Source organism: Ruegeria sp. N7 (genome assembly GCF_056531345.1).
In genome coordinates this window covers 1-57,671 of record NZ_JBQFLR010000009.1, presented here as the reverse complement: position 1 = coordinate 57,671, position 57,671 = coordinate 1, and the positions used below count along the sequence as shown (strand labels likewise).

Annotated in this window: 52 protein-coding genes (1 of these 52 running past the window's edge); 39 read left to right on the top strand and 13 right to left on the bottom strand. The window is 58.9% G+C overall.

The genetic code is table 11. The features are described from left to right. The 6 genes from ychF to ACR0ES_RS11845 form a co-directional block, all read left to right on the top strand. Positions 1 to 202: the 3' portion of a redox-regulated ATPase YchF gene (ychF, locus tag ACR0ES_RS11870; protein ID WP_480494836.1), read on the top strand. It extends 896 nt beyond the left edge of the window; the window shows 202 of its 1,098 coding nt (coding positions 897–1,098); the start codon falls outside the window, past its left edge; it ends in the stop codon at positions 200 to 202. A 65-nt stretch (positions 203 to 267) separates the two neighbouring features. Then, positions 268 to 1,149: a LysR family transcriptional regulator gene (locus ACR0ES_RS11865; protein WP_267365476.1), complete on the top strand. Its 882-nt coding sequence runs from the start codon at positions 268 to 270 to the stop codon at positions 1,147 to 1,149. An 85-nt stretch (positions 1,150 to 1,234) separates the two neighbouring features. Then, positions 1,235 to 2,938: an NAD(P)H-dependent oxidoreductase subunit E gene (locus ACR0ES_RS11860; protein WP_480774049.1), complete on the top strand. Its 1,704-nt coding sequence runs from the start codon at positions 1,235 to 1,237 to the stop codon at positions 2,936 to 2,938. A 14-nt stretch (positions 2,939 to 2,952) separates the two neighbouring features. After that, positions 2,953 to 5,736 carry a formate dehydrogenase subunit alpha gene (gene fdhF, locus ACR0ES_RS11855; protein WP_480870787.1) on the top strand — a complete coding sequence of 928 codons (2,784 nt, stop codon included), beginning with the start codon at positions 2,953 to 2,955 and terminating at the stop codon, positions 5,734 to 5,736. A 111-nt stretch (positions 5,737 to 5,847) separates the two neighbouring features. Further along, on the top strand, positions 5,848 to 6,636 hold the full coding sequence (locus ACR0ES_RS11850) for a cyclase family protein (protein ID WP_480484001.1): 789 nt from the start codon (positions 5,848 to 5,850) through the stop codon (positions 6,634 to 6,636). Positions 6,637 to 6,646: 10 nt separating this feature from the next. Next, entirely contained in the window at positions 6,647 to 7,168 is a 522-nt protein-coding gene (locus ACR0ES_RS11845) for a thioesterase family protein (RefSeq protein ID WP_480774051.1), read from the top strand. A 22-nt stretch (positions 7,169 to 7,190) separates the two neighbouring features. On the opposite strand, the gene ACR0ES_RS11840 is transcribed toward ACR0ES_RS11845, so the two are convergent. Next, positions 7,191 to 11,237, bottom strand: coding sequence for a translocation/assembly module TamB domain-containing protein (locus ACR0ES_RS11840; protein ID WP_480870785.1), 4,047 nt, complete (start codon positions 11,235 to 11,237; stop codon positions 7,191 to 7,193). A 38-nt stretch (positions 11,238 to 11,275) separates the two neighbouring features. Continuing rightward, on the bottom strand, positions 11,276 to 13,081 hold the full coding sequence (locus tag ACR0ES_RS11835) for an autotransporter assembly complex protein TamA (RefSeq protein ID WP_480870784.1): 1,806 nt from the start codon (positions 13,079 to 13,081) through the stop codon (positions 11,276 to 11,278). 330 nt (positions 13,082 to 13,411) lie between these two features. Here ACR0ES_RS11835 and ACR0ES_RS11830 point away from each other — a divergent pair, with 330 nt between their 5' ends. Continuing rightward, positions 13,412 to 14,347 (top strand): LysR family transcriptional regulator, encoded by a 936-nt coding sequence (locus tag ACR0ES_RS11830; RefSeq protein ID WP_480870783.1) that lies wholly within the window; start codon positions 13,412 to 13,414, stop codon positions 14,345 to 14,347. Positions 14,348 to 14,383: 36 nt separating this feature from the next. Here the strand turns inward: ACR0ES_RS11830 and ACR0ES_RS11825 are convergent, their stop codons facing one another. The 3 genes from ACR0ES_RS11825 to ACR0ES_RS11815 form a co-directional block, all read right to left on the bottom strand. Beyond that, positions 14,384 to 15,370: a type I glyceraldehyde-3-phosphate dehydrogenase gene (locus tag ACR0ES_RS11825; RefSeq protein WP_480870782.1), complete on the bottom strand. Its 987-nt coding sequence runs from the start codon at positions 15,368 to 15,370 to the stop codon at positions 14,384 to 14,386. Between the two features lie 53 nt (positions 15,371 to 15,423). Continuing rightward, the gene (locus ACR0ES_RS11820; protein WP_267366558.1) at positions 15,424 to 15,747 is read right to left on the bottom strand and encodes a hypothetical protein; all 324 of its coding nucleotides are present in this window, start codon (positions 15,745 to 15,747) and stop codon (positions 15,424 to 15,426) included. 111 nt (positions 15,748 to 15,858) lie between these two features. Then, entirely contained in the window at positions 15,859 to 16,692 is an 834-nt protein-coding gene (locus ACR0ES_RS11815) for a bifunctional allantoicase/(S)-ureidoglycine aminohydrolase (RefSeq protein WP_267366556.1), read from the bottom strand. Between the two features lie 176 nt (positions 16,693 to 16,868). Between ACR0ES_RS11815 and ACR0ES_RS11810 the strand changes: the two genes are divergently transcribed. Continuing rightward, positions 16,869 to 17,225, top strand: a complete 357-nt coding sequence (locus ACR0ES_RS11810) for a hypothetical protein (protein ID WP_480483995.1) — start codon at positions 16,869 to 16,871, stop codon at positions 17,223 to 17,225. Between the two features lie 15 nt (positions 17,226 to 17,240). Here ACR0ES_RS11810 and ACR0ES_RS11805 read toward each other — a convergent pair whose 3' ends face one another. Beyond that, a complete protein-coding gene (locus ACR0ES_RS11805; protein ID WP_480488223.1) occupies positions 17,241 to 18,176 on the bottom strand; it encodes a 2-hydroxyacid dehydrogenase in 936 nt (311 codons plus the stop codon). 231 nt (positions 18,177 to 18,407) lie between these two features. On the opposite strand from ACR0ES_RS11805, the gene ACR0ES_RS11800 reads away from it, so the two are divergent. The 3 genes from ACR0ES_RS11800 to ACR0ES_RS11790 are packed head-to-tail and all read left to right on the top strand — an operon-like array spanning position 18,408 to position 20,829. Next, complete coding sequence (locus tag ACR0ES_RS11800; RefSeq protein WP_480870780.1) at positions 18,408 to 19,211, top strand: thioesterase family protein; 804 nt, start codon at positions 18,408 to 18,410, stop codon at positions 19,209 to 19,211. A 44-nt stretch (positions 19,212 to 19,255) separates the two neighbouring features. Next, positions 19,256 to 19,930 (top strand): DUF1007 family protein, encoded by a 675-nt coding sequence (locus ACR0ES_RS11795; protein WP_480870779.1) that lies wholly within the window; start codon positions 19,256 to 19,258, stop codon positions 19,928 to 19,930. Further along, positions 19,915 to 20,829, top strand: coding sequence for a nickel/cobalt transporter (locus tag ACR0ES_RS11790; protein ID WP_480870777.1), 915 nt, complete (start codon positions 19,915 to 19,917; stop codon positions 20,827 to 20,829). Before ACR0ES_RS11795 ends, ACR0ES_RS11790 begins: the two co-directional genes overlap by 16 nt. Position 20,830: 1 nt before the next feature. Here ACR0ES_RS11790 and truA read toward each other — a convergent pair whose 3' ends face one another. Beyond that, the gene (gene truA, locus ACR0ES_RS11785; RefSeq protein ID WP_480870775.1) at positions 20,831 to 21,598 is read right to left on the bottom strand and encodes a tRNA pseudouridine(38-40) synthase TruA; all 768 of its coding nucleotides are present in this window, start codon (positions 21,596 to 21,598) and stop codon (positions 20,831 to 20,833) included. A gap of 107 nt (positions 21,599 to 21,705) precedes the next feature. On the opposite strand from truA, the gene ACR0ES_RS11780 reads away from it, so the two are divergent. The 8 genes from ACR0ES_RS11780 to ileS all read left to right on the top strand — a co-directional run bounded on the left by ACR0ES_RS11780 (position 21,706) and on the right by ileS (position 33,066). Beyond that, entirely contained in the window at positions 21,706 to 23,121 is a 1,416-nt protein-coding gene (locus ACR0ES_RS11780; RefSeq protein ID WP_480870844.1) for a YcjX family GTP-binding protein, read from the top strand. Continuing rightward, positions 23,118 to 23,573 (top strand): N-acetyltransferase family protein, encoded by a 456-nt coding sequence (locus ACR0ES_RS11775; protein ID WP_480832751.1) that lies wholly within the window; start codon positions 23,118 to 23,120, stop codon positions 23,571 to 23,573. The genes ACR0ES_RS11780 and ACR0ES_RS11775 overlap by 4 nt, the downstream gene beginning before the upstream one ends. Continuing rightward, complete coding sequence (locus ACR0ES_RS11770) at positions 23,566 to 24,555, top strand: YcjF family protein (protein ID WP_480832752.1); 990 nt, start codon at positions 23,566 to 23,568, stop codon at positions 24,553 to 24,555. The genes ACR0ES_RS11775 and ACR0ES_RS11770 overlap by 8 nt, the downstream gene beginning before the upstream one ends. A gap of 62 nt (positions 24,556 to 24,617) precedes the next feature. Then, the gene (locus tag ACR0ES_RS11765) at positions 24,618 to 25,328 is read left to right on the top strand and encodes a VIT1/CCC1 transporter family protein (protein WP_267367744.1); all 711 of its coding nucleotides are present in this window, start codon (positions 24,618 to 24,620) and stop codon (positions 25,326 to 25,328) included. 76 nt (positions 25,329 to 25,404) lie between these two features. Beyond that, positions 25,405 to 26,721 carry an SDR family oxidoreductase gene (locus ACR0ES_RS11760; protein WP_480538590.1) on the top strand — a complete coding sequence of 439 codons (1,317 nt, stop codon included), beginning with the start codon at positions 25,405 to 25,407 and terminating at the stop codon, positions 26,719 to 26,721. Beyond that, positions 26,721 to 27,200, top strand: a complete 480-nt coding sequence (locus tag ACR0ES_RS11755) for a DUF2269 family protein (RefSeq protein ID WP_480546341.1) — start codon at positions 26,721 to 26,723, stop codon at positions 27,198 to 27,200. Before ACR0ES_RS11760 ends, ACR0ES_RS11755 begins: the two co-directional genes overlap by 1 nt. Before the next feature lie 80 nt (positions 27,201 to 27,280). After that, a complete protein-coding gene (locus tag ACR0ES_RS11750; RefSeq protein WP_480870774.1) occupies positions 27,281 to 29,989 on the top strand; it encodes a DUF2339 domain-containing protein in 2,709 nt (902 codons plus the stop codon). A gap of 164 nt (positions 29,990 to 30,153) precedes the next feature. Continuing rightward, positions 30,154 to 33,066 (top strand): isoleucine--tRNA ligase, encoded by a 2,913-nt coding sequence (gene ileS / locus ACR0ES_RS11745; RefSeq protein WP_480870772.1) that lies wholly within the window; start codon positions 30,154 to 30,156, stop codon positions 33,064 to 33,066. Positions 33,067 to 33,108: 42 nt separating this feature from the next. Here ileS and ACR0ES_RS11740 read toward each other — a convergent pair whose 3' ends face one another. Further along, positions 33,109 to 35,079, bottom strand: a complete 1,971-nt coding sequence (locus ACR0ES_RS11740) for a hypothetical protein (RefSeq protein ID WP_480870770.1) — start codon at positions 35,077 to 35,079, stop codon at positions 33,109 to 33,111. 132 nt (positions 35,080 to 35,211) lie between these two features. On the opposite strand from ACR0ES_RS11740, the gene ACR0ES_RS11735 reads away from it, so the two are divergent. Next, the gene (locus ACR0ES_RS11735; protein WP_480870768.1) at positions 35,212 to 35,667 is read left to right on the top strand and encodes a methylated-DNA--[protein]-cysteine S-methyltransferase; all 456 of its coding nucleotides are present in this window, start codon (positions 35,212 to 35,214) and stop codon (positions 35,665 to 35,667) included. A gap of 76 nt (positions 35,668 to 35,743) precedes the next feature. Further along, positions 35,744 to 36,211, top strand: coding sequence for a hypothetical protein (locus ACR0ES_RS11730; protein ID WP_480870766.1), 468 nt, complete (start codon positions 35,744 to 35,746; stop codon positions 36,209 to 36,211). Between the two features lie 22 nt (positions 36,212 to 36,233). Here ACR0ES_RS11730 and ACR0ES_RS11725 read toward each other — a convergent pair whose 3' ends face one another. The 4 genes from ACR0ES_RS11725 to fsa form a co-directional block, all read right to left on the bottom strand. Continuing rightward, on the bottom strand, positions 36,234 to 36,929 hold the full coding sequence (locus ACR0ES_RS11725; RefSeq protein ID WP_480483981.1) for a CDP-alcohol phosphatidyltransferase family protein: 696 nt from the start codon (positions 36,927 to 36,929) through the stop codon (positions 36,234 to 36,236). A 69-nt stretch (positions 36,930 to 36,998) separates the two neighbouring features. After that, positions 36,999 to 37,919, bottom strand: coding sequence for a tyrosine recombinase XerC (locus tag ACR0ES_RS11720; protein WP_480507052.1), 921 nt, complete (start codon positions 37,917 to 37,919; stop codon positions 36,999 to 37,001). Further along, positions 37,916 to 38,623 (bottom strand): DUF484 family protein, encoded by a 708-nt coding sequence (locus tag ACR0ES_RS11715; RefSeq protein ID WP_209505485.1) that lies wholly within the window; start codon positions 38,621 to 38,623, stop codon positions 37,916 to 37,918. Before ACR0ES_RS11715 ends, ACR0ES_RS11720 begins: the two co-directional genes overlap by 4 nt. 197 nt (positions 38,624 to 38,820) lie before the next feature. Continuing rightward, positions 38,821 to 39,474: a fructose-6-phosphate aldolase gene (gene fsa, locus ACR0ES_RS11710; protein WP_209505487.1), complete on the bottom strand. Its 654-nt coding sequence runs from the start codon at positions 39,472 to 39,474 to the stop codon at positions 38,821 to 38,823. 88 nt (positions 39,475 to 39,562) lie between these two features. Between fsa and ACR0ES_RS11705 the strand changes: the two genes are divergently transcribed. The 4 genes from ACR0ES_RS11705 to ACR0ES_RS11690 all read left to right on the top strand — a co-directional run bounded on the left by ACR0ES_RS11705 (position 39,563) and on the right by ACR0ES_RS11690 (position 44,461). After that, positions 39,563 to 41,758 (top strand): primosomal protein N', encoded by a 2,196-nt coding sequence (locus ACR0ES_RS11705; RefSeq protein ID WP_480870764.1) that lies wholly within the window; start codon positions 39,563 to 39,565, stop codon positions 41,756 to 41,758. A gap of 79 nt (positions 41,759 to 41,837) precedes the next feature. Further along, positions 41,838 to 43,070, top strand: coding sequence for an MFS transporter (locus tag ACR0ES_RS11700; protein WP_480488206.1), 1,233 nt, complete (start codon positions 41,838 to 41,840; stop codon positions 43,068 to 43,070). Positions 43,071 to 43,136: 66 nt separating this feature from the next. Beyond that, positions 43,137 to 44,015, top strand: a complete 879-nt coding sequence (locus ACR0ES_RS11695) for a 50S ribosomal protein L11 methyltransferase (protein ID WP_480870762.1) — start codon at positions 43,137 to 43,139, stop codon at positions 44,013 to 44,015. An 89-nt stretch (positions 44,016 to 44,104) separates the two neighbouring features. After that, complete coding sequence (locus ACR0ES_RS11690) at positions 44,105 to 44,461, top strand: hypothetical protein (protein WP_267364115.1); 357 nt, start codon at positions 44,105 to 44,107, stop codon at positions 44,459 to 44,461. Between the two features lie 106 nt (positions 44,462 to 44,567). Here ACR0ES_RS11690 and ACR0ES_RS11685 read toward each other — a convergent pair whose 3' ends face one another. Continuing rightward, positions 44,568 to 44,783, bottom strand: coding sequence for a DUF1127 domain-containing protein (locus tag ACR0ES_RS11685; RefSeq protein ID WP_267364114.1), 216 nt, complete (start codon positions 44,781 to 44,783; stop codon positions 44,568 to 44,570). 334 nt (positions 44,784 to 45,117) lie between these two features. On the opposite strand from ACR0ES_RS11685, the gene ruvC reads away from it, so the two are divergent. The 14 genes from ruvC to ACR0ES_RS11615 all read left to right on the top strand — a co-directional run bounded on the left by ruvC (position 45,118) and on the right by ACR0ES_RS11615 (position 57,439). Then, positions 45,118 to 45,615, top strand: a complete 498-nt coding sequence (gene ruvC / locus ACR0ES_RS11680) for a crossover junction endodeoxyribonuclease RuvC (RefSeq protein ID WP_209598197.1) — start codon at positions 45,118 to 45,120, stop codon at positions 45,613 to 45,615. Then, positions 45,612 to 46,289 (top strand): Holliday junction branch migration protein RuvA, encoded by a 678-nt coding sequence (ruvA, locus tag ACR0ES_RS11675; RefSeq protein ID WP_480870760.1) that lies wholly within the window; start codon positions 45,612 to 45,614, stop codon positions 46,287 to 46,289. Before ruvC ends, ruvA begins: the two co-directional genes overlap by 4 nt. A gap of 4 nt (positions 46,290 to 46,293) precedes the next feature. Continuing rightward, a complete protein-coding gene (gene ruvB / locus ACR0ES_RS11670) occupies positions 46,294 to 47,313 on the top strand; it encodes a Holliday junction branch migration DNA helicase RuvB (protein ID WP_480473735.1) in 1,020 nt (339 codons plus the stop codon). A gap of 64 nt (positions 47,314 to 47,377) precedes the next feature. After that, positions 47,378 to 48,001, top strand: coding sequence for a hypothetical protein (locus ACR0ES_RS11665; protein WP_480870758.1), 624 nt, complete (start codon positions 47,378 to 47,380; stop codon positions 47,999 to 48,001). Then, positions 47,998 to 48,381 (top strand): tol-pal system-associated acyl-CoA thioesterase, encoded by a 384-nt coding sequence (gene ybgC, locus ACR0ES_RS11660; protein ID WP_209505516.1) that lies wholly within the window; start codon positions 47,998 to 48,000, stop codon positions 48,379 to 48,381. Before ACR0ES_RS11665 ends, ybgC begins: the two co-directional genes overlap by 4 nt. Before the next feature lie 109 nt (positions 48,382 to 48,490). Beyond that, positions 48,491 to 49,186, top strand: a complete 696-nt coding sequence (gene tolQ / locus ACR0ES_RS11655; protein ID WP_209505518.1) for a protein TolQ — start codon at positions 48,491 to 48,493, stop codon at positions 49,184 to 49,186. A gap of 2 nt (positions 49,187 to 49,188) precedes the next feature. Then, positions 49,189 to 49,665: a protein TolR gene (gene tolR, locus ACR0ES_RS11650; RefSeq protein WP_480483970.1), complete on the top strand. Its 477-nt coding sequence runs from the start codon at positions 49,189 to 49,191 to the stop codon at positions 49,663 to 49,665. A gap of 9 nt (positions 49,666 to 49,674) precedes the next feature. Next, positions 49,675 to 50,778: an energy transducer TonB gene (locus tag ACR0ES_RS11645; RefSeq protein WP_480870756.1), complete on the top strand. Its 1,104-nt coding sequence runs from the start codon at positions 49,675 to 49,677 to the stop codon at positions 50,776 to 50,778. After that, a complete protein-coding gene (gene tolB, locus ACR0ES_RS11640; protein WP_480870754.1) occupies positions 50,775 to 52,094 on the top strand; it encodes a Tol-Pal system beta propeller repeat protein TolB in 1,320 nt (439 codons plus the stop codon). The genes ACR0ES_RS11645 and tolB overlap by 4 nt, the downstream gene beginning before the upstream one ends. Positions 52,095 to 52,166: 72 nt before the next feature. Next, entirely contained in the window at positions 52,167 to 52,673 is a 507-nt protein-coding gene (pal, locus tag ACR0ES_RS11635; protein ID WP_480622769.1) for a peptidoglycan-associated lipoprotein Pal, read from the top strand. Between the two features lie 4 nt (positions 52,674 to 52,677). Further along, positions 52,678 to 53,502 carry a tol-pal system protein YbgF gene (gene ybgF / locus ACR0ES_RS11630; protein WP_480870842.1) on the top strand — a complete coding sequence of 275 codons (825 nt, stop codon included), beginning with the start codon at positions 52,678 to 52,680 and terminating at the stop codon, positions 53,500 to 53,502. Next, entirely contained in the window at positions 53,493 to 54,752 is a 1,260-nt protein-coding gene (gene tilS / locus ACR0ES_RS11625) for a tRNA lysidine(34) synthetase TilS (protein WP_480870752.1), read from the top strand. Before ybgF ends, tilS begins: the two co-directional genes overlap by 10 nt. 75 nt (positions 54,753 to 54,827) lie before the next feature. Beyond that, complete coding sequence (ftsH, locus tag ACR0ES_RS11620; protein ID WP_267367030.1) at positions 54,828 to 56,744, top strand: ATP-dependent zinc metalloprotease FtsH; 1,917 nt, start codon at positions 54,828 to 54,830, stop codon at positions 56,742 to 56,744. A 98-nt stretch (positions 56,745 to 56,842) separates the two neighbouring features. Further along, positions 56,843 to 57,439, top strand: a complete 597-nt coding sequence (locus ACR0ES_RS11615; protein ID WP_480870841.1) for an MOSC domain-containing protein — start codon at positions 56,843 to 56,845, stop codon at positions 57,437 to 57,439. Positions 57,440 to 57,671: the final 232 nt, after the last annotated feature.

Below are 57,671 nucleotides of genomic sequence, written 5' to 3'. Positions count from 1 at the left end.
TGGCACCGCCGCTCCGCAGGCCGCCGGTGTGATCCATGGCGATTTCGAAAAGGGTTTCATTCGCGCCGAGACCATCGCCTATGACGACTATGTCGCCGCCAATGGCGAACAGGGCGCGAAAGAGGCGGGTAAGATGCGGGCAGAGGGTAAGGGCTATATCGTCAAGGACGGCGATGTGATGCACTTTTTGTTTAATACCTGATCAATTGGGCTGTTCCTGTCGGGTGAGCGGGGTATCCTGCCTTATCCGCAGCATTGGAGCTTTCCTTGATCGAAATCCGCGACCTGCAACTGCTCAGCGCTTTGGCGCGGCATCGGCATTTCGCCAAGGCGGCCGAGGAGTGCGGGATTTCACAGCCTGCGTTTTCTATGCGCATCCGCAATCTTGAGGATCGTTTGGGTGTCTCCATCGTCCGCCGCGCCAACCGGTTTCAGGGCCTGACCGAAGAGGGCGAGATGATCGTCCAGCGGGCGCGGCGTATTCTGGACGACACCAAGGCGCTGGAACAGCAGGTGCTCGCTGCCAAGGGCGAAATAACGGGCACACTGATCCTCGGCGTGATACCGACCGCAATCGCTTTCACGGGACGGTTGGTCAAAAGGCTGCGTGACGCGCATCCCCGTATCGTCACACGCATTGAAACCATGTCAGCCACTGCAATTCAGCATCGGCTGGACGAAGGCAGCCTTGATGCCGGGGTGACTTATGGTGACAGTATCGGCACCGATTTCCGGCAGGTTCAGCCCCTTTACGAGGAAACCTATGTGTTGTTGGTGCCCACGCATCTGACGGACCAGAGCGGCCCGATCCCGTGGGCGCAGGTCGCAGAATTTCCGCTCAGCCTTTTAGAGCCGCAGATGCAGAACCGGCGTATTCTGGACCGGGTGTTTGCCGAACAGGGGCTGCACCCTGACATCGTGGCCGAAACCAGCGGTTTCACGGCTTCGATGGTCATGGTGCGTGAGGGGCTGGCGGCGACGGTTGTCCCTCGGGTTCTGGTGCGCGCGCTGGGCGATTTGAAGGGAACGAAAGTGTTGCCGCTGATCGAACCTGTTGTCAGCAAACCGATTTGTCTGGCGACCCTCAGCCGGGACCCCGAGTTGCCGACGGTCAAGGCTTTGCGGGATGTGGTGACCTCTTTGCGGTGATAAGGTGTCGTTATCGTGCGATTGCCAAAAGCGATTTGACGATATGTTTGCCTGATGAGAGACGGAACCTCAATCGGAGGGCATCATGGCACCATTAGATACCAAGCCATCAGGCACACCCAAGGGCGTCTGGAAGTCAGGTAAAGGCAAGGGGCGGCACACACCCAAAGGCCGTCAGTTCACGGATGAGGCGCAGGCTGAAATCACACGCCTGCTGGGCGATCGTCCGCGCCGCCGCGATCTGTTGATCGAATTCCTGCATTTGATTCAGGACGAACACGGTCATATCAGCGCCGACCATATCGCGGCATTGGCTGTCGAGATGCGGATCGGTCAGGCCGAGATCTACGAAACCGCGACTTTCTATGCCCATTTCGATGTGGTGAAAGAAGGTGAGACGCCTCCTCCCGCTTTGACCATACGGGTTTGTGATTCCCTCTCTTGCGAAATGGCTGGTGCCCAGCAGTTACAGAAGGCGTTGGAAGACGGTTTGGACCCCGCCGAAGTTCGCGTCGTTCGCGCGCCCTGCATGGGGCGTTGCGATACCGCTCCGGTATTGGAGATTGGCCACAACCACATTGATCATGCGACCCCCGAAAAGGTGCAGTCGGCGATTGCAGCAGGGGACACCCATGCGCATCTGCCCGACTATGAGACCTTCACGGCCTATGAGGCAAACGGCGGCTACGTCAAGCTGAAAGATCTGCGCGACGGCGGTGATTGGGAACAGGTGCAAGAAGACGTCCTGTCCTCGGGCCTGCGTGGTCTGGGCGGCGCTGGCTTCCCGTCAGGTAAGAAATGGGGCTTTGTTCGTATGAACGAAGGTCCGCGCTATCTGGCGGTAAACGGCGACGAGGGTGAGCCCGGCACATTCAAAGACCGCTATTATCTGGAGCGCACGCCGCATGTCTTCCTCGAAGGTATGCTGATCGCCGCGTGGGCAGTCGAGGCCGAGACCTGCTTCATCTACATGCGCGACGAATACCCGGCAGTGCTGGGTATTCTGCGTCGTGAGATTGCGGCATTGGAAGATGCCGGTATCGTCGCAAAGGGTTACATCGACCTGCGCCGGGGTGCTGGCGCTTATATCTGCGGTGAAGAATCCGCGATGATCGAATCGATCGAGGGCAAGAAGGGCCTGCCACGCCACCGTCCTCCGTTCGTGGCACAGGTTGGGGTCTTTAACCGTCCGACCTTGGTGCACAATGTCGAGACGCTGTATTGGGTCTCAAAAATCTGCCGCGAAGGGCCGCAGATTCTGAACTCTGTTGAAAAGAACGGCCGCAAGGGCCTGCGCAGCTATTCGGTCTCGGGGCGTGTGGCGAAGCCAGGCGTTTACCTGCTGCCCGCAGGTTCGACCATTCTTGATGTGATTGATGCCGCCGGCGGCATGGCTGATGGCCATGTGTTCAAGGCGTATCAACCAGGCGGGCCGTCGTCTGGTCTTCTCCCCTCAAGCATTGACGACGTCCCGCTCGACTTCGACACGCTTCAGCCGCTTGGCACTTTCATCGGGTCGGCCGCCGTTGTGGTTCTGTCCGATCAGGACACCGCCCGCGATGCAGCGATTAACATGCTGCGGTTCTTCGAGGATGAAAGCTGTGGCCAGTGCACACCTTGCCGGGCAGGTTGCGAAAAGGCGGTAAAGCTGATGCAGGCCGACAAGTGGGATACCGATCTGTTGGAAGATCTGTGTCAGGTCATGGGCGATGCCTCGATCTGCGGTCTGGGGCAGGCGGCCCCGAATCCGATCCGCCTGGTCATGAAACATTTCGCTGACGAAATCTGAAGGGAGACAGAGCCATGCTTGACGCAAGCCCAACCAAGACCGTCACCTTCAACCTGAACGGCGATGACGTCACCGTGCCCGCGGGCACCACGATCTGGGAAGCGGCCAATGGCCGGGGCCTGGTGATCCCGCATCTATGCCACAAGCCTGCACCGGGATACCGCCCCGATGGCAACTGTCGCGCCTGCATGGTCGAGGTGGAGGGCGAGCGCACCCTGGTCGCCTCGTGCATCCGCCCGGCGGCCGATGGGATGGTGGTCAAGACCGACACCGACCGCGCCGAAAAATCGCGCGCCATGGTGATGGAACTACTGGTGGCCGATCAGCCCGAGCAGCCGCATGACGTATCCAGCCATTTCTGGGATATGGCCAAGCTGAACGATGTCAGCGACAGCCGTTTTCCTGCGAAAGAGGCCGAGAATATCCCGCTTTTGGATGACAGCCATGTGGCGATGCGTGTCAATCTGGATGCGTGTATCAACTGCAACCTTTGTGTTCGGGCCTGCCGCGAAGTGCAGGTGAATGACGTGATTGGCATGGCTGGTCGCGGTCATACCGCGCAGGTGGTGTTCGACCAGAATGACCCGATGGGTACCTCCTCCTGTGTTGCTTGCGGTGAATGTGTTCAGGCCTGCCCCACCGGTGCGCTGATGCCTGCCACCGTGCTGGACGATCAGCAGCAGGGGGACAGCAAGGATTATGATAGCGAAACCGAAAGCGTCTGCCCGTTCTGCGGTGTGGGCTGCAAAGTGTCGCTGAAGGTCAAGGACGGCAAGGTGAAGTATGTCGAGGGCATCAACGGCCCCGCAAACGAAGGTCGTTTGTGCGTCAAAGGTCGCTTTGGCTTTGACTACATCCACCACCCGCACCGCCTGACCAAACCTTTGATCCGGCGCGAGGATGCGCCCGCCAAGGGGCTGAACGTTGATCCGGGCAACCTGTCGACCCATTTCCGCGAGACGACCTGGGAAGAGGCGATGGATCTGGCCGCGACCAAGCTGATGGCCCTGCGCGCCGAAGACCCACGTTCGGTTGCGGGCTTCGGTTCGGCCAAGTGTACCAACGAAGAGGCGTACCTGTTCCAGAAGTTCATCCGTCAGGGCTTCAAGCACAACAACGTCGATCACTGCACCCGTCTGTGCCACGCTTCATCCGTTGCGGCGCTGATCGAGAATGTGGGTTCGGGCGCGGTGACGGCGACCTTTAACGAGATCGAAAACGCCGATGTGGCGATCATCATCGGTTCGAACCCGATCGAGAACCACCCTGTCGCGGCGACCTATTTCAAGCAGTTCGCCAAGCGTGGCGGCAAACTGATCGTTATGGACCCCCGTGGCGTTGGTATGCGCAAGTTCGCGGATGAAATGCTGCAGTTCCGTCCAGGGGCCGATGTCTCGATGCTCAACGCGATCATGAACGTGATCGTTGAGGAAGAGTTGTATGACAGCCAGTACATCCACCGCTGGACCGAGAACTGGGAGGCCGAGAAAGAACACCTGCGCGCCTTCACGCCCGAAGCGATGGCACCGATCTGTGGTATTGAACCGGATCAGCTGCGCCGGGTCGCCCGCACCTTTGCGCAGGCCAAAGCGGGCCTGATCTTCTGGGGCATGGGCGTCAGCCAACATATTCACGGCACCGACAACTCGCGCTGTCTGATTTCGCTGGCTCTGATGACCGGCAATGTCGGTAAACCCGGCGCAGGCCTGCACCCGTTGCGAGGGCAAAACAACGTGCAGGGCGCATCGGATGCGGGCCTGATCCCGATGTTCCTGCCGGACTATCAGTCGGTGACTGACGACGGTGTTCGCGCCAAGTTCAATGATGTCTGGCATTCGGATGACTTTTCGAACGAGAAGGGCCTGACGGTGACCGAGATCATCGATCAGGCATATGCGGGCAACATCAAGGGCATGTATATTCAGGGTGAAAACCCGGCCATGTCCGATCCGGATGTGAACCACGCCCGCGCGGCACTGGCCAAACTGGATCTGATGATCGTGCAGGACATCTTCCTGACCGAGACGGCGAACTATGCCGATATCATCCTGCCTGCCTCGGCACTCTATGAAAAGAACGGCACGGTGTCGAACACCAACCGTCAGGTACAGCGTGTACGGCCTGCCGTTACCCCTCCGGGTGAGGCGCGCGAAGATTGGAAGATCACGGTTGAGCTGGCACAGCGCATCGGGCTGAATTGGGACTACACCGATGTGTCGCAGGTCTTTGCCGAGATGAAACTGACCATGGCGTCGCTTGACAACATCACGTGGGAGCGTCTGGAGACCGAGACGATTACCTACCCGTCGCTCAGCGAAACCGATCCGGGTCAGGCCATCGTGTTCGGGGATGGTTTCCCCCGTTCGGGCGGCAAGGCGAAGTTCACTCCCGCCAGCGTCATTCCGCCGGATGAGGCCCCGGACGAGGAATACCCGATGATCGCCACCACTGGCCGTCAGCTGGAACATTGGCACACCGGCTCGATGACCCGCCGGTCCAATGTTCTGGACGCGGTGGAGCCGGAGGCGAACTGTTCGATGAATCCACGTACGCTCAAGCTTATGGGAATCGAGCCGGGCGATATGATCCGCCTGACCACACGTCGTGGTTCGATTGAGATCATGGTCCGCGCGGACCGGGCGATTGCCGAGGATATGGTGTTCATCCCGTTTGCCTATGTTGAGGCGGCGGCGAACATCCTGACAAACTCAGCCATCGACCCTTATGGCAAAATCCCCGAGTTCAAATTCTCGGCCATTCGCGTCGAGAAGATCGAAGGCGCAGTTGCGGCTGAGTAAACCCAATACATATCAAGCAAAGAAGGCGGCCAGACGGGTCGCCTTTTTCTTTTCTTGACAGGCGCTTGCGCTCAACCAACCCTGTCCGGGAATATGGTGGAGGAGTTGCTAATGGCCCGTCGTTTCGTCGATCTGTCCGTTCCGTTGGAAACCGGGATCGTGTCTGACCCGCCAATCATGTTGCCGCAAATCGAATATCTGACCCATGATCAGACGGCAGAACAGGTCATATCTTTCTTTCCGGGTCTGGAACGGCAAGACCTGCCGAACGGTGAAGGGTGGGCCATCGAACGGTTGCAGATCGCGACCCACAACGGCACGCATCTGGATGCGCCGTATCACCATCATTCCACGATGAACAAAGGTGAACGGGCGATAACCATCGACGAAGTGCCGTTGGAATGGTGCATGAACCCTGGCGTCAAGCTGGACTTTCGACACTTCGAGGACGGGTATGTCGTTACCGCGGCAGATGTCGAAGCCGAATTGAAGCGCATCGGCCACGAGCTTTGCCCGCTGGATATCGTCGTGGTCAACACTGCGGCAGGGACACGTTATGGCGCGCCGGACTATCTGGTCAAAGGATGTGGAATGGGGCGCGAGGCGACGCTTTATCTGACGGAACGTGGCGTGCGTGTCACCGGCACCGACGCCTGGAGCTGGGATGCACCGTTTCCGCTCACCGCTCAGGAATACGCAGAGACCCGAGATCCATCTATTATCTGGGAAGGACACCGCGCGTCGATGGATATCGGGTATTGCCACTTGGAAAAGCTGACCAATCTGGAAGACCTGCCGCCCACCGGGTTCGAGATTTCCTGTTTCCCCTTCAAGATAAAAGGGGCCTCTGCGGGATTTGTCCGGGCCGTGGCTATATTTGACGATGAAGGCGCACAGTAAAGGGGGCCAAATGCAGCTGACTTCGACACCTCCTGGCGGGCATGATGGCCCGTATGCCGCGCCTGTGGAAATTCGCGGCTTTGAAGTACGGCCCGAATGGATCGACTATAACGGCCATGTGAATGTCGGGTTTTACGGTGTCGCCTTTGACATGGCGTTGGAAAAGCTGATGGTTGACCATCTCGGGTTGGGCGAGGTGCAGGTCAAGGCGTTGGGGCAGGGGCCTTACATCCTGCAGTCTCATCTGCATTTCGTGCAAGAGGTCAAAGATGGTTCGTCATTTTATTTCAGGTTCCGTATGCTGGATGCTGACAGCAAGAGAGGACATTACTTCGCCCAGATGCTTTTGGCAGAAACTGACGAGATTTGTGCGACGCAAGAGGCGCTTTTCATGAATGTCAGCCATAGTACCGGGCGATCCGCGCCCTATCCGGATTGGGCAGCGGCGCGTCTTGCGCAAATGGTGGAGGATCACAAGTCTCTGGAACCGGCTTCGCAGATCGGCCAACCGATAGGAATTCGCCGGAAATAGTTTGCTGGGGTCGGACGCGATCCTAATAGTCCTTTGAAAAGAACACTCCGATGCCCGTTTCGCCACGACCGTCAACCGTGCCCTTGACCGAGAAATTGTCGGTTACATCAAGGTTCAGGTTCACCTCGGTATTGCCTTCGGTATTGACGGTAAAGTCGGTGTAGAGGTTTTCACCCAGATAGGCCCCGGCACCCAGTCGGCCCGCGCCACCCTCTGACGCACCAACATCAATCGTATCAACACCGGTAGAGTCGCGTAATCCCTTGGTCGCATCCCCGCCAGCACCGCTGAGCTGCGCCAGCGATGCGGCCATCTGCGCAATCAGGAACGGTGAGATTTCCGAGAACCTGTTCCCAAAGAGCAGCATCGCCAGCGCCTCTTCAGCCGGACGCTCGGGATCGGAAAACACGTTAACCTCGGGTGAATCCAGTGGCCCTGCGATTTCGATGGTCGCGGTGCCGTCCGAGGTGCTGGCAGAGGATTCAAACTCGATATAAGGCGTCAAGTCACCTTGTAGGGTCACGATGCCTTTGGTCAGGGCCAGCCTGCGGCCCAGAATATCGAAATTACCGCGGATCAATTCAATCTGACCTGACGGGACCACCGAGGTCGTCGTACCACCAATGGAGATCCGGCCGCCCAATTCGGCATTTACACCGCGCCCCCGTACGAACACAGCTTTGGGTGCCAGCAAGTTGACGTCCAGTGCTATTCTGGACGTGCGTTGCCCCTTGTCTTCGGTGGCTACCAGACCTGCACGCTCACGCGTGATGAAACTGGCTCCGCTTTCGTTGACATGCTGTATCTCAGGGATCGGTGCGGCACCTACAGCCCCCGAAGCCGCAGCGAGGTTGATATTGGTCTCACCAAAGGTGATCTGCCCGGCCAGCGAACTGTTCCCGGCTAAGGCGCCGGTCATGGCAATCTGGCCATTCAAAGTCGTCTCATACAAAAGCCGATCGGTCAGGACGAGGTTGTCGATTGTTGTCGTGATCTGCGCGTTGAACGGGGGCGTCAGATCGACAGGTCCATTTACGGTAAAGCCACCACCGGCCCGCACACCGCCGTTCAGTTTGATGGTTGCACGGCTTTGCGCCAGATCCACCTGTCCGTTGATCCCGGTGATGGTCTGACCCGCGCCGGGAAGTGCTAGGGATGTTCCCGAGGTGGTAATCGACCCGCTTAGGGACGCCAGATCAGCCGGGCCTTTGAGGGCCAGATCAAAACGTGCGGACCCTTCAATCTTGTTAGGCGTGATGAAGACGTTTGCTATCCCTAGGTTTACGCCACCCTTCGCTGAAATATCTGCATTGCTGCTGGTTTCATCAAAGGTGCCTGCAACCGTGCTGACGATGTCCGCGGGACCTTGCGCCTTGGCGTCGATGGTCCAAACGCCACTGTCCCGCTTTGCATTGCCCGCAGCGGTAAGGGTGCCGGGAAACTCTGGCACAAACCTTTCGATGCGGTTGAACTTGGCATCAAAGTCCAGATCGGCGGATCCATTTGTGTCCACCGTACCGGCCACTTTGGCATAGGAACTCTCTGGCCCCAGCAGATGAGCTGACCCTTCCAGCCCGGATTGTGTCGGAGCGACGTTGCCGTCCAGCTTCAGAGGCCCGGAGAGTGTTTTCGACAGCCGCCCCAAATCATCCAGCGCAGCGGTAAAGGTCAGTCCGCCAGCATCGCGGTCCAGTTTGCCGGATGCATCCGCAGAAAGGGCGGTGCCGATCAGCTGGAATGTGCGAATATTCAGACCGGCCTCGTCGTTCACCGCATCCACGGTCAGGTTCGTTCGCCCCGGGATCAGGGTGTCAACCGCGTTGATGCCGGACTTGATGTCATCGGCAGCCAAGTTGCCTTTGACGTCAAATACCCTGCTGCCAACCGTACCTTTGCCAGCGACGTCCGCTATGACCGAGCCTGCAATATCTCGCCCGGCAAGGCCTGAAAAAGGTGACAGGTCCGGGACGTTCAGACTGACCTGCCCGTCCACAGCCAGTGCATCCGTCGGATCGTCAATTGTTGCTGCGGCGCTTGCCACAAGGGCTGAGCCTTTGATCACCGCGTCGCGGATTTCAATCTGCTTCTGGCTCAGCGCGCCATCGAATGTGATCTCGGTCCGACCGACCAGCAGCGGGTCAATCTCGGGCAGGCCCGTTTTGATATCCCGGCTCATCACGCTGGCGGTGCCATCAAATTCGAGCGTCTGAACAGTGCCTTTGCCGTCCAGTTTCGCCTGTACCGCACCGCCAAGCTCACGTTTGGCGAGGCCCGAGAACACGGAAAGATCACGCGCGTTGACTGTTGCTTGCCCGTCAATCGTCACGTTGCCATCAGGGGTGGTAACCCTGCCGTCAGCCTGCGCGCGCAGAGTGTCGCCGATCAGCGTAAAATCACGGATTGTTACGCCATCCGCTCCGCGTTTGGCGTCCAGCGTGATTGTTGTGTTGCCCCGGATCACCGGGTCAATGTCGTCGCGCCCTGTGGAAAGATCGCGCCCCTCGACCTCAAGCTTGCCATCGAAGCTGCCTTCAAGCGGTGAACCCTGGCCCGTCAGCCGGGCAGAGGCCTGACCGCCCAACTCCATTTGCGCCAGACCCGAAAACCGCGCCAGATCGGTCGCCTGCAATGTCGCGGCGCCATTGACGGCCAAACCACTGGACAAGCCGCTGATCTCGGCGTCAACGCCCAGTTCGTAGTCCGAGCCGACCATCTCGACCCCGGACAGGTTCAACGTCTGATCCCTGCCGTACTGGAACGTACCGTCCAGCGTAATGCGGTCGCCAACGGCGGTGTTCAGGGCATCGTCAGCCAGGTCGATACCATCCAAAGCTGCCTGCAAATCACCGTCGATCCGCAAAACGTCACCCTGTTCCAAGGTCCCTTGCGCCGTAATCTGCGCGCGTTGCAGGTTCAGGGTGTCGGATTTTATGGCGTTTGCGGTCAGGCTCAGATCCCAGAGATTGCCGTTTTTCTCATCAAACAACGCAGAGACCTGAGCAGCCTCTATCGATGTGTCGCCACCTGATAACGGAAGGACGACGCTTTGCCCCTCTGGCGGCGTAATGCGCCCTTGCAGGGCCGCCAGTTGCAGCCGACCGCCCGGCGCCAGTTGCAGCGCCCCTTTCAGGTTCAGTGCCTGAGAACTGAGTTCCAGATCACTGATATCCAATGCTCCTTCAGGCAGGGTACGCCCATCCACGATCAACTGCGTTTTGGGGCCGAAAAACGTATCCATATTCTCGGCGACAAAGGGCGTCAGGTCACCGCCCAGATCTGCCGTAAAGGCGATGCCCTCCTCCGCGCTAGCCGCGGCTGTTGGGGCAGAACGCAAACGAACCTGCCCGGTCACTCGTGGCTGCCCATCACTGCTCAGGCCGATATCGGCCGTAAAATCTGTCACCGGCCCGGACCCTTTTGCGGTCAATCCGATCGGAGGGCTGTCCGGCATTTTCAAGGCGGTCGAGATCAGACCCCCCGCAGCTTCGGTGACCTGAAGGTCAAGATCGATCTGGCTGTCGGAGTTCCGAAAGCCCGCAGCCAAAGAGATTTCATCACCGGCCCGATCCAGTCGGGTGATGTCCAGTTTGGTGTCCAACGTGCCGTCGGCCAGCGACAGGTTGCCATTGACGGCCAGTTCCGCCGCGACACCGATCAATGGTTTGCCCAATGCCAGTTCGCCAATACGGATTTCGCCGATTTCGATGGCCACGGGCAGTTCAGGCAGTTGAAAAGCCTGGGTCTCGGCAGAAGGGGACTGTGTGTCCTTGGTCGTGGTGCCCGGTGCGCGGGCGACGTTGATTTCCTGTGCGGTCAGCGCGTTGACCGAGAACCGCCCGCGGATCAGCGCCAACCGGTTCCAATCCAGTTCCGCTTCCCGGATGGTCAGCCAGACCCCTTCATCATCAGCCACCGTGATCTCGGCAATGGTGGCGCGTGAACTCAGCGCGCCTTGCAGGCCTTTGACGGTAACATTCTGATCGTCGCCCGACAGCGTGTCCTGTAGGAACCGCTCGATCATGCTGCCGCCTTCGTCCTCCTGCGCGGGGCCGGCTACTGGCACAAGCATCAGCGTGCCAATCAGCAGTGGGTATGAAAGGTGCCGTCTCAAAACGCTTGCCCGATCCCGATATAGAACTGCAGACCGTCGCCGCTGGACCCGCTTACCGGGAAGGCCAGGTCAAACCGCAGGGGTCCGAAACCGCCCAGATCATATCTTACGCCGATACCAGCCCCTGCATGATCTTCCGCGCTACTTCCTATGAAGGAAGAGGTATCGACGACACCGTAGTCGTAAAACCCGACCAGCGACAGGGAATCTGTCACCTTGCCCCGGATTTCACCTGAAAGTCCAAGGAACGATTTGCCGCCTGCGACACCGGTCCCGACAGGGATGCCAAGGCTTTCATAGGGTTGCCCGCGCACGGTTCCCGCGCCACCGGAAAAGAACAGAAAATCAGGTGTAACGCCACTCGCAGGTGGGCCAATGACCGATCCAAGCTGCGCCCGCCCGGCCAGCACCACCCTGCCGCCGGTTCCAAGGCTGGTATAGACCCGCCCGTCGACAAACAGGCGAATGCCTGTATCGGTGCCGGAAAAGCCAACGAAAGGCATGACTTCGGTATCCAGATAAAAGCCGCGCGTGGCGCTGACTTTGCTGTCGCGCTCATCCCATTCCGAGCGGAAGGGCAGGATAAAGTACCTAAACTTTCGGCCATTTCCATAGGCGTCGTCAGCATCTGACCACTGTAATCCAGCCGAGGCTTCGGCATACAGCGTGTCCGAGAATGTGCGGCGCGCACCATATGCCACAGACGCAACCGAAACATTGTAGTTTTCGGTGTTGCGGCGCTCCAGCAACGCGTTCCAGAATGTATTGTCGTCCGGACCCAGACGATCGGGCTGATCCAGACGCAATCCGATCCGCCCATCAAGATCTTCGGAACCACCGATATTTCGTATCGCGGCCTCAAAACGCAGGCGTTCCGCGCGTTTGAACATGTTTCGATGTGTCCAGGTCGCGGTCACGTCGAGGCCGTCGCGCGAGGCCAGCTCGAGCCCAAAGGTCAGCTGACGCTTTGGCAAGTCTTCGAATGTGGCGTCGAAATCCAGTGTCCCGTCGGGGTTTGCTGTCTCATGTTCCTGCAAAGAGACGACGTTGAACGTGCCGGTGCGGCGCAAACGCGTTCCAACCTTCTGGATTTTTTCTGGTGAGTAAACTTCCCCGCTTGGGAAACCGGCGATTTTTTCGATGGACCGGTGGCGCACATCCGTGTCGCCCTTGATGAACATTCTGCCAAACGTCAACCTGCGCCCCGGGTCCAGATCAATCTGCGCATCCAGACGGGCCTGCGCGTGGCGGGCGATGATGGTCTGATCCTCAATTTTCGCTTTCGCATGGCCCGCATTCCGCCACCCCTGCACACCGTCCGAGCCTGCTTTTTGAATGGCTCCGGTCGTTGCCAACTTGCCGGGGGCGAAACCTTCGGGCAGAACGGTGCCAGACGCCAGGGGCTGAACAATGGCCGTGCCGAATTTGAAGCTTGGTCCGGTTTCAACGGTAATTGCGGCCCTGTTGATCTGTGTTGGCACAGTCAAAGAGCTCAACTCAGCGGCTTCCTGCCCGTCAAGCTTGATGCTGACAACCGGGCTGAAATACCCTTCATCATACAAGATCTGTACTAGCGTGCGGTAATCCGACAAGGCGGCAGACAGGATTTCAAGTGGCGTATCCAAGCCCCGCTCTTTCGCTGTTGTAACCGATGATGTCTTTTTCAGGCGTTCAACCAGTTCCTTCGAAGCGCCCGGCGCCGTCAGAGAGGTTTCCAGCGCCATCAGAGCGGTCGGGGTCATTGCCATGACAATGGCACTCAGCCAGAACTTCAAACGGCCTTGCGGCGTGCGCCCTTGCATGAATTGCCCCAACTGTCCCAGTTCCAAATCTCAGCTACCGTGTCACGGACGGTCTTATAGTGTCAGGTTAGAACATCTGAATGCTATTGGGAAAAGAGATAAACGCGGGATCGGGTAATTTTGGTCAAATTGTCCCGGTGTGTGCCGACACAATCGTTTTGCGCATCTAGATTGGCAGACTGGAATTGCCGCGTTGCAGGCGATAGCCAACCGTATGCAACAAATGTCCGGGCCGGCCTTTGGTCTTGGCCCAGTGCAATTCACTAGGCAAACGGGCGGTTCTTCGGTATTCCCAGTATATTGTCAACGGGTATCAAAAAAACCGAAAAAATGTCCTATCTCGACAACATCCGAACCTTTGTCAGGGTTTACGATCTGGGCAGCATGTCTGCGGCCGGGCGGGATCTTAGGATTTCGCCAGCGGTGACATCGGCGCGAATATCGCAGCTTGAGGACCATCTGGGTGTACGTCTGTTCCAGCGCACCACACGCAACCTGTCCCCGACAGAGCAGGGAAAGGCATTTTATCCCGGTGCGGTGGCGGTTCTGGATGCGGTGGACGAGGCCGAGGCTCAGGTCACACATCTGACCGAGGCACCGCGTGGGTCGTTGTTCGTGGCGTCTCCACTGGGGGTGGGGAGGCGATTGCTGGCTCCACATGTGCCCGAGTTTCTTACGGAATACCCCGAGATTGATGTCCGGTTGCGCCTGACGGATCGCTCGGTTGATCTGACGACGGAAGGTCTGGATCTGGCGTTTTTCATTGGCCAGCCCGAGGACAGCACGTTGCGTATTCGCAAGATTGCCGACTGCCAGCGTGTACTGTGCACTGCGCCAGACTATGTGGCGCGGCGCGGTATGCCTAAGACCGGGGCTGACCTGATTGCCGACAAGCATGAATGCCTGAATCTGCGCTTTCCGGGTGCGACCGAGTTTCAGTGGATGCTGGTCACACCCGATGGCCCGAAACGATTTGCCGTGTCCGGGCGGTTCGAATGTGATGATGGGGATGTTCTGACGGATTGGGCGTTGTCCGGTCAAGGCATTGCAATGAAGCCGGTTTTCGAGGTGGCCGAGCATCTGAAATCCGGCCGCCTCGTGCCGGTTGCAACGGAAACTCCGCCTGTTTCAGTTCAGATGGCCTGCCTATACACGCATCGGCGTCATCAGGATCCAAAGGCACGCCTGTTCATGGATTTCATGATTGAACGGATCAGTAAGGTGGTTCGCGTTACAGAATACCCTGTCGCGGGGCCTAAACTATAGTTGCCGACCCGACGCTGTGTACGAAGGTTAGTCCGGTCACGACGCGGCCATCAGACGGGCCACGTCCAGCATGCGAGCCGAAAAGCCCCATTCATTGTCGTACCAGCCGAAAACGCGCACCTGATTTTCTCCGACCATGCGGGTTTCCGGCCCGGCAATGACCAGCGAATCCGGGCGCGCCCGCAAATCGGAAGAGACCAGCGGCATATCCGTCCAACCCAAAACCGGTGACTCGACAACAGCCTGACGCAAAGCATGATCGAAATCCTCGGCCCGCATACCGCGTTCCAGCGTGACCACGAGGTCGACCGCCGAAACGCTGGCTGTCGGGACGCGAACTGCGGCACCCGAGATGCGCCCGGCCAAATGTGGAAGGACCACGTCGATCAGGTGTGTGGCGCTGGACGTTGTCGGAACCATGGACAGCGCACCGGCCCGCGACCGGGCAAGGTCGCCGCGCGGGGCGTCAACCATGGGTTGGCTGTTGGTATAGCAATGGATGGTTGTCATATGGCCCGACAAAATACCGCCAATGTGGTCCAGCACTTTGACCAGCGGTGCCAGCCCATTCGTTGTGCAGGAGGCGTTCGATACGATCCGGGCGCTGCCCAACTGATCCTCGTTCGCCCCCAGAACGACGGTTAAGTCGGCCGCAGGCGAAGGACCCGAGATCAGGACCTTGCTGGCGCCCGCAGACAATCCGCGACGCGCCACGTCGGATGCGCGCGCGACCCCGGTACAATCCAGCATCACGTCTACGCCGGATAAATCAACGCGTGTCAGATCGGCACTGTGCGTCATAGGAACAGAGCGTCCGTCTACGATCAGCGCGGCATCGCCCTGTGACACATCGCCGGGATAGGGGCCGAAGGTGCTGTCGTATTTGAACAGGTAAGCACAGGTCTCCAGCGGCGCGATGTCATTGATCAGCACCAGCTCGATATCCGACCCTTCAGGCAGGGCCAGAACCTGCCGCAGGATCGTGCGGCCAATGCGGCCGAATCCATTAATCGCGAGTTTCATGCGCAAGCTATGGCAGGGCGTCGGGTCGATCTCAATGCCTGATCAGCAACAGCTTACTTGCACCTGACCTGAGAAAAGAACTGACCCGAGATATTCTGGTACATGCTGTTGAAGATCACCTTGCAGCCCGTCGCTTGTTGAATGGCAGCAATAGCTTGCGTTGTCCGAAGGCGTGGGGGCGGGCCGAATGGGTTCAGGTTGTTGTTGTCGCGTGTGGCGCGATAAATGACCGGTTCGTCTGCGACCTGTGTCACAGCCCAGTTGCGGCTCATGACGAAGACGGATTTGGTCTCTTCCCCCGCAATGGCGGGTGCGGTGTGCAGGATTGCAGAGGTAGAGAGTGTGGCAACGGCTATCAGGGCAAGGCGCAGTTTCATGGACAAATCTCCAATGCTCAAAACAAGAAGTTACCTGGATTTCAGCAAATTCCGACCCTTGTGTGAAGCCCCGGGGCAAAAGATCACTGCGATTCCCAGCCAGCCCAGCGTTTAGCGGCGCGACAGGGACAGGGGCATATGCCGGTTGACGTCCTTGTAAAGCAGATACCTGAACCGGCCCGGCCCCCCTGCGTAACAGGCTTGCGGGCAAAAGGCGCGCAGCCACATGTAATCTCCGGCCTCAACTTCGACCCAGTCCTGATTGAGGCGATAAACCGCTTTCCCTTCCAGAACATAAAGCCCGTGTTCCATCACATGGGTTTCGGCGAAGGGAATGACCCCGCCTGGTTCGAAATTGACGATGTTCACATGCATGTCATGGCGCAGGTCCTGCGGGTCTGCGAACCGCGTGGTGGACCATCGGCCTTCGGTGCCCGGCATTTCGACAGGCGTCACATCGCGTTCGTTGGTGATGATCGGGTCTGGCGCGGACAACCCGGGAACGGACTCATAGGCTTTGCGGACCCAGTGGAACCGGGCTGCCGTCTGGCCAGTGTTCCGCAATGTCCAGTCGCTGCCGGCGGGGATATAGGCGTATCCGCCTGTCTCCAACACATGGTTTTCCGAGTTCAGCGTCAAAGTGACTGTTCCTTCGACGACAAAAAGCACTGCCTGTGCTTGCGCGTCTGTCTCTGGCTGATCGCTGCCGCCGCCGGGCTGCACTTCCATGATGTATTGCGAGAACGTTTCGGCAAATCCGCTGAGCGGGCGTGAAAGAACCCACAGGCGTGTTCCTTCCCAGAACGGCAGATAGCTGGTGACAATGTCGCGCATCGTACCTTTGGGAATGACCGCATACGCGTCTGTGAACATGGCGCGGTCGGTCAGCAACTGGTTCTGGCCGGGGTGGCCGCCGGTCGGGGCGAAGTAGGTCGGATGGGTCATTTGTGTGCCTCGGGATCGTTTGAATGGCACTATGGGGACAAAGGCGCGGCGCTATTAGGTCCTGACACGCGATAGGTTTGTTCGGGATATTTTGAAGGTCGGCACCCCGGGGCTTGGCCCTGCTGAAACAGAGGTATATCCTTGGTCGTAAATGATTTCAGTTCTGTGAGGCCACAATGAAAGCCCAGTTTTTACCCGTCATTGCCGCGTTTGGCACCCTATTGATGACCGGTTCCGCCGACGCCAAGTCACTCTCCCGAATCATAGCTGAGATGGGGCTGTCCCCGGCAGACTTTGAAGTGGTCAGTGAAACCTCGAATGCCCTTTTGAACAATGGCACGCCTTCTGTAGGGCAGGAACGGTCCTGGCAAAACGACGATACCGGCTCAAAAGGAACGATCCGGGTGCAAAACGTTCAGGGCAACTGCGTCGGCCTTCAGCATGTCATCCAGCCGGAAGGCAGCGACCAAAGCCGCGAGATCAGAACCCGCCGGTGCAATGATGGTAACGGAAACTGGATCCTGACGCCCTGATCTCTGACTTGGTTATCAGTACCCCAGATCGCGACTGACTTCGTGCAACAGGGGATCGCCGGACCTGAGCCTATGGTAGTTCTCAGCCACATCCGACAGTGCGTCCCCCAGATACCAGCCCGAGACATGCGGTGTGATCGTCACAGAAGGGTGCCGCCACAAGGGACTGTCTTTTGGCAGCGGTTCCTGTGACGTGACGTCCAACACGGCATGGCCCGGTGAGCCGTTATCCAGCGCCGCGATCAGCGCCGCCTCGTCAATCAGGTTTCCGCGTCCGGCGTTCAGCAACTGACTGCCCGGCTTCATCGCGGCCAGCGTCTGTGCGTCAAACAAACCCGCGGTTTGCGGCGTCGAAGGAAGGATGGCACAGACGTGATCACATTGCCCCAATAGCCGAGGCAGCGCGTCTTGCCCATGCAGGCAGGTGACACCATCGATGGACTTTGGTGAGCGGCTCCAGCCCATGACCTGAAACCCGACGGCATGTAACATGCGGGCAGTGCGGGCCCCTATATGGCCCAGACCCAGAACGCCCACAACCGTATCAGGTGTGAAGATAGGTGCGCGCGGCAACCATTCGGCGCGGCTCTGGGATGCCTCGTGAAAAACCATATGGCGCTGAGCGCGCAGAATATAGGCCAGAAACCATTCGGCAATGCCCTGCGCAGGCGCGTCTGGCTTCAAACGTGCCACTCGGATATGCGGAGGCAGGTCCGGATGGCCAACTATGGTCTCAACCCCGGCCCCCAGCTTCTGAACCAGTTTCAGGTTGGGCAACTTCGCCGGGTGATTGCTTTGCATGCTGACCACTGCAAGCATCGTAATGTCGTTGGGGTCGCCCAGCGTTCCGGGTGTGCGGATGTCTGCACCGGGCGCTAAGGCTTGTAGTGAGGTGGCGATTTCCTCATCCCCAATCCAGTCCGACAACCCGGTTTCAATCAACAACGCCATATGCGACCCCACTTGGATGTGATGTGGTGACGTCCCGTCACAGCGGTGGACAGGATCAGGTCTGTTAAGCCATCCTCGTGCCTAAAAGTACAGCCCGGTTTCAAAACCCGAAAAGAACAGTTTCGTGAAGATACCACTCACCTCGCGCAAGGGAAACCACGTTACTTCGCAACCGGTTACCGGTATGAGTGAGCCGAGGCACACAACGCAGCGAATGACCAGAGGGGACTGATGGCAGGGCTCGACTTCACGGATCAGACCTATTTTCATCAGCGCGAGGATGGGGCGTTTGTAGGACATGATCCTGCACGCGGTCCGTGGTCTGCCGATCATTGCCACGCAGGGCCGGTCAGCGGGTTGATAGTGCGGGCAGCGGAAACTGAGGTTGGCCCCGAAAAGATGCTGACCCGCCTGACAGTTGACCTGTTGCGCCCTCTGCCCTTGGCCGGGTTGCGGGTTGCCGCAGAAACCACGCGCCATACCAAGACGCTGGCGACCACACGGGTTGCGGTGCACGACCTGGATGACACACTCTGCGCCACGGCCACCACCATGCATCTGGCGCGACGCGATCTGGGCGCGGTGGCAAACGTCGAAATCAGTGCGCCACAGTTGGAAGACGCAGTAGAAGGTCCTTTTCCAATCGGCGAGATTCGTCATGATTTGAAGGGGTTTGCCCACTACAGTGACATCCTTTATCCCAAAGACGGCAAACAGGGGGCCGGACCGAAAACGGTCTGGATGCGCACCCCAAAGCTGTTGAGCGGCGAAGATCAGTCGCCCATTCAGGCACTGTGCCCGTTGGCGGATTGCGGCAATGGAATCTCGTGGAATGCTCCGACGTCGGAAATGGGGTTCATGAACACCGATCTGACCGTGAATATCCACCGCGAACCGGTGTCAGATTGGCTGGCGTCCCGTTCGGTTTCACATTGGCAACCTACGGGCATCGGCATGTCTCAGTCCGTGCTTTTCGACACGCAGGGTCCTGTAGGAACCGCTCTGCAAACACTTGTGCTGTTCCCGCCAGTCTGAAGGTCGGCCAGTTTCCGCATGTGTGTGTAAAGGCCGTTGTCGCCGTGTCCCTTCAGACCTATCTTGCGCATATGCGCTGGCTGTTCACTGTCATGACCTGTTGCCTGCCGATCCCGGCACTATCCCACCCGCATGTCTTTATCGACACCGGGCTGGAATTCATCGTGGATGAGGCCGGTCACCTGACCCATATCCGGGTGACTTGGGCATATGACGAATTCTACTCTCTGCTTGTTCTGGAAGACATGAATCTGGATCAGGATGCTGACGGCATTTTGACGGAAAGCGAAGAAAAACGTCTGAGCGGGTTCGATATGCAATGGGTCGAGGGGTACAACGGCGACCTCGTGCTCACCAAAGACGGCGCACTGGTGGCTCTGTCCAGTCCAATGGAGCCCAGTGCGACAACGGAAGACGGGCGGATTGTAACCACCCATTTGCGAGCGGTCGAAGGCGACGCAATACTTGCCACAGGGCTTTCCGCCAAGGCATTTGATGAGTCCTTCTATACGGCCTATGAGATAACGCGCCCTGTAACTGTGACAGGCCCAGCTTTATGCCAGATGGATCGTAACGAACCCGACATAGACGGGCAGCTTGCACAGATGCAGGCGTTTCTGTTGACACTGGACGCGGATTACGACCTCGAGGAAAACGATATTCCCTTGGTTGGTGAGAACTTTGCGACTGAGATCCTTGTTTCATGTCCCGTTTCCTGATTGTTCCGGTCGCTCTGGCCTTTGGTTTGCTGCTTTGGTTCTGGGGCAGCGGTGGGTTTGACAGTCTGGCAGGTTGGGCTGCCGGAGAGCAGCGGGACTTTCAGAACCAGATCGCGCGGTCCCTGCGTGCCGCGCGCGCGGAACAGCCTCAGGCGGTGGCCACGCTTCTGACCGTCTGTTTCGCCTACGGGTTCTTTCATGCTGTGGGTCCGGGCCACGGGAAGGTTTTGATAGGGGGCTACGGTTTGGGTCGGCGTGTCGCCTTCTGGCGGTTGTCGGCGATCAGTGTATTGTCCAGCCTTGGTCAGGCGGTGACGGCGGTTGTGCTGGTCTACGCGGGGGTGCTGGTCTTTCAGATGTCCCGCGAAAGCCTAGTTGGGACGACCGAACAGGTCATGGCTCCGATCAGCTACGGAGCCATTGCGTTGATTGGGCTTTGGCTGGTTGTACGGGCTGTGCGCAATTTCGCACGACAGCAAAAAAAGCATGTCTCTAACGATCACACCCATCAGCACCATCATGATGACGGAGCCTGCGCGGAGTGCGGTCATCGTCATGGTCCAACCGCGGACGAGGTCGCGAATGTGGGCACGTTGCGCGAAGCCCTGATCCTGATCGCAGGCATAGCAGCTCGGCCTTGTACCGGTGCCTTGTTTGTATTGATTCTGACGTGGCAAATGGGCATCGCCATGGTGGGGATCGCGGGTGCTTTCGCCATGGCGCTTGGCACGGCGACTGTGACTACGCTGGTCGGATGGACGTCTTTTGGCCTGCGCGGCGGGCTGCTGGCTTCGGCTTCGGCCACGCGCTTTGCGTCGGTTTTGGCACCCTCCATCGAACTGGTGGCGGGGCTTGTCATTGCGGTGATTGCAGGCGGGTTGCTTCTGCGCGCGGTTTAGATCAGTCGAACACCGGTTCCGGGTATCCGACCCGCGCCAGATACAGCCCGTGCGGCGGACACACCGGCCCGCAGGCAGCGCGGTCGGCGGCTTTCAAAGCCTCACGCACATCTTCCGGGGTCCACGCTCCGGCGCCCACACGTTCCAGCGTTCCGACGAAACTGCGCACCTGATTGTGCAAAAACGACCGGGCGCGCACGTAGAAATGAACCTCGGGGGCGGAAAAGCCCTCGACCCATTCAACGCGCAGTTCATCAAGGGTTTTGACCGGGCTGGCCGCCTGACAGATCGACGACCGGAACGTAGTGAAATCATGCCGACCCAGCAGCATGTTTGCGCCTTCCTGCATGGCGTCGACATTCAGCTGGTGGCTAATCTGCCAGACCTGTCCCCGGTCGTGGGTTGCGGGCGCCCGGCGCATCAGGATGCGGAACAGATATTGCCGTTCAACCGCTGAAAACCGCGCGTGCCAATCCTTGGTCACGGGGGCGGCCTTTACGATGGCCACTGGGAGAGGCTTGAGGTGATAGTTCAGCGCCTCAGACAGGCGGAACGGGTCCCATTCCTTTGCCATGTCGCAGTGGGCAACCTGCCCCAGAGCGTGAACGCCGGCGTCCGTGCGCCCCGCTGCAGCAATCGTATGCGAACCCGGTTGAATGCGGGACAGGGCCTGTTCGATGGCACCTTGCACCGACGGCTGATCCTTTTGCCGCTGCCATCCGGCAAACGGTTCCCCCTGGTATTCAACTTTCAACGCATATCTGGGCATGTGCCGCTGGTACAGCGCAGCGCAGGATCGGGCAAGGGGGCGAAAGCGCTGGTATGTGCCGCGACCGCTACCTATCTTGGGTAAAAGGAAAATTGCGGGGCGGCGGATTGGTCATCTCTTCACTGGCAGACAGTCTTGCGCGTGGCGTCGAAAGTATCGGCGACAGCGTGTCCGAGACATTTTTCGAGCCGGTCATCCGTTTGGGTGTCACCGGGCTGGCACGATCCGGCAAAACAGTATTCATCACTTCGTTGGTTACCAATCTGCTGGATCGGGGCCGTATGACCGGGCTGGTTGCGCAGCAGGAGGGGCGAATCAATGCCGCCTTTCTGCAACCCCAACCGGATGACACTGTGCCCCGGTTCGATTATGAATCGCACCTGTCTGCCCTGACGGGACCGACACCGCACTGGCCAGACAGCACGCGTGCGGTGTCTGAATTGCGTTTGTCCTTCAAGGCCCGTCCCGCCGGGCTGCTTGCCGGGTTGCAAGGGCCGCGCACGGTCCATCTGGATATCGTCGATTATCCCGGAGAATGGCTGCTGGATCTGGCCTTGCTGGACAAATCTTACGCAGACTGGTCTCAGGAAACACTGGCACGGATTAAGACCCGCGCAGCGGCTGCCGCATATCTGGCGCTGGTCCAAGATACAGACCCGTCGGTAGGGCACGACGAACCTGCCGCACAAGCTCTGGCCGCGTCGTTCACCGCCTACCTCAACGCAGCGCGCGATGCCGGGTTTTACGACTGTACCCCCGGACGATTCCTGTTGCCGGGTGATCTGGCGGGATCTCCGGTTCTGACCTTTGCACCGTTGGCAATCACGGGCCCGTCGCGGCGCAGGACCCTTCAGCGCGAGATGGAACGGCGGTTCGAAGCTTATAAATCTCAGGTCGTGAAACCGTTTTTTCGGGATCACTTCTCGCGGATTGACCGGCAGGTGGTTCTGGTTGACGCGCTGGGCGCAATTCACAAAGGTCCTCAGGCCGTTGAAGATATGCGCCGCGCGATGGCTGATATCCTGTCGGCTTTTCGTCCGGGACGGAACGCATGGCTGAGCCAGCTTTTGTTGGGCAAAAAGGTCGAACGCATCCTGTTTGCAGCGACAAAAGCGGACCACCTGCACCACACGCAGCATCCCCGCCTGACCGCGATTATCGAAGCTTTGACGCGCGAGGCACGCGATCGTGCGAAATTCGCCGGGGCCCGGACTGCGGCCCTGTCTCTGGCCTCGTTACGTGCAACAACCGAAGAGATACGCAGCCACGACGGGACCGATCTGCCATGCGTGCGTGGTACTTTGTTAGGCAGCGGCAAACAGGCCGCTTTCTATCCCGGACAATTGCCCGAGGATCCAACGCATCTGTTGGGTCCGGCGCGAAATGGGGCGGAGAGCTGGTTGAACGAAGATTATGGGTTCATGGCCTTTGCGCCGGCAAAACTAACCCTGAAACCTGGTGACGGCCCCCCGCATATTCGACTGGATCGTGCAGCGCAGTTTCTGATCGGAGACAGATTGTGATCACGACACTGCGCCCCGCACGCACCACAGATGCCGGTACAATCGGTACGATCCTGCACGATTTCGCTTTGGAAAACGACTGGATGCCCAAATTGCACAGCTGTGCTGAAACCATCGCCTTTTGCGGCCGGATGATTGATCAGGACTGGGTCACTGTGGCCGAGGCTGAGACAGGCGTGGTCGGGTTTCTGGCGCTGAATGGGGGTGAAATCCATTCACTTTATCTGGATGCACAAGCTCGGGGGCAGGGGATCGGCCAGCAATTGCTGGATCACGCGAAATCAAGCCAGCGGCGGCTGGGCTTGTACGCGTTTCAGGATAATTCCCGTGCCTGTCGGTTCTATGAGCGAAACGGCTTTGCCGAGGTGGCGCGCAGCGATGGGGCAGAAAACGATGAAAACCTGCCGGACATAAGGTTTGTCTGGCACAGCAGGGATACGACAAATGGCTAAAGGTCCGGTTTTGATCGATCTTGACGATGATGAACCCGCTGCTGATGTCGCGCAGGCAAAACCGGTGCCGGATACTGTGCCACCTCAGGGGCAGGCGATGCAAAGCGCGGCCCGGCTGGCGGCCAGCAAACCCTCAGTCCTTGCGCGCTGGTTCTGGGGGCTTGCGCTTTCGGTGGTCGGGGCCGCCATATCGGTGGCCGCCTGGGATTTTGCAACCTCTCTGGTGACGCGGATGCCCGTTCTGGGTTGGATCGTTGCCGGATTGTTGGCTGCATTGGTTCTGGTGGTGGTGATCATCGCGCTACGCGAGCTCGCGGCTTTGGGGCGGTTGTCCCGTGTTGATGGGATGCGCCGTGCAGCGGATATTGCATTGGCTGATGAAGACCTGGCTCAGGCGCGTGCGGTCACACATCGCATCATTGCATTCTACAAAGGGCGCGAGGATACCCGCTGGGGTCGCGAGCGGTTGTCCGAGCGTATGGGGGAACAGTTCGATGCCGAGGCGCTTTTAAACCTTGCCGAGGATGAATTGTTGGCCCCGCTCGACGCCGCTGCCAGCCGTGAGGTTGAGGCCGCAGCACGGCAGGTTGCCACCGTGACCGCTTTGGTCCCTCTGGCACTGGCGGATGTTGTAACGGCTCTGGCCGCGTCCCTACGGATGATCCGCCGCGTCGCGGAAATCTACGGGGGGCGGGCTGGCACGCTGGGAAGCTGGCGTCTGACCCGTGCCGTCTTTGTGCATCTGGTCGCAACTGGGGCGGTGGCCGTTGGTGACGATCTGCTGGAACCTGTTCTGGGCGGGTCCGTTCTCAGCAAATTGTCCCGACGGTTCGGAGAAGGTCTGGTCAACGGTGCGCTCAGCGCCCGAGTGGGCGTGGCCGCGATGGAGGTCTGCCGCCCGCTGCCATTCTCAAAACGCCACAAACCTTCCACGCGAGGCATCATTAAACGCGCCTTGCAGGGTCTGTTCTCCAAGGGTTGATCCAGAGCAAAGCGTCAGACCACACCCTTCTGCACTCTGCCAGTGAGCAATAGGAGCAAACCATGACGGATCACGGTCACAGTCCGCAGGAAATTGCCGACCGGATCAACGCTCCGCCCGGGCGCGGTGTGTTACGCGACGTTGTGTATGGCGGCATTGATGGTTCCGTCACCACATTTGCCATTGTCGCCGGTGTCGCGGGGGCGGGCCTTTCCCCGTTTGTTATCGTGGCACTTGGTTTGGCAAACGTTCTGGCGGACGGGTTTTCAATGGCTGCCGGGAATTACTCGGGCACCAAGGCCGAACTGGACAACATACGGCGCATTCGGGCGATCGAGGAACGCCACATCGCACTCTACCCCGACGGCGAGCGCGAGGAGGTCCGTGAAATTCTGTCGCAAAAAGGGTTGTCAGGGGAAATTCTGAACGAAGCCACCGCCGCGATCACGTCGAGCCACGAACATTGGGTCAACCTGATGATCGAGGGTGAATATGGGCTGGGCAGTGTCGACCCACATCCGATGAAAGCCGCGTTGGCAACGTTCTTCGCGTTCCTTGTGGCCGGGATGATCCCGCTGTTGCCGTTTTTGGCGTCGGTGGAGAATGCTTTCGAGATGTCGGTCTGGATGACGATGGGGGTCTTCTTTGCGATTGGTGCGTTCAAAAGCCGGTGGTCGTTGGCGCCCTGGTGGCGGTCAGGTATCGAAACGCTGTTGATCGGTGGTCTGGCGGCACTGATCGCGTATCTCGTCGGGTCTCTGTTCCATCCATAAATGTCGCAGCACGGTAGTCGCGACTGGTCAAAACTTCCCGGATAGGTAGAGTGGCGCAAAACAGGTGCAAAGGACGATGGCAGATCACGAGCTTTCTGGAAAGAACGTATTGGTTCTGGGTGCTTATGGGTTCATCGGCACCGCCGTCACGCGGGCATTGTCGGCCGCAGGTGCCACGGTTCAGGGCATGGGGCGCAATCTTGCTCAAGGGGCAAAGGTCCTGCCGGGGGTTTTGCTGAAACAGGGCGATATGCGCGATCTGTTGCACAAGGACGATTGGCAGGACCTGCTGGCCGACGTCGATGTCGTGGTGAATTGCGCAGGGGCTTTGCAGGATAACGCGCAGGACAACCTTGAAGCGGTGCACCATATGGCGGTCGCAGCCCTTGCAGGGGCCTGCGCGGAAGGTGGCATAAGCATTGTTCAGATTTCGGCCATCGGAGCAGAGCCGGACGCCAGCACGCATTTCCTGTGCAGCAAGGCACGCGGAGATGCCGCTTTGCGCGCATCGGGCGTAACACTTTGGATTCTAAAGCCAGGGCTTGTTATCGGGCAAACGGATTATGGGGGAACGGCGTTGCTTCGAATGCTGGCGTCTGTTCCTTTTATTCAACCGCTGGCTTACCCCGATACACCCGTTCAATGCATCGGGATGCCCGATCTGTGTGACGTCGTGATTGCTGCCGTTGCCGGTCGTCTGCCGCAGGGTAATTACGATCTGGTCGAGGATACCCCGCATAGTTTGTCGGACGTGGTGCGCTGCACGCGGCAGTGGCTGGGGTTTCCCGCTGCGCGCTTCCATCTGGTCCTGCCGCCTGTCCTGACAAAAGCCGTTGCGGCCATGGCGGATTGTCTGGCCCTGTTGGGTTGGCGGTCTCCGCTGCGCAGCACGGCGATGACGGTCATGGCGGATGGCGTGATCGGCGACCCTGGCCCCTATCGTGCAGCGGCCGGGCGCGGAAATGCCGCCTTGCCTGAGGTTTATGCCATGCTGCCTTGCGCGCGCGAGCATCGGTTGACCGCGCGGATGACGCTGTTGATGCCGCTGATCGTTGCAACACTCAGCCTGTTCTGGTTGCTGTCGGGCCTGTTTGGGCTGGCGGGTTTGTCTACGGCTTCTGGTATGCTGGTCGAAGCGGGGTGGTCATCCGCCTTGGCGGTGACCAGCGTTGTGTTCTGGTCCCTGATCGACATAGCACTTGGTCTGGCCATCCTGTGGCGCCGATGGGCGGCGCGGGCATGTATGGCGCAGTTGACTGTGGCCATATTCTACCTGATTGCCGCTTCGGTCACGATGCCGGACTTGTGGTTGGACCCGCTGGGGCCGCTGGTGAAAATCCTGCCCGCGATGATCCTGTCGCTTGTGGCGTTGCCCTTGTTTGAGAGCCGATGATGGACCCTGAACTGATCTTGCGATGGCTGCATGTCATCGGTGCATGTGTGCTGCTGGGAACAGGGGCAGGGATCGCCTTTTTCATGCTGATGGCGCACCGGACAAACGACCCGCGCGTCATCGCCCATACGGCGGGTATCGTGGTGCTTGCCGACCTTCTGTTCACCACGACTGCTGTCATCCTGCAACCAGTGACCGGAGCGCTGCTTGCCTGGCAGATCGGGTGGTCTTTGGGTGAAGGTTGGATCGTGTTGTCTCTGGTGCTTTATGTTTTGACGGGCTTTTTCTGGTTGCCGGTGGTTTGGGTTCAAATCCGGTTGCGCGACCACGCGCGAATGGCGGCAGAGCGGGGAACGCAACTGCCACCGGAGTATCACCGCTTGTTTCGGTTCTGGTTCGCCTGCGGGGTTCCGGCGTTTCTGGCGGTTTTGACTATCCTGTGGCTGATGATCGCCCGTCCGGCGATTTCGGTACTTTAGACTTTGTCACGGCTTTCCTGACTGTTGCTGACCGACAGCACAAGATAGCTTGGCCGAAATTACGGATCGGAGAGACTCGGTTGGAAACGTTGCTTGTTCTTATTGGCCTGGTTGTTTTGGCCATCCCGGTGACATTGATTGCACTTCTGGTCGGGCATTCCCGATTGCGTCGCCGGGTCGAACAACTGGAAGCGCAGATCAATGCGTTGGTGTCGGGCGATGCGCTTGCATCGCTGCAACCGGAACAGGATGCACCTGCACCGCAACCTATGGCAGAGGAACAGGTTCACAGCCCGGGGCCGTGGGACGCGCCAAAGCGACAGGAAGACGAAAGCGCCGAAGATGTAGACACCGACGCCGCTACGCCTGCAATTGTATTTCGCCATGACAGGTTTGCCGCGCTGGGCGCGTGGCTGCGTGAGAACTGGTTTTATGCGGTCTCAGCACTGTCGCTGGCATTGGCCGGTATTTTCCTCGTGCAATATGGCGTTGAGAACGGATTGTTACCTCCGGCGGCCCGCGTTTTTGCCGCGCTTGGCTTCGGCTCGGTTTTGATTATCGGGGGTGAGGTTCTGCGCCGCAGGTTCGGGGATGACGAAGCGGTGGCCACTGCCTATTTGCCATCGGTCTTTTCCGGGGCCGGCCTTGTTACCTTGTTCGGCGCCATCCTGTCTGCGCGGCAGCTTTATGGCCTGATCGGGGCCGAGACGGCCTTGGCAGGAATGGTTGTCATCGCGCTTGTTGGGCTTGTTCTGGGGTGGTTCCACGGCCCGCTGCTGGCTGCGGTTGGACTGATCGGAGCTTTTGCAGCACCCTTTCTGGTTGGAGGCGCATCTGACGATCCATCGTGGCTCTATGCCTATTTTCTTTTGGTTGCCGTTTTGGGGCTGGGAATCGACACGGTGCGGCGCTGGGCGTGGATTTCGGTTCTGACGTTGGTCGGGGTATATGCGGCAAACCTGCTTTTGGTCAGTGGCGCTCCGAATACGGAACCGGGATATCTGGTCGCGACAACAGTGCTCGCACTTCTGGCGACGGCCATTCCGGTGCGGCGCGTTTGGCCCGATCATGCAGGGTGCATGATGTCTCAGGTGATCCGCACCCCCGGAACCCGCCCGTGGCCCGAGTTTCCAACTCGGCTCGCCGCCGGAGCGATTGCGGCCAGCACAGCAATCCTGTCCTGGCATTGGGCAGACTCAGCGGCTGAATTCTGGTTGGGTGTCTGCCTGCTGTCCGCCCTGCTTCTGGCGCTGCTATTGTGGGCCAAGGATGCGCCTGCGTTACAGGATCTGACCGTCCTGCCTGCGGCGGGCCTTGTGTTTTTTGTGGCCTCTCACGGCCTGGAATACGGAGTAGTTCTGCGCAGTTTCACCGACACTTATGCCGAGACGCCCGAGGCCGACTTTCCGAGGGCGGCCACCGCGCTGGTTGCTTTGGGCGCGTTTATGTCGATTTTGATGGCATGGCGGTCATTCAGGGCAAACCAGTATCGTGCAATCTGGGCCGGGGGCGCTGTAGTTTTTGCACCCGCGCTGGCTATCGCTTTGGAAATGGGCTGGCATCCTGCCACGGTTATCGGTGCGTACGCTTGGGCCCTGCACGCGATTGTCCTGGCAGTTCTGATGGTGGTTCTGGCCGGGCGTTTTGGTCGCGCCGATGGCGATGACCGGATGCGGGCTGCTCTGGCCACGTTATCGGCGCTGTCCTGTCTGGTCTTTGCTTGCGTCATCGTGCTCAGCTCGGCCGCGCTGACGATTGCGCTGGTGGCCAGCATCGTCGCAGCAGCAGCCTTGGATCGCAGGTTCACCTTGCCGCAGATGAGTTGGTTTATCTGGGCCGGTGTCTTTACGGTCACGGTGCGCTTGGTGCTTGACCCGGGTCTGGACTGGGCCAATGCGGCCCCGGTGCCCGAAATGGCGATGGTCTATGGTGCGGCCACGTTGGGTTTCGTGGCTGGCTGGTGGCTGTTGCGTCCCTTGCAGCGGCCGGTTGCAGCACTGTTGCTGGAAAGCGCGGCATGGGCGACGGGCGGCATCCTGCTGTCCCTGTTGCTACTGCGGTGGCTTGAAGGTTTCGGAGAAGGCGGGGCCGACAACAGCCATTGGGGTCTTGGCCTGCTGGCGGTCATCTGGCTGCTGCTGGCCTTCGCTCAGGTTCAGAGGTTTGGGCTGGGTGGCAAACTGAATTATGCACGGTACGTGTTGGCGGCGTTCTTTGCCGGTCATGGCGTGTTCCGACTGACCCTGGCTTTGACCGACCAAAACCCGCTTCTGAACCCCAACGCCGACCCGGTGCTTGGCCCACCGGTTCTGAACACTCTTGTCCTTGCCTATCTGGTGCCTGCACTGACCATCGGATTCTCGGCATGGCGGATCAGGGACATGCCAAAGCAGATCAGGCTGGCAAGCTATGCCATTGCGGGTGCGTTGGTTGCCGTGTGGTTCGGGTTGACCATCCGCCATTTCTGGCAGGGCGCAGCAGGCATGTTTGAAGGCAACGGCGTCACGCAGCCCGAGCTTTATACATATACCCTTGTTCTGCTGCTGGTCGGGGCGGCGCTGTTCTACCAATCTCTGGCACGTGGTTCGGATGCGATGCGCAAGGCGGGGTTGGTGGTGATCGGGCTGGCGGTGGCCAAGGTCTTTCTGATCGATATTGCCGGTCTGGGCGGGCTGATCCGCGTGTTCTCACTGCTGGCGCTGGGGCTTGGGCTGGCCGGTCTGGCATGGTTGAATCGCTGGGCCAAGCTGCGCCATTCGCCGCATGGGCCAGAACCTCTGGACCATTGAAGGCAGGCGTCTTATAAGCGCGGCCATGTATGACCGGACGGCCATCATTATTCGAATTATATCCCCGGCGCTCTGACCCTCTGAGACGCCGGGCAAAGGTGTTTGAGAATTCGCACCGACCGCTTCGATCCTAGTACGACCAGATCATCCAAAGGACGCTCAAAATGTGCGCCGACACGACCCAAACGCCTGACTATAAAGACACGCTGAACCTGCCCAAAACCGATTTTCCCATGCGCGCGGGCCTGCCTGCACGCGAACCCGCATGGCTGGAGCGGTGGGAGACCATCGGTGTCTATGACCGCCTGCGCGAGAAAACGGGGCGCAAACCCTTTACTCTGCACGACGGCCCCCCCTATGCGAACGGCCACCTGCATATCGGCCACGCACTGAACAAGACGATCAAGGACATGATCGTGCGCTCTCATCAGATGATGGGCTTTGACGCGCGTTACGTGCCCGGTTGGGACTGCCACGGCCTGCCGATCGAATGGAAGATCGAAGAACAGTACCGCAAGAAGGGCAAGAACAAGGACGAGGTGAACATCGTCGACTTCCGTCAGGAATGCCGCAAGTTCGCCGAAGGCTGGATCGACATCCAGCGGGAAGAGTTCAAGCGCCTGGGCATCACCGGCAACTGGCCTGATCCCTACATCACCATGGACTTTCATGCCGAGGCCGTGATCGCCGACGAGTTCATGAAATTCTTGATGAACGGCACGCTGTATCAGGGCTCGAAACCCGTGATGTGGTCGCCCATCGAAAAAACCGCGCTGGCCGAGGCCGAGGTCGAGTATCACGACAAGGAAAGCTTTACCATCTGGGTGAAGTTCAAGGTCATGAACGCGGGTGATCTGGATGATGCGTTCGTCGTAATCTGGACCACCACTCCCTGGACCATGCCGTCGAACAAGGCGGTCGTGTATGGCAACGACATCTCCTACGGCCTGTACGAAGTCACCGGCGCGCCTGAGGAATGCTGGGCTAATGTGGGTGACAGATTCCTGCTGGCTGACAATATGGCCGCAGATGTGTTGGGTCGTGCCCGTCTGAACGACGATCAGTGGACCCGTGTACGCGGTGTCGCCACCGATGAACTTGAAGGTGTTCAACTGACCCACCCGCTGGCCGGGGCCGAGGGCGGCAATGGCGAATGGGACGACCTCCGCGACTTCCGCGCGGCTGACTTCGTGACCGATACCGAAGGCACCGGTTTCGTCCACTGTGCGCCGTCACATGGTATGGAGGAATTCGAACTCTACCGCGATTTAGGCATGTTGGAGCAGGTCATCACCTATAACGTGATGGATGATGGTTCGTTCCGCACCGATCTGCCGTTCTTTGGTGGCAAATACATCCTGTCCCGCAAGGGTGGTGAGGGTGACGCGAACAAAGTTGTCATCGACAAGCTGGCCGAGGTCGGCGGGCTGCTGGCGCGCGGCAAGATCAAGCACAGCTATCCGCATTCATGGCGCTCGAAGGCGCCGATCATCTATCGCAACACGCCGCAGTGGTTTGCATCCGTTGACCGCAAGCTGGACGACGGCATGGGTGAGATGGGGGACACCATCCGCGAACGTGCGCTGCGCTCCATCGACGAACTGGTGAAGTGGACGCCGCAGACGGGGCGCAACCGCCTCTATTCGATGATCGAAGCACGCCCGGACTGGGTTCTCTCGCGCCAGCGTGCCTGGGGCGTGCCGCTGACCTGTTTCACCAAGAAAGGTGCCTTGCCAACCGACGCGGATTACCTGCTGCGCAACGCCGAGCTCAACGCGCGCATCAAGGCGGCGTTTGAGAAAGACGGCGCGGATATCTGGTACACCGACGGGTTCAAAGAGAAAATTCTCGACGGCATCGCCAACCCCGATGACTACGATCAGGTGTTTGACGTGCTGGATGTGTGGTTCGATTCTGGATCCACTCACGCCTTTGTTTTGCGCGACCGCGAAGATGGGACCGAGGACGGTATCGCCGACGTCTACATGGAAGGCACCGACCAGCATCGCGGGTGGTTCCATTCATCCATGTTGCAGGCTTGCGGCACCAAAGGCCGTGCGCCATATCGCAACGTCGTCACCCACGGCTTCACGCTGGATGCCAAGGGCAACAAGATGTCCAAATCGTTGGGTAACACCATCGTACCGGAAGAGGTCGTCAAGCAGTACGGCGCCGATATCCTGCGCCTTTGGGTGGCTCAGACCGACTACACGGCCGACCAGCGGATCGGGCCGGAGATCCTGAAAGGCACCGCCGACAGCTATCGCCGTCTGCGCAACACCATGCGGTTTATGCTGGGCTCGCTGGCGGATTTCACCGAGGCCGATCGCGTTGCACCCGAAGATATGCCGCGTCTGGAGCGCTGGGTGCTCAGCCGGCTGGCCGATCTGGATGAGCAGGTTCGCAAGGGCTATGCGTCCTTCGATTTCCAGGGCGTATTCAGCGCGGTCTTCACCTTTGCCACGGTTGACCTGTCGTCCTTCTACTTCGACGTCCGCAAGGATGCTCTTTATTGTGACGGCGACACGCCGCGCCGTCGTGCTGCGCGGACGGTGTTGGATATCCTGTTCCATCGCCTGACCACGTGGCTGGCGCCGGTTCTGGTTTTCACCATGGAAGAGGTCTGGCTGGAGCGCTTTCCGGGCGACGATAGCTCGGTCCACTTGGTCGACTTCCCGGAAACGCCTGCGGATTGGCGTTTCGCCGAACTGGAAGAGGCCGTTGCCAAAGTGCGCCGTGTACGCCGTGCAGTGACAGCTGCGCTTGAGATCCAGCGGCAGGACAAGGTGATCGGCTCCAGCCTTGAGGCGGCACCGATTGTGCATGTTGAGGACAGTGAAACCCTTGATCTGCTGGCGACCTTTGACGTGGACGATCTGTGCATCACGTCAGGCCTGACCGTGACCGGCGACCCGGCCCCGGCCGAAGCATTCCGCGTACCTGAAATCGAAGGCATTGCCGTCGTGTTCGAGAAGGCCGAAGGCGAGAAATGTCAGCGCTGTTGGAAAATCCTTCCTGACGTGGGCCGCCACGCCCATGTCGGAGTTTGCCGACGCTGCGATGAGGCGCTAAGCTGATTGAAACCGCCCTCTCGATCCTTCGAGGGGGCGTTTTTCGTTTCACGTCTGCGCGGACTGCGGTGTCGGATTAAACAGGTCAAAGCCTATGGCTGAATCCTTCAGGGCCTTCCAAACCTGATAATCCGTGAAATATCCTGTGTGACCACCGGGCTCGACCGGAATGTTGCGGTTTGCGGAAATCAGCCCGCCCTCAATCTCGGTCCCTACGAAGTCATCCTGCCTGAAGATGTTGAACCATGCGGCGTTCAGGTTTTTGGGAACGACTGTGAACATCTCGGGAAAATAGCGCTGATAAATATGGGTCACAGGACAGCCCATCGTGATCAGCGTCAGGGTGCGCCCATTGATAAGCTTTTGCACACGTGGATCAGCCAGCATTTGCGTGGCAATCACGGTGCCTTGTGAATGTGAGATCACCGTGATGTGGTCCGCGGCAAAGATATCCACCACATAATGCAGCGCACGATAAAATCGTTCATCAATCGCCTTGCGATCCGGATGATTGCGCAGCCTCGTTTTCAGGTCCGCTTTCAGTAAACACTTGTCGCGAATGGCATAGGTGACGATGTCCCTTGCTACGCCCAGCCCTGCTGCGACGAAATCGGAAAAGCGGTACATCAATGCTGTTGCACCCAGGACGATCAGGCCAATCTCGCCCTGTTTGCTTGCCAGTTTGTTCAAAACCCGGCCAATCAGGTTGCAATTGTCCGTTCCGATCTGACACAGGGGATCGACGTGCTGGCTCAACGCGATTTCTCGGATAGTGACCATCGCCAGTACGATTGCACCGAACAAAAAGACCCATTGTGCAAAACGATTGAGGATGGCGCGGCTGATCAGCCCGTCGCGGACATGCAGGTTTGCCTTCAGCCTTCTGCGACCGGCAAACAGCCCAACACCGACAAACGCAAGCAGGACAATTGCCGCGAAGGCAACACTGAGTGTTTCGATGGAGTCACTGAGGAAATTGTCAAAAAGACCGGTCAGTTTTCCATCCGACAGCCCCGGAACTGTGTCGAGCATTTCCCGCAGCATTAGCCACAACCCGGATATAAAGAACATCCAGAACACCAACATGCCTGCACATATGCTGGGGTACAGCCGCCTGTGTTCTTTCAGATTGTCTGCCTGAACCTTTTCATCAAGGCTGGTCGCAGAAAGCACGTACAAAATGATTGTCATGAAGATCAGCGAAGCCCAGAAAAACGCGAGCAGGTAGACCTGAAAGGCCACAAACTGCTCTAGCGCCGAAGGGCAAACCGGGCTGTCCGGCAAGGGTGTGCAGGCTCGGATTTCCAGACCAAGCGGACCAATGATCAGGCAGATCAGCAGCAAAAACCCTATCCCGAAAATGCCGCGCCAGAATACGCGTCTTAGATAAGTCGGGGCTGCAAAGCTGCGCCTTAGTCCGTATGCGGCCCCTCCGGCGTAAAGCGTGAACAGGAGCCAGAACAGCAGGATCGTGCTTTGAAAGAAGATCCCGGGAACGCGATCAACCATAACGGCTATGGCACCGATCAGAAGATAGGCATTCAGGGTCGCAACTGCGCCGAAGAAAACCCATGTAAAAAGGTGAACCAGCCGCGCGGCCAAAGTGTTCCTGCCGTTGACTTGGTCCGAGGCCACATCCGCGCGGCTATGCGTTTGTTCGGCATTGTCCATGGCCAGATAGCCCAGCGCAAGAACAACCCAGATCAGGTCCAATGCTGTCTTAATGGCGCCTTTCGGGGCGGGTGAGCGGTCGGCCCAGAAAACCTCGGCAAACATGGCCTCGTCCTGCGGTGCTGACGGTTTCGTCACCTTGCGCAGGTTGACCGGGAACAGTTTCGCGCTTCGGGGGGTGCCGTCGAAGGTTGTTTCGGCCAGCTCGATCATCCCACGCTGAACCTCAATCGGGGGTTCGGGATTGCCATCCAGCCAGGTTGTCGCGGCCCCGACGACCTGATCGACGGTCTCACCGGGTATTTGCTCGCCAATTCCGTGAACCGTCAGGATCAAATGACGACCCATCTCATGCTCCAAATCTCTTTTTGACAATGCGGCTAGGCTAACATGATTGCCGCAATTCGCAAAATCCGCGCGTCGCGCAGCCCCACGGCTTCGCCACTTGAACTTGGAGGATTGATCTGAAACCGTCAGCCCATGGCGATGATTGCAGTTGATACTCAGTTCGGAAGACTTGGGATCGAGGAAACGGATGGTGCCCTCACGCGGCTGATCTGGGACGGCGAGGACGACGGCGAACCAACAGCTCTGCTGCGCGAGGCGGCGGCGCAGTTGATGGCCTATGACGCTGGACGGCTTGACCGCTTCGATCTGCCCTACCGCATCCATGGATCGCAGTTTCAAAGGCAGGTCTGTGATCTTATGTATGCCATTCCTCTTGGGGAAACGCGCACCTACGGGGATATCGCCAAGGCGCTGGGACAACCGGCGCAACCGGTCGGTCAGGCCTGTGGGGCAAACCCGATTCCCGTTATTATTCCCTGCCACCGGGTGCTGGCTGCCAATGGGCTGGGCGGGTTTTCCGGGTGCGGCGGGATCGAGACAAAGGTTGCACTGCTACGGCATGAACGGGCGGCGGGTCTTTTGATCTGAGCCTCGAAATTCGGTTGCAATCCGGGTCTGGGAAGCACAACTTATATCAGTTGCTGAATTTGAAGGATCGCATTGAATGAGCACCGAAAAAGATCGCGCAGCCCAGAAGAAGGCTATTATCGACCGGTTGATGTCGCTTGAGGCAGAGGAGCTTGCAACGGCGCAGGCCCATTACGATGCATTTCTGAAGGATGCCCAACTGGATGACCGGGAAGGCCACGACAAGGATGACATAGCCGCATCGCGCGAAAATGCCGATCTGGCAGCTGCATTTGACGCGCCTGTTCATGCGCATCATGCCAAAATCGATGTGATCGAGAATACCGATTTTGGTCTGACAGATACAGTCAGGCCGGGATCGGTGATCAGGTTCAACAACCGCAGCTTTGTCGTCTGCGTTTCGACGACCCGGTTCGAGGTGGGTGGAGATACATATATGGGGATCTCGACACAAAGCCCGATCTACCTGGCCATGGCCGGTCTGAGAGCGGGTGACGTCTTTACCCATAACGGTACTGAATTTGAGGTTCAGGACGTTCTTTAAATCCGGTCCGGCAGCGCTCGTGTCAGGTACGGCGCTGCGGAACAACCTGTTGTGCGATACCAGCAAATGTCAGGTACAGGCTGGCGATGACCAGACCCCAGTGGGCCCAGCTTTCGGGATGAAAATCGACCCATGCGGCCCAGCCCGCAAAGAACGTCCAGGCAAGGGCGACCGGCAAGGTCAGACTGCGCCAACGCTCGGTGCGCACGGGGTGAACGAATTTCAAAGGTAGAAACATCGCAAGCGACAGCAGCGTGACCAGCAGCAGGATGATCCAGAAATTGGGCTCCAGTGCGAAGATCACGACAACGAACATGTTCCAGCATCCGGGAAAGCCGGAAAAGGAATTGTCCTTTGTTTTCATCCGGGTGTCCGCGAAATACATCGCGCTGGCAAAGGTGATGACGATGATTGCGAACCAGCCGGTCCATCCATCCATCAATCCGGATTTGAACAGCGCAAAGGCTGGGATGAACACATAGGTCAGATAATCGATGATCAGATCCAGCAAGACGCCGTCAAACTCGGGTGCGTTTTTCTTGACGTGATAGTGCCGCGCCAACGGGCCGTCGATGCCATCGACAATGAAGGATACAACCAGCCAAAGGTACATGAGGCTCCATTTCTCTTCCACGGCGGCCAGCATGGCCAGCATTGCGAAAACAGCACCAGTGGCAGTGAAGAGATGTACGGCAAGAGCTTTGAATCTGAGTGTCATGCTAGGGTCATGACCGATGCACGCCAGAGATGCAAACCAAAAGCCCGAGGTTTCTGTTCAATGTGTCAGTCACGCCTTTGGATGCGCACGGTTGTAGACTTCCATAAGCCGTGCAGTATCCACGGCGGTATAGGTCTGTGTGGTTGACAATGAGGCGTGCCCCAACAGTTCCTGAATGGCCCGCAGATCTCCTCCTGCGGACAACAGATGGGTGGCAAAGCTGTGTCTCATGGCATGAGGTGTGGCGGTTGAAGGTAGCCCCAGTTGCATCCGTGCCTTGGCCATGACGCCTTGAATCGCGCGCGGGTTCAGCGGGCCGCCACGAGCGCCCCGGAACAAGGCTGCGTCCTTCGCTTGCGGGTGGGGGCAAAGCTGAAGATATCGGTCAACCGCGTCTCGGGCAGCTGGAAGAACCGGAACGATCCGTTCCTTGTCGCCCTTCCCGACAATGCGCAACGTCTCGGGCAGGGGCGCGTCTGCACCGGTCAGGGATAAGGCCTCGGATATCCGCAGACCACATCCATAAAGCAACGTGACAACCGCAACATCGCGGGCCGCAACCCAGTCGGACACAGATTGCAGCTCGACCGTGTCAATCATGGCGCGCGCGGCGTCTTCGGCCAGAGGGCGGGGCAGTTTCTTGGTGAATTTGGGCGCGCGGGTCGACAAAACGGCGGTGGGTTCAAATCCCTCTCGCTCGGCCAGCCAACGATAGAAGCTTTTGACGGCGGACAGTTTGCGCGCAAGGGATCGCGCGCTGATATCCCCGCTGCGCTGATCCGCCATCCAGGCGCGCATATCCGACACGGTGATCCGTTCCAGCGCCTTCAGCCCCTGCCGTTCCCCGTGATGAAGGGTCATGAAAGACAGAAACTCGGTGACATCGCCGCGATAGGCGGTTTGCGTGTTTTGCGACCGCCCCGCCAGCGCGCCCAGAGTGTCCAGCCAGTGCTGGAGCGCGTCGCGGCAAGCGGGTGAGATCAGGTTCACGACAGCCAGTGGCGCATCGAGCGTTCGAATACGCCGGAAAAGAAGGTGAGAAGATCGGTGCCGAGTTGCGGTGTGAAATGCCGCGGATCGCGGGCCCCCATGACGATCATGCCCGGCAGGCGACCCGGACCGAGGTCCAGTTTCAGGCAGGCTTCTGAGCGCAACTGATCCGCCAGCGCGCCGAAAACACGTCGGTTCGGCTGATGAGTTTCGCGCAAGGTCACGTCGCGGACAGGGCCGCCGCGCCCATTGGTCAGGTATTGATTGATAAAGCCGGGCTCTGCGATCGTCAGAACGCCTCCAAGCCTGTCCACGGCAGGATCGTTCTGAACCACGGTGGTTTCCAGAACCAGCGTGATGTGGTCAACCCGCAGGATATTTGCGACATCGGTGCCAAGGGCGCGCAGGAAATCCTCGAATTCGACCGGTTCCAGCAGGCGCAAAATCGCGCGGTGAACCTGATTGGTGCCTGCAAGGTTTTCATAGGCCGCAGCGATGACCGAGCGGTGAGTATCTTCCAGCCGGTCCAGCCGCGCCTCTAGCCGCTGCATGGCGATGCCACGCAGATCGATCACATTGTCACCTCGGGCGCGTTCGTTCGCGGCCACAAGGGCTTGCATCAGGTCCTTGTCATCCAGAACGACGTCGGGCTCGGCCAGAATTGCCGCGCGGAGATTATCCTCGAGTTTGGGATTGCTGCTCATGTCCTGTCCGGTCTTTTTTTGTTGGGCGGCTTATAACATGCCGAACCGGATTTGCCTTGGGAAAAATGCACGCAAGAGTGGATTTCCCCGGATGCTGTGGCGGATAGGCTCCCGCCTGCCGCGCCTGATCGTAGATCAGGCTTTGGGCCGTTGGGCCGTGCGCGGCGCCTGATAGCGCCGCGCGGTTGCAAACCAGATCAGAGGATTTTCTGACCGGTTTTGGCCCAGTCTGCCAGAAAGGTTTCCAGACCTTTGTCGGTCAGCGGGTGATCGGCCAGTTTCTTGATCACGGCTGGCGGCGCGGTGATGACGTCCGCACCAATGCGGGCACTTTCGGTGACATGGTTCACGGTGCGGATCGAAGCAGCCAGAATTTCGGTTTCGAATCCGTAATTGTCATAGACCTGACGGATGTCGGCGATCAGATCCATGCCATCCAGGTTGATATCGTCCAGACGGCCGATGAAGGGCGAAATGAAGGTCGCACCTGCTTTTGCAGCCAGAATCGCCTGATTGGTCGAAAAGCACAGGGTGACGTTGACCATCTGCCCTTCGTCGCTGAGCGTCTTGCAGGTTTTCAGACCGGCCCATGTCAGTGGAACCTTCACTGCGATATTCGGGGCAATCTTGGCCAGCTTGCGGCCCTCGGCGATCATGTCATCAGCTTCGGTGGCGACAACTTCGGCGGAAACGGGACCGTCGACCAGATCGCAGATCTCTTTGGTCACTTCCAGAATGTCGCGGCCTGATTTCAGAATCAGCGAGGGGTTGGTGGTCACGCCGTCCACCATGCCCAGGTCGTTCAGTTCAGCGATGGCGTCGATCTCGGCGGTGTCTACGAAGAATTTCATGAGGGCAGTCCTTTGATGGGTTGGCCTTGGTCGCGGATGGCTTTACCTCAAAGAGAGCCATGCTGGAACCCCCTGCAAAGGATATGCTGTGAGCGCTAACGGATTTTTCGACGAGGGAGAGCTGATTGCGGTGCTGACAACGCAGCCGTTGGACCGGACGTTGGATTACAAAGCGCCGGAAGGAGGATGCTTTCTGGGTGCGTTTGTCGAGGTACCGCTTGGTCCGCGCAAGGTGTTGGGGGTTGTCTGGGGGCCGGGGCAGGGTGGATTCGATCTGAACAAGGCGCGGTCGGTGATCCGTGTGCTTGAAGTTGCGCCCATGCGCGAGGAAATGCGGGCATTCCTCGGCAAGGTTGCCGACTACACCCTGACGCCAATGCCCGCGATGTTGCGACTGGCGACCCGCGCGCCGGGGCTGGGTGACCCACCGTCCATGCGCAAGATCTATCGTTTGGGAACCACCTCGCCAGACCGGATGACCGACGCCAGAACCCGTGTGCTTGACGTGTTGCGCGACTATGGCGGGTTGGCATTTACGTTAAAGGAACTGGCAGAACAGGCCGGGGTAACTTCGTCCGTTGTCAAAGGCTTGGTCAAGCAAGGCGCGGTTCGTGAAGAAGATAGCCCGCGCGACCTGCCGTATCCGCATCTTGATCCCGATTTGCCGGGAAAGGACCTGACCGAAGATCAGGCAAGTGCGGTTGCGCAGCTTCGCGCCGGGCAACGGACGGGGAATTACGGCACAACGTTGCTGAAAGGCGTGACGGGTTCCGGCAAGACCGAAGTCTATCTGGAGGCTGTGGCCGAAGCGCTGCGCATGGGGCGGCAGGCACTTGTCCTTTTGCCGGAAATTGCGCTAACCGCAGAATTCCTGACACGGGTTGAGGCGCGGTTTGGCGCGCGCCCTGCCGAGTGGCATTCGGGCGCGACCATGACTGAACGCAGGCGAGTCTGGCGGATGGTCGGGCAGGGGGAAGCTCAACTGGTTGTTGGCGCGCGGTCAGCCCTGTTTCTGCCATTTCGCGATCTGGGGCTGGTCGTGGTGGATGAGGAACACGACACCTCATACAAACAGGAAGACGGGGTGCATTACAGCGCGCGCGACATGGCGGTCCTGCGGTCTGCCATCTGCGGTGCGCGGGTGATTCTGGCCAGTGCAACCCCGTCGCTGGAAAGCTGGGCGAATGCTGAGGCAGGTAAATATGATCGGGTCGACCTGACTTCGCGTTTCGGCGCGGCGGTGTTGCCCGAGATGAAGCCCATCGACATGCGGGCCGAACAGATGCAGGCCGGAACGTGGATATCTCCGACTTTGCGGCAGGCGGTGCAGCAGCGGATCGAGAAAGGCGAGCAGTCGCTTTTGTTCATAAACCGCCGTGGCTATGCTCCGGTAACCCTGTGCCGCGCCTGCGGGGAACAGATCGCCTGTGATCATTGCGACGCGCGCATGGTGGAACACAGGTTCCTGAAGCGCCTGATGTGCCACCAATGCGGTGAGACCAAGCCGATGCCCGAGGTCTGCCCTTTTTGCGGGGTCGAGGGCAAGCTGGCCCCGGTGGGGCCGGGCATTGAGCGTTTGGCCGAAGAGGCCGAAGCAACCTTCCCCGAGGCCAGGATTGCCATGCTGAGTTCTGATCTGTTCGGCTCAGCCCGGGCACTGAAGGCCAAGATCGAAGAAATTGCGGCAGGGGACGCAGATATCGTCATCGGAACGCAATTGGTGGCCAAGGGGCACAACTTTCCCAAGCTGACATTGGTGGGGGTGATCGACGCGGATCTCAGTCTGCATGGCGCAGACCTGAGGGCCGCTGAACGAACATTTCAGCTGATGCGACAGGTTGCGGGGCGTGCTGGTCGGGCTGAAAAACCGGGGCAGGCGCTGTTACAGACTTTCCAGCCGGAACACCCGGTGATCCGGGCGATTCTGTCGGGTGACGAAGAGGGCTTTTGGAAGGCCGAGGCCGCCGGTCGGCAAGCGGCCGGTGTGCCGCCTTATGGACGTATGGCGGGGATCGTGTTGTCGGGCCCCGAGGTCGGACCGGTCTTTGACATTGGCAACGCCATGGCGCGCAACGACAGCCCATTGCGCCAGATTGGCGCGCAGGTGTTTGGCCCCGCCCCAGCGCCGATTGCCCGTATTCGCGGACGTCACCGTGTCCGCCTGCTGGTCAAGGCACCTAAAGGCGCACCAATCCAGGACGCCATCGCTCGTTGGATCGCCCCGCTGCGCCTGAAAGGCGATATCCGCCTGACCGTCGATATCGATCCACAAAGCTTTTACTGACTATTGCATTAACGCAGGGCCATTGTGCGCCGGTCGCTTCCCCCTCGCCAAAGTCGGGAAATGGGCGTAGAGGATTCTCATGCTGAAACCCATGCCCCTTGCCGAGGCGCAGAGCCTTCCGTTCTGGCGTCGTCCTGTCACGCTTCTGTTCGTGATGGCCTTGACCATGCCCATCGCGTTTAATGCATGGAGCGCGCTGTTGAACAACTTCGTCATTGAGGCAGCGAATTTCGACGGGGCCGATATCGGCCTGCTACACACGGTGCGCGAGATTCCGGGCTTTCTGGCGGTCGGCGTGATTGCCGTCATCATTTTCATTCGCGAGCAGGTGCTGGCAATGATCTCGCTGATGATGCTTGGGGTCGCAACGGCTTTGACGGCCTGGTTCCCAAGCCTTGGCGGATTGTTGTTCGTGACCTTGTTCAGTTCAATCGGGTTTCACTACTATGAGACTGTGAACCAGTCGCTTCAGCTGCAATGGCTTCCCAAGGATCGCGCACCGCAGGTATTGGGGTGGCTGGTCGCTATGGGCTCGGCAGCAACGATGGTGGTGTACGGGCTGATCGTTCTGACCTGGGAGCGGTTCGATCTGTCCTACAACTTTGTCTTCATGGCTGCTGGCGGTGCAACAGCTTTGCTGGCCCTGTTTTGCCTGTTCGCCTTCCCACAATTCGATGCCCCCACGCCGCAAACCAAGAAACTGATCCTGCGCCGTCGATACTGGCTGTATTACGCTCTGCAATTCATGGCGGGTGCGCGGCGACAGATCTTTGTCGTGTTTGCCGGGTTCATGATGGTCGAGAAGTTCGGCTTTGAAGTGCATGAGCTGACCAGCCTGTATCTGATCAACCTGATGATCAACATGATGGTTGCTCCGTTGCTGGGTAAAGCAGTGGCCAGGTTTGGCGAACGGCGCACGTTGATCTTTGAATATACCGGTCTGGCAATCGTGTTCGCAGCCTATGGTGGCATCTACTGGTTTGGCTGGGGCGTGCTGTTGGCGGCGACACTCTATGTCATCGACCATGTGCTGTTCGCGCTGGCGCTTGCACTGAAAACCTATTTTCAGAAAATCGCCGATCCGGCGGATATTGCGCCAACTGCCGCAGTCGCGTTCACGATCAACCATATCGCCGCGGTTTTCTTGCCCGCGTTGCTGGGTTTGCTCTGGGTCGTGTCGCCAGGTGCCGTGTTTGGCCTTGCGGCGGCGATGGCGGTCGTTTCTCTGCTGTTGTCCCTGCTGGTTCCGCGCCACCCGGAACCGGGCAATGAGACCGTCCTGAGCAAATACGCGCCAGCCCCGGCGGAATAGGCCGCAAAGCTTGACGTTGGCGGCGCCCCGTCCTACGCGCAGTGCCAACTGACACAGGAGTTCCGGATGCCCACATTCACTGCGCTGACCACGCTGACAGGTAAGAAAGCCGCCGAAGGTCTGGGCGAAGCGATGGAGCGTCTGGAGCCCGAACCAACCGGCGTCGGTGTGTTCGAGGTCGAAGACGGTTCGGGCCTGTGGGAAGTGGGCGGGTACTTTACCGAAGCCCCTGACGAGACCGCATTGGCCGTTCTGGCAGTTGCTTTTGAAGCCAAACCTTTTGTTGTGTCGGAAGTGCCTGAAACGGATTGGGTGGCCCATGTTCGGCGAGAGCTTGCCCCGGTTGAGGCGGGCCGCTTTTTTGTCTATGGCAGCCACGATGCCGACAAGCTGCCCGACGGTCGCATTCCACTGCTGATCGAGGCGGCAATGGCCTTTGGTACCGGACATCACGGTACCACGCTGGGATGTTTGAAAGCTCTGGACCGGTTGTTGGATGAAGGGTTCAGTGCCTCGAAAGTAGCGGATATCGGTTGCGGCACGGCCGTTCTGGCCATGGCGGCAGCCCGGGTATGGGATGGCGATTTCATTGCCAGCGATATCGACGAGGTGGCCGTTGAAGTGGCCGAAGCCAACCTGAAGGCAAACGGTATGTCCGGCGCGGTTCAGTGTGTTGAATCCGCAGGTTTCGATCATCCCGACCTAAAGGCGCACGCGCCGTACGATCTGATTTTTGCCAATATCCTCAAAGGGCCTTTGGTAGCTTTATCACCCGAAATGGCAGCGAATCTCCGCCCAGGTGGGCACGCGATCCTGTCGGGAATCCTTAACGAACAGGCCGATGACGTGGTTTCCGTTTATTCACAAAACGGGTTCAATCAGACCTATAGGGCCGAGATTGGTGAGTGGACGACCCTAATTTTAACCAAACAGGGCGCGAATTAGGCCATTTGCAGGAGTTTTATAGGTTTTTGCCACGTTTTTGTCGCAATCTCTTTTTACCGTTTTCTGAATGAAGTCGAGGGGGGCGGTTTTTGGAGGCTGCCATGACGGGTAAACAACTGGAGTTCAATCAGCGCGTAAGTCGCCTGAACAAGAAACACCAAAAGATGAGCCGTGGCTATCGCGCGACGATGCGCAAGGATGGCCTGGTTGTGATGAGGCCGCAGCGGGTGAGCTCGGCGGTGCCAGCAAAGGTGCTGCTGCTTACGCTTGTGGGTTTCTTCGCCTTCAAAGCATTTCTTTTGTCCCACCTTGGCCCGACCGGCTATCAATATCGGATCGACAGCCTGAACGAAGGTACGCCAGTCGAAAAAGCCGGTGCCTGGGTGATGCAAATCGACCCTGTGTCGCAAGCCCTCGCCGCTCAGCTGAACAAAGTTTTCTACTAATCCGCTCCCTCGGATTAAAAAAACACCGCGTACCCTTATGGTGCGCGGTGTTTTTGTGTGCCCCTCAAGGGAGGAGGAAGGGGCAAATAAGCGTAGTGGCCGGTTCTTAGCGGCGACCTTCGGCGATGGAGTCGATGTCACCACGGCACAGGCCGATATCGTCCAGTTCGCGGTCGGTCAGACCGGTCAGCGCGTTGCGGGTTACGCGGGCGTCATTCCATTCAACTGCGGCGTTAACGGCCGACACGAAAAATGCGCCGATACGGCCAACAAGGCCGAACGAGCCAGTGGTAGCGACGCGGGTTGTGTCCAGTGCAGCCATATCCTGTTTCCTTCTGGTTAGTGTTCACATTGCATTTCTGCGATCTGCGGGGCATCTAGTGCTGTCATTTCGTTAGCACAAGTTCAGTTTTTGCATGTGTCCTATGCGTTTTCTGCAAGGCTTCACGAAGCTGTAATCCCCTTTTAACAATTGGTGAAAAAGCCTTTGGGAAAGTGTCGAATTCAGACTTCACTGGGTCGCAAAATGCGCCCGAAGTCGCGCCTGAGACACGCGTGTCGTTTTCAGCCCTAGGGTCAATTCGCTTGGAAAATGTTCACGCTTCGTGCTAGGCGTTGAAAAAAGATCACACAACCCGAGCAGGCCGAGGCAAAATATGCGAATTCTGGGCATCGATCCGGGGCTTAGAACCCTGGGATGGGGCGTCATCGAATCAAATGGCAGCCGCCTGAGCCATGTGGCCAACGGGTTGTGCAAATCGGATGGGGACGATCTGGGCGAGCGGCTGCTGTCGCTGCACAATCAGATTGTCGAAGTGATTGCGGATCACAGACCCGACCAGGCTGCTATCGAACAGACATTCGTGAACAAGGATGGGGCCGGAACCCTCAAATTGGGGCAGGCGCGTGGTGTGGCGTTGCTGACGCTGGCACAGGCCGGTTTGCCGGTGGGGGAGTATGCACCCAACCGGGTGAAAAAGACCGTGGTGGGCGTGGGTCATGCCGAGAAAGAGCAGGTTTTGCATATGGTCAAACTGCAATTGCCGGGCTGTTTGCCGAAAGGGGCCGACGCGGCGGATGCACTGGCGATTGCGATCTGCCATGCCTATTACGGGAAAACGCAACAGGCGCGTGTGAAAGAGGTGCGGGCATGATCGGCAAACTGACAGGGCGGCTGGATTACCGCGCGGTGGATCATGTGCTGATCGATGTTCGGGGCGTCGGCTATCTTGTCTATTGTTCCGACCGAACCTTGGCGGCATTGCCGGGGGCGGGCGAGGCGGTCTCGATCTACACTGACATGGTCGTCCGCGAAGACCTTATGCAGCTTTACGGGTTTCTGTCGCTTGTCGAGAAAGAGTGGCATCGCCTGCTGTGCTCCGTTCAGGGGGTCGGCGCGAAGGTGTCGCTGGCGATCCTGAGTGCACTGGGGCCCGACGGTGTCAGCCGCGCAATTGCCCTTGGGGACTGGGGCGCGGTCAAGGCGGCCAAGGGCGTCGGGCCAAAAACCGCCCAGCGGATCGTGTTGGACCTCAAGGATAAGGCACCTGGCGTGATGGCCATGGGCGGCACGATTGCTCAGGCGATGGACGGGCCGGAACTCGAGGTTGTTGAACCAAATGACGCTACGCCCGCGCCGAGACGTGTTCCGAAACCGCCATCGGGTGCTGCGGCTGCGTCTGCCGGGGCGTTGTCGGCGCTGGCCAATCTTGGATATGGGCCGTCCGACGCGGCGGGCGCTGTGGCTGAAGCGGCTGCAAGCCAGCCGGATGCGGACGAGGCTGATCTGATCCGCGCGGCCCTCAGGCTGCTGGCTCCGAAAGGGTAAGTGAATGGTTGACGCTGATCCCACCCTGCGCCCGGAGCCCCTGCCGGAAGACAATGACCGCGCCTTGCGTCCTCAGGGGCTTGATGAATTCATTGGTCAGGCTGAGGCGCGCGCCAACTTGCGCATCTTTATCCAGTCAGCCCGGCAACGCGGCGAGGCGATGGACCACACCTTGTTTCATGGACCTCCGGGGTTGGGCAAAACGACCCTCGCGCAGATCATGGCGCGTGAATTGGGAGTGAACTTCCGCATGACCTCAGGCCCGGTTCTGGCCAAGGCGGGGGATCTGGCGGCGATCCTGACCAATCTTGAATCGCGTGACGTGCTGTTCATCGACGAGATTCACAGGCTCAACCCGGTTGTGGAGGAAGTGCTGTACCCGGCGATGGAAGATTTCGAGCTGGATCTTGTTATCGGCGAAGGCCCTGCTGCGCGCACCGTTCGGATCGAATTGCAGCCATTCACACTTGTGGGGGCCACTACGCGGATGGGTCTGCTGACAACGCCCTTGCGTGACCGGTTTGGTATCCCGACCCGGCTTCAGTTCTACACGGTTGATGAATTGCACGAAATTGTAACCCGGAACGCGCGGAAACTGGGCGCGCCCGCGGATAACGATGGTGCTCGCGAAATCGCGCGCCGGTCGCGCGGAACGCCACGTATCGCCGGGCGATTGCTGAGGCGTGTTGTGGATTTCGCGATTGTCGAAGGGGACGGGCGGATCACACGGGACCTTGCCGATGGTGCCTTGACCCGTCTGGGCGTCGATAATCTGGGCCTTGATGGTGCGGACCGGCGGTATCTGAAGCTGATTGCCGAAAACTATGCAGGTGGCCCGGTGGGGATTGAAACCCTGTCTGCCGCGCTGTCCGAAAGCCGCGACTCGCTTGAGGAAGTGATTGAGCCCTATTTGCTGCAACAGGGGCTGATCCAGCGTACTCCGCGCGGGCGGATGTTGGCGCAGAAGGCGTGGACGCATCTTGGGATGGCCGCGCCCAAGCGGCAAAGCGATCTGTTCGGTTGAAGCCAGCGCGCTTAGATTTTATGCCTTTCGGCGAGAGTATTTTTGAAAAGATGAAGGGCTGGCGGTGACACCGGAAGAAATTGAAGCGCTGTTCACACGCGAAAGCGGCGAGTTTCTGTTTGCGCGCTGGGGGCGGCCTATTGTTCCGATCGTTTTCGGCGTCGAAGACGAGACGCTGGCCACCGTAAAAGGGGCTTTCGAAGCCGTTGTCACGCTGGCCGGTCACCAAATGGCCGAGACGGACCCTGAGCTTGGCGCGAATTGCATGGTTTTCTTTTTCCGGGACTGGCAGGAGCTGCTGGAGGTACCGGACCTTGATCGATTGATCCCGGATCTGGAACCTTTGGTCGCGCGTCTGGTCGCGGCAGATGCAAACCAGTACCGCATTTTCCGGTTCGAAGAAGATGGCGCGGTCCGCGCGGCGTTTGTGTTTCTGCGCATGGACAAGGAATTGTCCAAGGTTCCGGCGGAAACCCTTGCGCTCAATCAGGTCGTGCAGACCATCTTGCTCTGGTCGGACACTGCATTTCGCAATCAATCTCCACTGGCAATCGCAGGTGAGGCCACGATCCTGCGTCCCGACATCGCGTCCTTGATCCGGGCGGCCTATGATCCGGTTTTGCCACGGGCGGCACAGGATGCCTCGCACGCGTTAAGGCTGTTTGCCCGACTGGAGGCGTTGCAATGAAACACACCTACCCCATCCGCGTGTATTATGAAGACACCGACATGGGTGGGGTTGTCTATCACGCGAACTACCTGCGCTATATCGAACGCGCGCGCTCGGACTGGGTGCGTAATCTGGGCAATGACCAAAACGCCATGCGGGACGAGGGCATTGTTTGGGTCGTGCGGCGGGTCGAGGCCGAGTATCTGGCACCTGCGAGGTTCGATGATGAATTGATCGTCGAAACCGAAGTCACCGAAATTTCGGGCGTGCGTCTGACCATGGCGCAGCTTGTCCGACGCGGTGAGACCGAAATATTTCGTGCATCTGTCACGGCCGTTTGCATCAATAAAGCGGGCAAACCGATCCGATTGCCGGCAGAGATTCGCGCATTGATGTAACAATTTGCGGACCATGGGTGGTTCTGTTGGCTTTTCATGACCAACTGAGATAGCGTTTGGCAAAATAAGGCCAAACGAACGGCCATCAGGCAAAACAAAGAGCAGGTTCATGGAAGCTGAAACGCTGGCGCTGGCGCAGGAGATCGACTTCTCCATGTGGGGGCTGTTTGCCCGCGCGACCTTTATCGTCAAACTGGTGATGCTGGTACTTACCGGCGCATCCATCTGGTCCTGGGGGATCATCATTCAGAAGCTGATCAACTATCGCGCGGCCCGACGCGAGGCGCAGGTTTTTGATGAAAGCTTCTGGTCGGGCAACCCGTTGGATGAGTTGTTCGAGCAGATCGGAACGCAGCCGGATGGCAGCTCGGAAAAGATCTTTGCGTCAGGCATGATCGAGTGGCGCAGGTCGCATCGCAATGATGGCGGGCTGATTGCCGGGGCAACCGCGCGGATCGACCGGTCGATGGATGTCGCCATCGCGAAAGAGGCGGAAACCCTGCAAAAAGGTCTTCCCATTCTGGCAACTGTCGGCTCCACGGCTCCGTTTATCGGGCTGTTTGGCACCGTTTGGGGCATCATGAATGCATTCATCGAGATTGCCGAACAGCAAAACACCAACCTTGCCGTTGTGGCCCCCGGTATTGCAGAGGCGTTGATGGCGACAGGGTTGGGCCTTTTGGCGGCGATCCCGGCGGTGATTTTCTATAACAAACTCAGCGCCGATAGTGACCGGATCGTTGGCGGCTATGAAGCCTTTGCGGATGAATTCGCAACCATTCTGTCGCGCCAGTTGGACAGCTGACGATGGGCGCTGCGATCCAGCAATCTTCGAACGGCAATGGGCGCAGGCGTGGTCGGCGTCGCGGTCGCGCGCAGCCGATGGCCGAGATCAATGTGACACCTTTCGTGGATGTCATGCTGGTGTTGCTGATCATCTTCATGGTGGCCGCGCCATTGCTGACGGTCGGTGTTCCGGTCGATCTGCCCAAGACCGCAGCCAGTGCGCTGCCCGGCGACAACGAAGAGCCTTTGACCGTGACCCTGACCGCAGACGGCCGCGTGCAGATCCAGACCACCGACGTGTTGCGCGAAGAGTTGATTGGCAAGCTGCGTGCCATTGCGGCAGAGCGGAGCAGCGACCGGGTTTTCCTGCGGGCCGATGGCGCAATCCCTTATGCACAGGTGATGCAGGTCATGGGTGCGCTGAACGCGGGCGGGTTTTCCAACGTTGGCCTTGTGACCGATACCGGCGGGCCGACGCTGGATGAAGGTGGAGAGTGAGGTCGCACGGTGGATACCGGCACCAAGATTTCAGCGATTGCGCATGTCAGCCTGATCGGATGGGCAATGTTCGGCGGCACCTTCCGGTCCGAACCGTTGCCGATGGCTGTGCAGGATGTCTCTGTGATCACGGCTGAACAATTCGCGGCCATGACGGCCCAGCGGGATGCGCCGGAACTCCCCGAAGTGCCGACCGCGTTGCAGCAGCCGCCCGAGCCGGAGGCTGTGACCAAGCCGCCGGAACCCGAGAGTGACGAACAGCCCCGCCCTGAACCTGTTGCACCGGCTGAACCGGAACCAGAGCCAGAGCCCATCATCGTGGAAGCGCCGCCTGAACCCGAGGTTCCTGACGAGCCTCCGGTTCTGACGGAACCTCAGGTCGAACCTGTTGCACAGCCTGCGCCGCCCGGTCCGGAGGCACAGCCGCGCCCATCAGATCGCGTCGCGCCCGAGGCGATAGCTCCGCCGCCGCCCGAGGCAAAGCCTGATGATTTTGAAACGCCGCCGGTATCCCTGGATGAAGGCGCAGAAGTTCAGCAGGAACAGCAGGATCAGACCGCGCCGCAAGAGGCAGCCCCGGAGATTGTGACTGAGGCCGAGGAAGCCAAGGAACAGTCGCCCCTGACATCTCCGCGGCCGCGCGTGCGTCCAAACCGGCCAAACCCGCCGCAGGAACCCGTTGTGGCCAAAACGCCTGAGGCGACCGCGGAACCGGAAAAACAAACCGATGAAACGGCAATCAACGACGCCCTGGCCGAAGCCTTGGGCAGCGGGTCCGAACCTTCTGGCCCACCGCTGACCAGCGGAGAGAAAGACGCGATGCGACTGGCTGTCTCTGGATGTTGGAATGTGGGTTCCTTGTCCACGGATGCGCTGAACACTGTGGTTGTTATTGCGTTCTCACTGAACCGCGATGGTACGGTCGTCGGCGGCAGTGTTCGGATGCTGGACAGCTCTGGCGGCTCGGCAGGAGCCGTTAAACAGGCCTACGAGGCTGCGCGACGCGCTATTTTGCGCTGCGGGGCCAAAGGATATGATTTGCCTGCTGACAAATACGAACATTGGCAGGATGTTGAGATTACATTTAACCCCGAGAGGATGCGGATCAAATGATGAAGCTTCTGACCAGCCTCTTTGTCGGCCTGACACTGATGTCTGCGCCGGTTTATGCACAGAACGGGCCTTTGCGTCTGGAACTGGATGAGGGGATTATCGAACCCTTGCCCTTTGCCGTTCCGAATTTTGTGCCGGACAGTCCGGCCGCAGCACAGTTCGCGCAGGATATCTCGCGCGTGGTGGCGGCTGACCTGACCGGGACCGGGTTGTTCCGCGAAATCTCCTCGGATGCGTTCATCAGCCGGGTCAGCAGCTTCGAAGCTCCGGTTCAGTTTGCGGATTGGAAGGCGATCAACGCTGACGCGCTGATCACGGGCGCTGTCAATGTGTCCGGTCAGAAACTGACGGTTCGGTTCCGGGTGTGGGATGTGTTTTCGGGCCAGGAACTGGGCAATGGTCTTCAGCTAGCAGGTACCACCGACGGGTGGCGGCGCATGGCGCATAAAGTGGCCGATCAGGTCTATAGCCGGATCACAGGTGAAGGCGGTTATTTTGACAGCCGCGTTGCCTTTGTTTCGGAAAGCGGGCCGAAGGACCAGCGCCTGAAGCGTTTGGCGATCATGGATTACGATGGCGCGAATGTGCAGTACATGACTGACAGCGCCGCAATCGTTCTGGCGCCCCGTTTCTCCCCCACCGGTGACCGGCTGCTTTATACAAGTTATGAAAGCGGCAGCCCGCGCATATACGTGACTGAAGTCGGGCGCCCGAAACCGCGGGAACTGAAGACGCAGGACGGGACGATGAGCTTTTCGCCACGGTTCTCGCCGGATGGCCGGTCGATTGTCTATTCGCTGATTCAGGGCGGCAATACCGATCTGTGGAAGATGGATATCGCCTCGGGGCAAAGTACGCGCCTGACCAACACGCCTGCAATTGAAACGGCCCCCAGCTATTCACCTGATGGCAGCCGGATCGTCTTTGAAAGCGACCGCTCCGGCGCACCGCAATTGTACGTGATGGTAGCAAACGGGGGCGAGGCCACGCGGATCAGCTTTGGCGCGGGCCGCTATGGTACCCCGGTCTGGTCACCGCGCGGCGACCTGATCGCCTTTACCAAGCAGAACCAGGGCCGGTTCCATATCGGCGTGATGCGCATCGACGGGTCAGAAGAACGTTTGCTGACAGCCTCTTTCCTGGATGAAGGCCCCACGTGGTCGCCCAATGGCCGGGTCATTATGTTTACCCGCGAAACGCAGGGGGCCAGTGGTAGGGCATCGCTTTACTCGGTGGATATCTCGGGTAGGAACCTGCGCCCGGTACGTACACCGGACGGCGGCAGCGATCCGTCCTGGGGTCCATTGCAGAATTGATCGCAGCAAAGTTCACAACAAATCGTCCCTGTGGTAGACAGGCGGCAATAAACATAACACGAGGCACCTGAAATGAACGTATTGAGCAAAGTTCTGGCGCTGGGCGCGCTGAGTGTGATCGCCGCCTGCACAAACAATGACCCCTCTGCCTTGGGTGGCGGTAGTGGCAGTGGCGTAGGATCCATTGTCCCCGGATCACCGAGTGATCCACGCTCACCCGCGTATTTCCAGCAAACGGTCGGGGACCGTGTCCTGTTTGCCGTTGACCAGTCGACGCTGTCGCCCGAGGCGCAAACAGTGTTGCAGGGGCAGGCGGACTGGCTGCTGGCCAATCCGGATTTTGTCGCAACGATCGAAGGTCACGCTGATGAGCAGGGCACGCGGGAATACAACCTTGCACTGGGCGCACGCCGGGCGAACGCTGCGCGTGAGTACCTGATTTCGCGGGGCGTCGCGGGCAGCCGCCTGAACACCGTGAGCTATGGCAAGGAACGCCCGATCGAGATTTGCAGCACCGAGGAATGTTATTCCAAGAACCGTCGTGCAGTAACGGTTCTGACCGGGTCAACTCTGGGGTAAGATGATGCGCATTGCAGGATGGGTTTTGGCGGCGGTTGTGGCGACGGCTGGTGTTGCACAGGCACAGGATCAACAGACCCTTGCGGATATCCGTCAGGAACTGACGGTATTGCATGTGGAAATTCAGCGTTTGAAGCGCGAGTTTTCCACTACGGGTTCGCCCGCACCAAACCTGTCCGGCAGTTCGGTCCTTGAACGGGTGGATGCCATCGAGGCCGAATTGCAGCGCCTGACCCGCCAGACCGAGCAATTGAACCAGCGGGTGCAGAACATTGTCACTGACGGCACCAACCGAATCGGTGACCTTGAGTTCAGGCTGGTTGAACTGGAAGGCGGCGATTTGTCGACGTTGGGTGAGACCTCGACACTTGGTGGTGACACGGCCACTGCTATAACCGGGCCAACAAGTGTCGAAACGCCAACGGCAACTGATCATGGTGAACTGGCCATAGGTGAACGCGCTGATTTTGACGCAGCTTCGCAAGCGTTGGCCGACGGCGATTTCCAGACTGCTGCCACGTTGTTTGCGCAGTTTGAAACAAGCTATCCCGGCAGTCCGCTGGCGCCCGAAGCCAACCTGAAACGCGGTCATGCCCTAGAAGGGATTGGCGACACACGCGAAGCGGCCCGGGCATTTCTGGCCAGCTTCACGGGTGATTCCGAGGGCGCATTTGCACCCGAGGCGCTGTACGAACTGGGCGCGGCGCTTGGCCGTTTGGGACAGACCGATCAGGCCTGCATCACGCTTAATGAGGTCGGAGTACGCTTTCCTTCTGCGCCAGAGTTTTCGAACGCCACGCAGGAGATGACCGCGTTGGGATGTACTTGAACCATCACTCCGGCAAACTACTTGCAGACCTGCGCGCCCGGCTACCCGAAACACTTCCGCGCAAGTTGGGGATTGCAGTTTCGGGAGGCGGGGATTCCGTCGCCTTGATGCATCTTTTGCATCAGGTGGCGCAAGATGAGGCCATCACCCTTTTCGTTGCCACGGTCGACCACGGTTTGCGACCCGAATCCGCGCGCGAGGCCGAAACGGTATCCCGGCAGGCTGCTGCGTTGGGGATGTCTCATGATACGCTGCGTTGGTCGGGATGGGACAGAACCGGTAACTTGCAGGACCGGGCACGTCAGGCGCGGTATGAATTATTATCCGAATGGGCAAAGGGCCGCGGAATCGATGCCATTGCGCTGGGCCACACCGCAGATGATCAGGCGGAAACACTGCTGATGCGGTTGGGCCGATCATCCGGGGTCACGGGCCTGTCCGGCATGTCGGCTATTCGGAAACAGCGGGGTCTGACGTTGCTGCGTCCGATGCTGGGGATCACCCGTGAACAGCTGCGCACCCATCTGACTGAGGCTGGCGTAGCATGGGTGGACGATCCTTCGAATCAGGATGCCCGTTTCGATCGGATCAAGGCGCGCGAAGCTTTGGGTGGGCTGGAACCTTTGGGAATTGATGCGCTTTCATTGTCCCGCGTAGCGGACAATCTGGCGCAGGCACACACGGCACTTGGCGTCTGTGCGCAAGAATCCGCAGGGTCCGTGGCGCAGGTGGATCAAAGTGACGTGAGGGTGAACCGGGCCGGATTTGCCGCGTTGCCCCTTGAGATTCGGCGTCGTGTCCTGCTGGGAATCCTCTCGTGGATTGCCGGGTCGGGTTATCCCCCGCGTCAGGCGGCCGTGGATCAGGCAATGGATGCAGTTGCGAATGGGCAATCGGGGTCAGTGGGCGGTTGTCTGATTGTTCCACAAGGCGGGAGTGTTTGGATTTGCAGGGAATTTAATGCCGTGAAATCTCAGATCGCGGCGCCCAGTGCTGTGTGGGATGGCAAATGGCGGCTCAGCGGACCGGCAATAATGGGCGCAGAAATCCGCGCTTTGGGCGGTGAGGGGTTGCAACAGGTGCCCGAGTGGCGTGCAACCGGGCGTCCCAGGATAGCTTTGACAGCGACGCCTGCGGTTTGGAATGCGGATAGGGTGCTGGCCGCCCCGCTTGCGGGTCTCGCGAATGGTTGGCATGCCAGTCTTGCGTCAGATTGGCCCGAGTTCCACACATCTTTTTTATCGCATTGAACATACGACAATCCTCTCTATTTTAAGAGGTAACTTGGCAGCGTCTCACCTGCCGGAACTTTTAGGAGAATTTCCTTGGGCAACGCTCGCAATATCGCGTTTTGGGTCGTTTTGTTCCTGCTCATCCTTGCACTGTTCAATCTGTTCAGTGGACCGGGCGGAACGCTTCAGAGCAACGAGAAAACCTATTCCGACTTTGTCGGTGCCGTCCAGAGCGGTGAAGTCAAGAATGTGACCCTGGATGGTGAGCAGATTCGCTATACCCTGCAAAGCGGTGCCAGCTATGTCACGATCAAACCCGGCGACGCCGAAGTGACCAAGCTTCTGATCGAGGAAAACATACCAGTCCAGGCCGTGAAACAACAGCAATCAGGCTTTCAGTCGTTCCTGATCACGCTGCTGCCTTTCCTGCTGCTGATCGGTGTCTGGGTCTATTTCATGAATCGGATGCAAGGCGGCGGCAAAGGTGGCGCGATGGGCTTTGGCAAGTCCAAGGCCAAGATGCTGACCGAAAAGCATGGCCGCGTGACCTTTGACGATGTTGCCGGTATCGACGAGGCCAAGGAAGAGCTGGAAGAGATTGTCGAATTCCTGCGAAACCCGCAGAAGTTCAGCCGCCTTGGTGGCAAGATCCCCAAGGGCGCGCTGCTGGTTGGCCCTCCGGGTACCGGTAAGACGCTTCTGGCCCGTGCCATTGCGGGTGAGGCGGGCGTGCCGTTCTTCACCATCTCGGGTTCGGATTTTGTCGAAATGTTCGTTGGTGTGGGTGCGTCCCGCGTGCGTGACATGTTCGAGCAGGCGAAAAAGAACGCGCCCTGTATCGTGTTTATCGATGAAATTGACGCTGTGGGTCGTCATCGCGGCGCCGGGTATGGTGGCGGCAACGACGAGCGGGAACAAACGCTCAACCAGTTGCTGGTCGAAATGGACGGGTTTGAGGCCAACGAAGGTGTAATCATTCTGGCAGCGACAAACCGCAAGGACGTTCTGGACCCCGCGCTGCTGCGACCGGGCCGGTTCGACCGTCAGGTCACAGTCGGCAACCCGGACATCAAGGGCCGCGAGAAAATTCTGGGCGTTCACGCACGCAAGACGCCGCTGGGCCCCGATGTCGATCTGCGCATCATCGCGCGCGGTACGCCCGGCTTCTCGGGTGCGGATTTGGCCAACCTCGTGAACGAGGCCGCGTTGATGGCCGCGCGCGTGGGTCGTCGCTTTGTCACCATGGAAGATTTTGAAAACGCCAAGGACAAGGTGATGATGGGGGCCGAGCGCCGCTCGATGGTGCTGACGCAGGATCAGAAGGAAAAAACTGCCTATCACGAAGCGGGTCATGCTGTTGTTGGTCTGTCTCTGCCCATGTGCGATCCGGTCTACAAGGCGACCATCATACCGCGCGGGGGTGCGCTGGGTATGGTGGTTTCGCTGCCGGAAATGGATCGCCTGAACTATCACCGGGATGAGTGCGAACAAAAGCTGGCGATGACCATGGCGGGGAAAGCTGCCGAAGTCATCAAGTATGGCGAAGATCACGTGTCGAACGGTCCTGCCGGGGACATCATGCAGGCCAGCCAACTGGCACGCGCCATGGTGATGCGCTGGGGTATGTCGGACAAGGTCGGCAATATCGACTATGCCGAGGCGCATGAGGGATACCAGGGCAATACTGCCGGGTTCTCGGTATCGGCTCATACCAAGGAACTGATTGAAGAAGAGGTAAAGCGTCTGATCCAGCAAGGCTATGAACAGGCGCACAAGATTCTGACCGATCAGAACGAGGAATGGGAGCGTCTGGCCCAAGGGCTGCTGGAATACGAAACACTGACCGGTGACGAAATCAAACGCGTCATGAACGGGGAGTCGCCCGGCGACAGTGATGACCGGAACGACAAGTCGGACGAGGGCAGTGCGCCCAGCGTGACAGCCATCCCCAAGACCAAGGCAAAGAAATCACCGCCTGAGGGCGGGATGGAACCTGAACCGACAGCATAACCAGCAAGAACCCGGGCTCTGACCCGGGTTTTTCTCTTTCCATCAGAGCGTTACTGAGCATTATGCGCTGGCAGACACCAATGGGAAGGGAAGCACGTATGCCGTTTTTGCGGGAAACCGAATTTGCAGCCGAAGTTCTTTGGCTGGGCCTTGTTCCTGCCGGCGGATCGCTTCGTGCCAAGCCCGTTGAGTTGCTGGATCTTGGGTTTGAGGGTGTGAAAGGCGAGCGGCACGAAGGTCTGAACCGTGCGTCCTGTGTTCGGGTCTCGAATCTCTATCCCAAGGGCACTGAAATCCGCAATGTTCGTCAACTGTCGGTGCTGTCCTTGGAAGAGTTGCAGCAGATCGCGCAGAACATGGGGCTGGACCAGCTTGACCCGTCTTATCTGGGCGCATCCATAGTGCTGAAAGGTATTCCGGATTTCTCGCACATTCCGCCGTCCTCGCGTATTCAGGCGGTCAACGGGCTGACGATCACTGTGGATATGGAAAACGCACCCTGCGTATTGCCCGGTCGCGAAATCGAAGCGGATCATCAGGGGTATGGTGCAGGGTTAAAACCTGCTGCCGTCGGACGCCGGGGTGTCACGGGCTGGGTCGAACGTCCCGGGCGCATTCAACTGGGCGATCACCTCAAGCTCTTTGTTCCAGACCAGCCAGCCTGGAGCCCTGAAAATATGCAGGTTTCCTATTAGTTATAGATGAAGTGCCCTGACGACGCTTCGCGACGCCAGAATGTCGGAATCCATGGCTAATCAGATTGTACACAAGGGTATGGAATGCGTAGCGCCGACGTTAGACGTCGGTTTTGCACGGTATTCAATCAAGGACCCCGGCCAATGAGCTATAAATCCGACATCGAAATTGCGCGTGAAGCGAATAAGAAGCCGATCCAGGAGATCGGCGCGAAGCTTGGAATATCCAGTG

Excerpts from the sequence above, each read along its gene's own strand:
- ACR0ES_RS11685 (WP_267364114.1), bottom strand. The coding sequence starts at position 44,783 with ATGGCTGCACTGGACACAACCCGCGTCGCTACCACTGGCTCGTTCGGC.
- ACR0ES_RS11715 (WP_209505485.1), bottom strand. The coding sequence starts at position 38,623 with ATGAGCAGCAATCCCAAACTCGAGGATAATCTCCGCGCGGCAATTCTG.
- ACR0ES_RS11735 (WP_480870768.1), top strand. The coding sequence starts at position 35,212 with ATGGCGATGATTGCAGTTGATACTCAGTTCGGAAGACTTGGGATCGAG.
- ACR0ES_RS11850 (WP_480484001.1), top strand. The coding sequence starts at position 5,848 with ATGGCCCGTCGTTTCGTCGATCTGTCCGTTCCGTTGGAAACCGGGATC.
- ACR0ES_RS11835 (WP_480870784.1), bottom strand. The coding sequence starts at position 13,081 with ATGCAAGGGCGCACGCCGCAAGGCCGTTTGAAGTTCTGGCTGAGTGCC.
- tolB (WP_480870754.1), top strand. The coding sequence starts at position 50,775 with ATGATGAAGCTTCTGACCAGCCTCTTTGTCGGCCTGACACTGATGTCT.
- ACR0ES_RS11695 (WP_480870762.1), top strand. The coding sequence starts at position 43,137 with ATGCCCACATTCACTGCGCTGACCACGCTGACAGGTAAGAAAGCCGCC.
- ACR0ES_RS11860 (WP_480774049.1), top strand. The coding sequence starts at position 1,235 with ATGGCACCATTAGATACCAAGCCATCAGGCACACCCAAGGGCGTCTGG.
- fdhF (WP_480870787.1), top strand. The coding sequence starts at position 2,953 with ATGCTTGACGCAAGCCCAACCAAGACCGTCACCTTCAACCTGAACGGC.
- tilS (WP_480870752.1), top strand. The coding sequence starts at position 53,493 with ATGTACTTGAACCATCACTCCGGCAAACTACTTGCAGACCTGCGCGCC.
- ACR0ES_RS11730 (WP_480870766.1), top strand. The coding sequence starts at position 35,744 with ATGAGCACCGAAAAAGATCGCGCAGCCCAGAAGAAGGCTATTATCGAC.
- ACR0ES_RS11805 (WP_480488223.1), bottom strand. The coding sequence starts at position 18,176 with ATGGCGTTGTTGATTGAAACCGGGTTGTCGGACTGGATTGGGGATGAG.
- ACR0ES_RS11840 (WP_480870785.1), bottom strand. The coding sequence starts at position 11,237 with ATGCTTGTGCCAGTAGCCGGCCCCGCGCAGGAGGACGAAGGCGGCAGC.
- tolR (WP_480483970.1), top strand. The coding sequence starts at position 49,189 with ATGGGCGCTGCGATCCAGCAATCTTCGAACGGCAATGGGCGCAGGCGT.
- ruvA (WP_480870760.1), top strand. The coding sequence starts at position 45,612 with ATGATCGGCAAACTGACAGGGCGGCTGGATTACCGCGCGGTGGATCAT.
- fsa (WP_209505487.1), bottom strand. The coding sequence starts at position 39,474 with ATGAAATTCTTCGTAGACACCGCCGAGATCGACGCCATCGCTGAACTG.
- ybgF (WP_480870842.1), top strand. The coding sequence starts at position 52,678 with ATGCGCATTGCAGGATGGGTTTTGGCGGCGGTTGTGGCGACGGCTGGT.
- ACR0ES_RS11845 (WP_480774051.1), top strand. The coding sequence starts at position 6,647 with ATGCAGCTGACTTCGACACCTCCTGGCGGGCATGATGGCCCGTATGCC.
- ruvC (WP_209598197.1), top strand. The coding sequence starts at position 45,118 with ATGCGAATTCTGGGCATCGATCCGGGGCTTAGAACCCTGGGATGGGGC.
- ACR0ES_RS11800 (WP_480870780.1), top strand. The coding sequence starts at position 18,408 with ATGGCAGGGCTCGACTTCACGGATCAGACCTATTTTCATCAGCGCGAG.
- ACR0ES_RS11790 (WP_480870777.1), top strand. The coding sequence starts at position 19,915 with ATGTCCCGTTTCCTGATTGTTCCGGTCGCTCTGGCCTTTGGTTTGCTG.
- ACR0ES_RS11825 (WP_480870782.1), bottom strand. The coding sequence starts at position 15,370 with ATGAAACTCGCGATTAATGGATTCGGCCGCATTGGCCGCACGATCCTG.
- truA (WP_480870775.1), bottom strand. The coding sequence starts at position 21,598 with ATGCCCAGATATGCGTTGAAAGTTGAATACCAGGGGGAACCGTTTGCC.
- ileS (WP_480870772.1), top strand. The coding sequence starts at position 30,154 with ATGTGCGCCGACACGACCCAAACGCCTGACTATAAAGACACGCTGAAC.
- ACR0ES_RS11615 (WP_480870841.1), top strand. The coding sequence starts at position 56,843 with ATGCCGTTTTTGCGGGAAACCGAATTTGCAGCCGAAGTTCTTTGGCTG.
- ACR0ES_RS11755 (WP_480546341.1), top strand. The coding sequence starts at position 26,721 with ATGGACCCTGAACTGATCTTGCGATGGCTGCATGTCATCGGTGCATGT.
- ACR0ES_RS11770 (WP_480832752.1), top strand. The coding sequence starts at position 23,566 with ATGGCTAAAGGTCCGGTTTTGATCGATCTTGACGATGATGAACCCGCT.
- ACR0ES_RS11765 (WP_267367744.1), top strand. The coding sequence starts at position 24,618 with ATGACGGATCACGGTCACAGTCCGCAGGAAATTGCCGACCGGATCAAC.
- ACR0ES_RS11760 (WP_480538590.1), top strand. The coding sequence starts at position 25,405 with ATGGCAGATCACGAGCTTTCTGGAAAGAACGTATTGGTTCTGGGTGCT.
- ACR0ES_RS11815 (WP_267366556.1), bottom strand. The coding sequence starts at position 16,692 with ATGACCCATCCGACCTACTTCGCCCCGACCGGCGGCCACCCCGGCCAG.
- pal (WP_480622769.1), top strand. The coding sequence starts at position 52,167 with ATGAACGTATTGAGCAAAGTTCTGGCGCTGGGCGCGCTGAGTGTGATC.
- ACR0ES_RS11700 (WP_480488206.1), top strand. The coding sequence starts at position 41,838 with ATGCTGAAACCCATGCCCCTTGCCGAGGCGCAGAGCCTTCCGTTCTGG.
- tolQ (WP_209505518.1), top strand. The coding sequence starts at position 48,491 with ATGGAAGCTGAAACGCTGGCGCTGGCGCAGGAGATCGACTTCTCCATG.
- ACR0ES_RS11820 (WP_267366558.1), bottom strand. The coding sequence starts at position 15,747 with ATGAAACTGCGCCTTGCCCTGATAGCCGTTGCCACACTCTCTACCTCT.
- ACR0ES_RS11740 (WP_480870770.1), bottom strand. The coding sequence starts at position 35,079 with ATGGGTCGTCATTTGATCCTGACGGTTCACGGAATTGGCGAGCAAATA.
- ruvB (WP_480473735.1), top strand. The coding sequence starts at position 46,294 with ATGGTTGACGCTGATCCCACCCTGCGCCCGGAGCCCCTGCCGGAAGAC.
- ACR0ES_RS11830 (WP_480870783.1), top strand. The coding sequence starts at position 13,412 with ATGTCCTATCTCGACAACATCCGAACCTTTGTCAGGGTTTACGATCTG.
- ACR0ES_RS11810 (WP_480483995.1), top strand. The coding sequence starts at position 16,869 with ATGAAAGCCCAGTTTTTACCCGTCATTGCCGCGTTTGGCACCCTATTG.
- ybgC (WP_209505516.1), top strand. The coding sequence starts at position 47,998 with ATGAAACACACCTACCCCATCCGCGTGTATTATGAAGACACCGACATG.
- ACR0ES_RS11725 (WP_480483981.1), bottom strand. The coding sequence starts at position 36,929 with ATGACACTCAGATTCAAAGCTCTTGCCGTACATCTCTTCACTGCCACT.